The 57671-nt window shown below is 72.4% G+C and carries 49 protein-coding genes and 2 riboswitches; of the genes, 28 read left to right on the forward strand and 21 right to left on the reverse strand.

All coding sequences use genetic code 11. The features are described 5' to 3' along the window. Nucleotides 1-130: 130 nt before the first annotated feature. The 4 genes from gmd (at nucleotide 131) to OG982_RS21335 (ending at nucleotide 5299) form a co-directional block, all read left to right on the forward strand. Nucleotides 131-1144 carry a GDP-mannose 4,6-dehydratase gene (gmd, locus tag OG982_RS21320; RefSeq protein ID WP_266784370.1) on the forward strand — a complete coding sequence of 338 codons (1014 nt, stop codon included), beginning with the start codon at nucleotides 131-133 and terminating at the stop codon, nucleotides 1142-1144. A gap of 245 nt (nucleotides 1145-1389) precedes the next feature. Continuing rightward, nucleotides 1390-4167: a LamG-like jellyroll fold domain-containing protein gene (locus OG982_RS21325; protein ID WP_266949108.1), complete on the forward strand. Its 2778-nt coding sequence runs from the start codon at nucleotides 1390-1392 to the stop codon at nucleotides 4165-4167. Between the two features lie 100 nt (nucleotides 4168-4267). Beyond that, nucleotides 4268-4948 carry a hypothetical protein gene (locus OG982_RS21330; protein ID WP_266784366.1) on the forward strand — a complete coding sequence of 227 codons (681 nt, stop codon included), beginning with the start codon at nucleotides 4268-4270 and terminating at the stop codon, nucleotides 4946-4948. Nucleotides 4949-5080: 132 nt separating this feature from the next. Then, on the forward strand, nucleotides 5081-5299 hold the full coding sequence (locus OG982_RS21335) for a DUF6458 family protein (protein ID WP_266784364.1): 219 nt from the start codon (nucleotides 5081-5083) through the stop codon (nucleotides 5297-5299). Between the two features lie 24 nt (nucleotides 5300-5323). Here the strand turns inward: OG982_RS21335 and OG982_RS21340 are convergent, their stop codons facing one another. Further along, nucleotides 5324-6445: a glycosyltransferase gene (locus tag OG982_RS21340; protein WP_266784362.1), complete on the reverse strand. Its 1122-nt coding sequence runs from the start codon at nucleotides 6443-6445 to the stop codon at nucleotides 5324-5326. After that, the gene (locus OG982_RS21345) at nucleotides 6442-6996 is read right to left on the reverse strand and encodes a WcaF family extracellular polysaccharide biosynthesis acetyltransferase (RefSeq protein WP_266784360.1); all 555 of its coding nucleotides are present in this window, start codon (nucleotides 6994-6996) and stop codon (nucleotides 6442-6444) included. The genes OG982_RS21340 and OG982_RS21345 overlap by 4 nt, the downstream gene beginning before the upstream one ends. A 166-nt stretch (nucleotides 6997-7162) precedes the next feature. On the opposite strand from OG982_RS21345, the gene OG982_RS21350 reads away from it, so the two are divergent. Then, on the forward strand, nucleotides 7163-8599 hold the full coding sequence (locus tag OG982_RS21350) for a hypothetical protein (RefSeq protein WP_266791810.1): 1437 nt from the start codon (nucleotides 7163-7165) through the stop codon (nucleotides 8597-8599). A gap of 31 nt (nucleotides 8600-8630) precedes the next feature. Here the strand turns inward: OG982_RS21350 and OG982_RS21355 are convergent, their stop codons facing one another. From OG982_RS21355 to OG982_RS21365, 3 genes are read right to left on the reverse strand one after another with little or no spacing between them, the layout of a single operon-like run. Then, entirely contained in the window at nucleotides 8631-9869 is a 1239-nt protein-coding gene (locus OG982_RS21355; RefSeq protein WP_266784358.1) for a hypothetical protein, read from the reverse strand. Next, entirely contained in the window at nucleotides 9866-11599 is a 1734-nt protein-coding gene (locus OG982_RS21360) for a lipopolysaccharide biosynthesis protein (protein WP_266784356.1), read from the reverse strand. Before OG982_RS21360 ends, OG982_RS21355 begins: the two co-directional genes overlap by 4 nt. Beyond that, nucleotides 11596-12801 carry a glycosyltransferase family 4 protein gene (locus tag OG982_RS21365; protein ID WP_266791808.1) on the reverse strand — a complete coding sequence of 402 codons (1206 nt, stop codon included), beginning with the start codon at nucleotides 12799-12801 and terminating at the stop codon, nucleotides 11596-11598. Before OG982_RS21365 ends, OG982_RS21360 begins: the two co-directional genes overlap by 4 nt. A gap of 171 nt (nucleotides 12802-12972) precedes the next feature. Here OG982_RS21365 and OG982_RS21370 point away from each other — a divergent pair, with 171 nt between their 5' ends. After that, entirely contained in the window at nucleotides 12973-13443 is a 471-nt protein-coding gene (locus OG982_RS21370) for an adenylyltransferase/cytidyltransferase family protein (protein ID WP_266784354.1), read from the forward strand. On the opposite strand, the gene OG982_RS21375 is transcribed toward OG982_RS21370, so the two are convergent. Continuing rightward, nucleotides 13424-14146, reverse strand: a complete 723-nt coding sequence (locus OG982_RS21375; protein ID WP_266949109.1) for a CDP-alcohol phosphatidyltransferase family protein — start codon at nucleotides 14144-14146, stop codon at nucleotides 13424-13426. The genes OG982_RS21370 and OG982_RS21375 overlap by 20 nt on opposite strands. A 58-nt stretch (nucleotides 14147-14204) precedes the next feature. After that, nucleotides 14205-15407, reverse strand: coding sequence for an MFS transporter (locus OG982_RS21380; protein WP_266949111.1), 1203 nt, complete (start codon nucleotides 15405-15407; stop codon nucleotides 14205-14207). A gap of 72 nt (nucleotides 15408-15479) precedes the next feature. On the opposite strand from OG982_RS21380, the gene OG982_RS21385 reads away from it, so the two are divergent. Further along, nucleotides 15480-15992, forward strand: coding sequence for a MarR family winged helix-turn-helix transcriptional regulator (locus OG982_RS21385; protein ID WP_266784348.1), 513 nt, complete (start codon nucleotides 15480-15482; stop codon nucleotides 15990-15992). 43 nt (nucleotides 15993-16035) lie between these two features. On the opposite strand, the gene glgX is transcribed toward OG982_RS21385, so the two are convergent. Beyond that, entirely contained in the window at nucleotides 16036-18192 is a 2157-nt protein-coding gene (gene glgX / locus OG982_RS21390) for a glycogen debranching protein GlgX (RefSeq protein WP_266791806.1), read from the reverse strand. Between the two features lie 467 nt (nucleotides 18193-18659). Here glgX and OG982_RS21395 point away from each other — a divergent pair, with 467 nt between their 5' ends. From OG982_RS21395 to OG982_RS21430, 8 genes are all read left to right on the forward strand, one after another. Continuing rightward, the gene (locus OG982_RS21395; RefSeq protein ID WP_266784346.1) at nucleotides 18660-19889 is read left to right on the forward strand and encodes an Ig-like domain-containing protein; all 1230 of its coding nucleotides are present in this window, start codon (nucleotides 18660-18662) and stop codon (nucleotides 19887-19889) included. Between the two features lie 129 nt (nucleotides 19890-20018). Continuing rightward, the gene (locus OG982_RS21400) at nucleotides 20019-22652 is read left to right on the forward strand and encodes a choice-of-anchor A family protein (RefSeq protein WP_266949112.1); all 2634 of its coding nucleotides are present in this window, start codon (nucleotides 20019-20021) and stop codon (nucleotides 22650-22652) included. 233 nt (nucleotides 22653-22885) lie between these two features. Beyond that, the gene (locus OG982_RS21405) at nucleotides 22886-24103 is read left to right on the forward strand and encodes an Ig-like domain-containing protein (protein ID WP_266791804.1); all 1218 of its coding nucleotides are present in this window, start codon (nucleotides 22886-22888) and stop codon (nucleotides 24101-24103) included. An 87-nt stretch (nucleotides 24104-24190) separates the two neighbouring features. Beyond that, nucleotides 24191-24958 carry an enoyl-CoA hydratase/isomerase family protein gene (locus OG982_RS21410; RefSeq protein WP_266784342.1) on the forward strand — a complete coding sequence of 256 codons (768 nt, stop codon included), beginning with the start codon at nucleotides 24191-24193 and terminating at the stop codon, nucleotides 24956-24958. Nucleotides 24959-25230: 272 nt separating this feature from the next. Then, nucleotides 25231-25734: an anti-sigma regulatory factor gene (locus OG982_RS21415; RefSeq protein WP_266784340.1), complete on the forward strand. Its 504-nt coding sequence runs from the start codon at nucleotides 25231-25233 to the stop codon at nucleotides 25732-25734. Between the two features lie 396 nt (nucleotides 25735-26130). Beyond that, nucleotides 26131-26928, forward strand: a complete 798-nt coding sequence (locus OG982_RS21420; protein WP_266784338.1) for a polysaccharide deacetylase family protein — start codon at nucleotides 26131-26133, stop codon at nucleotides 26926-26928. Beyond that, nucleotides 26925-28112, forward strand: coding sequence for a YncE family protein (locus OG982_RS21425; RefSeq protein ID WP_266784336.1), 1188 nt, complete (start codon nucleotides 26925-26927; stop codon nucleotides 28110-28112). The genes OG982_RS21420 and OG982_RS21425 overlap by 4 nt, the downstream gene beginning before the upstream one ends. Before the next feature lie 74 nt (nucleotides 28113-28186). Further along, a complete protein-coding gene (locus OG982_RS21430; protein ID WP_266784334.1) occupies nucleotides 28187-28399 on the forward strand; it encodes an EF-hand domain-containing protein in 213 nt (70 codons plus the stop codon). 117 nt (nucleotides 28400-28516) lie between these two features. On the opposite strand, the gene OG982_RS21435 is transcribed toward OG982_RS21430, so the two are convergent. The 6 genes from OG982_RS21435 to OG982_RS21460 all read right to left on the reverse strand — a co-directional run bounded on the left by OG982_RS21435 (nucleotide 28517) and on the right by OG982_RS21460 (nucleotide 32967). Continuing rightward, nucleotides 28517-29083, reverse strand: a complete 567-nt coding sequence (locus OG982_RS21435; RefSeq protein ID WP_266784332.1) for a PadR family transcriptional regulator — start codon at nucleotides 29081-29083, stop codon at nucleotides 28517-28519. 9 nt (nucleotides 29084-29092) lie between these two features. Then, complete coding sequence (locus tag OG982_RS21440; protein ID WP_266784330.1) at nucleotides 29093-30061, reverse strand: hypothetical protein; 969 nt, start codon at nucleotides 30059-30061, stop codon at nucleotides 29093-29095. A gap of 232 nt (nucleotides 30062-30293) precedes the next feature. Continuing rightward, a complete protein-coding gene (locus OG982_RS21445) occupies nucleotides 30294-31115 on the reverse strand; it encodes an ATP-binding cassette domain-containing protein (RefSeq protein ID WP_266784328.1) in 822 nt (273 codons plus the stop codon). Continuing rightward, a complete protein-coding gene (cbiQ, locus tag OG982_RS21450; RefSeq protein ID WP_266784326.1) occupies nucleotides 31112-31861 on the reverse strand; it encodes a cobalt ECF transporter T component CbiQ in 750 nt (249 codons plus the stop codon). Before cbiQ ends, OG982_RS21445 begins: the two co-directional genes overlap by 4 nt. 3 nt (nucleotides 31862-31864) lie before the next feature. Next, the gene (locus tag OG982_RS21455) at nucleotides 31865-32254 is read right to left on the reverse strand and encodes an energy-coupling factor ABC transporter substrate-binding protein (RefSeq protein ID WP_266784324.1); all 390 of its coding nucleotides are present in this window, start codon (nucleotides 32252-32254) and stop codon (nucleotides 31865-31867) included. Continuing rightward, nucleotides 32254-32967 carry an energy-coupling factor ABC transporter permease gene (locus tag OG982_RS21460; protein ID WP_266784322.1) on the reverse strand — a complete coding sequence of 238 codons (714 nt, stop codon included), beginning with the start codon at nucleotides 32965-32967 and terminating at the stop codon, nucleotides 32254-32256. The genes OG982_RS21455 and OG982_RS21460 overlap by 1 nt, the downstream gene beginning before the upstream one ends. Nucleotides 32968-32995: 28 nt before the next feature. Next, a riboswitch (cobalamin riboswitch) is annotated at nucleotides 32996-33215 on the reverse strand. Between the two features lie 69 nt (nucleotides 33216-33284). On the opposite strand from OG982_RS21460, the gene OG982_RS21465 reads away from it, so the two are divergent. Continuing rightward, the gene (locus OG982_RS21465; RefSeq protein ID WP_266784320.1) at nucleotides 33285-34016 is read left to right on the forward strand and encodes a flavodoxin family protein; all 732 of its coding nucleotides are present in this window, start codon (nucleotides 33285-33287) and stop codon (nucleotides 34014-34016) included. A gap of 9 nt (nucleotides 34017-34025) precedes the next feature. Here the strand turns inward: OG982_RS21465 and OG982_RS21470 are convergent, their stop codons facing one another. Next, entirely contained in the window at nucleotides 34026-36989 is a 2964-nt protein-coding gene (locus tag OG982_RS21470; RefSeq protein ID WP_266784318.1) for a BTAD domain-containing putative transcriptional regulator, read from the reverse strand. A gap of 196 nt (nucleotides 36990-37185) precedes the next feature. Between OG982_RS21470 and OG982_RS21475 the strand changes: the two genes are divergently transcribed. Continuing rightward, entirely contained in the window at nucleotides 37186-38355 is a 1170-nt protein-coding gene (locus OG982_RS21475) for a GDSL-type esterase/lipase family protein (RefSeq protein WP_266784316.1), read from the forward strand. A gap of 84 nt (nucleotides 38356-38439) precedes the next feature. Here OG982_RS21475 and OG982_RS21480 read toward each other — a convergent pair whose 3' ends face one another. The 5 genes from OG982_RS21480 to gcvT all read right to left on the reverse strand — a co-directional run bounded on the left by OG982_RS21480 (nucleotide 38440) and on the right by gcvT (nucleotide 43620). Further along, nucleotides 38440-38955, reverse strand: coding sequence for a hypothetical protein (locus OG982_RS21480; RefSeq protein ID WP_266949113.1), 516 nt, complete (start codon nucleotides 38953-38955; stop codon nucleotides 38440-38442). 142 nt (nucleotides 38956-39097) lie between these two features. After that, complete coding sequence (locus tag OG982_RS21485) at nucleotides 39098-40480, reverse strand: L-serine ammonia-lyase (RefSeq protein ID WP_266784312.1); 1383 nt, start codon at nucleotides 40478-40480, stop codon at nucleotides 39098-39100. Between the two features lie 301 nt (nucleotides 40481-40781). Further along, a complete protein-coding gene (glyA, locus tag OG982_RS21490) occupies nucleotides 40782-42038 on the reverse strand; it encodes a serine hydroxymethyltransferase (RefSeq protein WP_266784310.1) in 1257 nt (418 codons plus the stop codon). Nucleotides 42039-42053: 15 nt separating this feature from the next. After that, nucleotides 42054-42434 (reverse strand): glycine cleavage system protein GcvH, encoded by a 381-nt coding sequence (gene gcvH / locus OG982_RS21495; protein WP_266784308.1) that lies wholly within the window; start codon nucleotides 42432-42434, stop codon nucleotides 42054-42056. Nucleotides 42435-42504: 70 nt separating this feature from the next. Continuing rightward, the gene (gene gcvT, locus OG982_RS21500) at nucleotides 42505-43620 is read right to left on the reverse strand and encodes a glycine cleavage system aminomethyltransferase GcvT (RefSeq protein ID WP_266784306.1); all 1116 of its coding nucleotides are present in this window, start codon (nucleotides 43618-43620) and stop codon (nucleotides 42505-42507) included. 184 nt (nucleotides 43621-43804) lie between these two features. Continuing rightward, nucleotides 43805-43908: riboswitch (glycine riboswitch) on the reverse strand. A gap of 283 nt (nucleotides 43909-44191) precedes the next feature. Here gcvT and OG982_RS21505 point away from each other — a divergent pair. The 11 genes from OG982_RS21505 (at nucleotide 44192) to OG982_RS21555 (ending at nucleotide 56947) form a co-directional block, all read left to right on the forward strand. After that, a complete protein-coding gene (locus OG982_RS21505; protein WP_266949957.1) occupies nucleotides 44192-44812 on the forward strand; it encodes an AAA family ATPase in 621 nt (206 codons plus the stop codon). Nucleotides 44813-45358: 546 nt separating this feature from the next. Next, the gene (locus tag OG982_RS21510; protein ID WP_266949114.1) at nucleotides 45359-46093 is read left to right on the forward strand and encodes an enhanced serine sensitivity protein SseB; all 735 of its coding nucleotides are present in this window, start codon (nucleotides 45359-45361) and stop codon (nucleotides 46091-46093) included. Nucleotides 46094-46147: 54 nt separating this feature from the next. Next, nucleotides 46148-46888, forward strand: a complete 741-nt coding sequence (locus OG982_RS21515) for an enhanced serine sensitivity protein SseB C-terminal domain-containing protein (RefSeq protein ID WP_266784302.1) — start codon at nucleotides 46148-46150, stop codon at nucleotides 46886-46888. A gap of 504 nt (nucleotides 46889-47392) precedes the next feature. Continuing rightward, nucleotides 47393-48388, forward strand: coding sequence for an ABC transporter permease (locus tag OG982_RS21520; protein WP_266784300.1), 996 nt, complete (start codon nucleotides 47393-47395; stop codon nucleotides 48386-48388). Nucleotides 48389-48502: 114 nt separating this feature from the next. Further along, nucleotides 48503-50281, forward strand: coding sequence for an ABC transporter substrate-binding protein (locus tag OG982_RS21525; protein WP_266784298.1), 1779 nt, complete (start codon nucleotides 48503-48505; stop codon nucleotides 50279-50281). Between the two features lie 143 nt (nucleotides 50282-50424). Further along, nucleotides 50425-51423, forward strand: a complete 999-nt coding sequence (locus tag OG982_RS21530) for an ABC transporter permease (protein ID WP_266784296.1) — start codon at nucleotides 50425-50427, stop codon at nucleotides 51421-51423. Next, nucleotides 51420-52532 carry an ABC transporter ATP-binding protein gene (locus tag OG982_RS21535; RefSeq protein ID WP_266784294.1) on the forward strand — a complete coding sequence of 371 codons (1113 nt, stop codon included), beginning with the start codon at nucleotides 51420-51422 and terminating at the stop codon, nucleotides 52530-52532. The genes OG982_RS21530 and OG982_RS21535 overlap by 4 nt, the downstream gene beginning before the upstream one ends. A 77-nt stretch (nucleotides 52533-52609) precedes the next feature. Next, the gene (locus OG982_RS21540; RefSeq protein ID WP_266791801.1) at nucleotides 52610-53665 is read left to right on the forward strand and encodes an ABC transporter ATP-binding protein; all 1056 of its coding nucleotides are present in this window, start codon (nucleotides 52610-52612) and stop codon (nucleotides 53663-53665) included. Between the two features lie 189 nt (nucleotides 53666-53854). After that, nucleotides 53855-54511, forward strand: coding sequence for a trimeric intracellular cation channel family protein (locus OG982_RS21545; protein WP_266784292.1), 657 nt, complete (start codon nucleotides 53855-53857; stop codon nucleotides 54509-54511). 46 nt (nucleotides 54512-54557) lie between these two features. Then, on the forward strand, nucleotides 54558-55436 hold the full coding sequence (locus tag OG982_RS21550) for a thioesterase family protein (RefSeq protein WP_266784290.1): 879 nt from the start codon (nucleotides 54558-54560) through the stop codon (nucleotides 55434-55436). A 347-nt stretch (nucleotides 55437-55783) separates the two neighbouring features. Beyond that, nucleotides 55784-56947: a cysteine desulfurase family protein gene (locus tag OG982_RS21555; protein ID WP_266949115.1), complete on the forward strand. Its 1164-nt coding sequence runs from the start codon at nucleotides 55784-55786 to the stop codon at nucleotides 56945-56947. On the opposite strand, the gene OG982_RS21560 is transcribed toward OG982_RS21555, so the two are convergent. Next, the gene (locus tag OG982_RS21560; protein WP_266784286.1) at nucleotides 56940-57626 is read right to left on the reverse strand and encodes an N-acetylmuramoyl-L-alanine amidase; all 687 of its coding nucleotides are present in this window, start codon (nucleotides 57624-57626) and stop codon (nucleotides 56940-56942) included. The two genes, OG982_RS21555 and OG982_RS21560, sit on opposite strands and share 8 nt — an antisense overlap. Between the last annotated feature and the right edge of the window lie 45 nt (nucleotides 57627-57671).

Consider the following 57671-nt stretch of genomic DNA (forward strand, 5'->3'; position numbering starts at 1 on the left):
GCCCCGGGCCGGGGGCGGCGGCATGACTCCCCGCCAGACGGACGGCCGCCGGCAGCAGGTCGAGGCCGGGCCGGAACACAGACCGAGGCGCAGCCTCATCGCACGACAACCAACCCCAGGGGGACCCCAGATGGGCAAGACCGCACTGATCACCGGCGTCACCGGACAGGACGGCTCGTACCTCGCTGAGCTGCTGCTCTCCAAGGGCTATACGGTGCACGGGCTCGTGCGGCGGTCCTCCAGCTTCAACACGGAGCGGATCGACCACATCTACCAGGACCCGCAGACCGCGAACCGGTCCTTCGTGCTGCACCACTGCGACCTGTCCGACGGCGTCGCCCTCGTGAACCTGCTCCGCGAGATACGGCCGGACGAGGTCTACAACCTGGGCGCCCAGTCCCACGTGCGCGTGTCGTTCGACGCCCCCCTCTACACCGGCGACGTCACCGGCCTCGGCGCGCTCCGGCTGCTGGAGGCCATCCGGGCCAGCGGCGTGGACACCCGGATCTACCAGGCCTCGTCCTCCGAGATGTACGGCGCCACCCCGCCCCCGCAGAACGAGGGCACCCCGTTCCACCCGCGCAGCCCCTACGGCGCCGCCAAGGTCTTCGCGTACTGGACCACCGTGAACTTCCGCGAGGCGTACGACATGTTCGCCGTCAACGGGATCCTCTTCAACCACGAGTCCCCGCGCCGCGGCGAGACCTTCGTGACCCGCAAGATCACCCGCGCGGTCGCCCGCATCAAGGCCGGACTCCAGGACCGCCTCTACCTCGGCAACCTCGACGCGGTCCGCGACTGGGGCTACGCCCCCGAGTACGTCGACGCCATGTGGCGCATGCTCCAGCAGGACGAGCCCACCGACTACGTCGTGGCCACCGGAGTCGCCGCCACCGTCCGCGAGTTCGTCGAGGCCTCCTTCGGGCACGCCGGTCTCGACTGGAACGAGCACGTGCGCTACGACCCCAAGTACGAGCGCCCCAGCGAGGTCGACGCCCTGATCGGCGACGCGAGCAAGGCCCACGACATCCTTGGCTGGAAGCCGACGGTCCTCGTGTCCGAACTAGCGCAGATCATGGTGGACGCCGACATCCGCCAAGTCCAGGACCAGTTGGCCGGTGTGACGGTCCGTATCGACCGCTGAGGGCATATATTTCGCCTACGATTTGCCGTGTCCTGGTCATTCCCACAGCTCTGCGCGGTGTGGCCGGGGCAAACCTGCCGTATGTCCGTGGTGCGCCCTCCAGGCTGGACCCTGTTGCCTGCAAGTTGGTATGCAGTGGGTCAAGTGAGGTGACCGGGCCGAGGCCTGAGCCCTAGTCTGCGCCAGTACATATGGCTGTTCGGATAGTTCCAGCCATCAAACCGGGCAATTGCCCTGGGGGGCTCATGCGTAGATCCAGAGGGCTGACTGCCGCCCTCGCCCTGTCACTCGCCGGAGCGGGAACCGGCGTAGGCCTGGTGCTGATGCCGCAGGCGTCCGCCATCACCGCGCCCGTGGCCTTCACCGCCGACGAACTGCCGACCTGGCAGCCGAACGGCGTCGTCTGGGCGATGGCCCAGACGGGCGGCACCGTCTTCGCCGGCGGCACCTTCTCCGCCGTCCGCCCGCCCGAGGGCGCCGGCAGCGGCACCGAGCAGGAGGCCGTGAACTTCGTGGCCCTCGACGCCGCGACGGGCAACCCGACCTCCTGCACCCTCGCCTTCACCATCGGCGACGGCACCGCGACGGTGCGCGCGCTGGAGGTGTCCAAGGACGGCAAGACCCTCTACGCGGGCGGCTACTTCGGCGCCGTCAACGGCACGCCGGTCTCCAACGTCGCCGCGATCGACATCGAGAGCTGCACCCCCAAGGCGTCCTTCCACCCGGGCTTCCCCGCCACCGTGCGCGCGCTGGCCGTCACCGACGACACGCTGTACGCGGCCGGCGACTTCTCCGCCGTCGAGGGCCAGACCCGCGAGCGCTTCGCCGCGGTCGACGCCACCTCCGGTGCGATCAAGCCCTTCGTCGCCAACGCCGACGAGCCCGGCCGCGCCGTCGAGATCAGCAACGACGGCAAGAACGTCCTGCTCGGCGGTGACTTCTTCTCGGTCAACGGAGCCAACACGCACGCGCTGGCCGTCGTGAACGCCACCACCGGCGCCGTCACCAAGACGTACACCAGCATCCCGTCGAACTCCGTGGTCAAGGACATCTCGGCCGACGCGACGGGCTACTACGCCGGCGCCGAGGGCTCCGGCGGCGGCGTGTTCGACGGCCGCATGGGCCTCGCCACCGACTTCAACGAGAAGTGGCGCGACCGCTGCCTCGGCGCGACCCAGTTCGTGCTGCCGTACGAGGGCGTGCTCTACAGCTCCTCGCACGCGCACGACTGCTCCACCGAGCTGGAGTTCCCCGACGGCAAGCGGAACTTCCTGCTGGCCCAGCGCACCGACCACGAAGGCGCCGCCCCCGCGCCCGTGGACGGCTTCGTGCGCGGCCCGGCCAAGCTCGGCTGGCACCCCACCGCGAACGACGGCATCGGCGAGGGCATCGGCCCGCGCGTCATGGACGTGGCGGCCAAGGGCGACACCAAGTACCTCTGGGTCGGCGGTGAGTTCACCCTCATCAACGGCAAGGAGCAGCAGGCCCTGACCCGCTTCGCCTCCACCGGCGACGTCGGCGCCCCGACCACCCCGGTCGCCAGCGCCTCCAGCGTCAAGCCCGGCGAGGCCCAGGTGCGCTGGCGCACCAGCTACGACGCGGACGACAGCAAGCTGACGTACCGCGTCTACCGCAACGGCTCGGCCTCGCCGATCGCCACGGTGAGCGCGAACTCCCTGGAGTGGGAGCGCCCGCAGGCCTCCTGGAACGACACCACCGTCAAGGCCGGGCAGTCCTACAGCTACCGGGTGACCGCGACCGACGCGGCGGGCAACACCAGCGCCCTGTCGGCCTCCGTCTCCGTCACGGTCCCGACCTCGGTGCAGTCGTACCCCAACCAGGTCCGTGCCGACGGCGCCAACCTGTACTGGCGCTACGACGACACCGTCAGCCCGTACGTCGCCGACTCCTCGGAGGGCGGCAACACCAGCGGCGTCCAGCTGAACGCCCCGGCGCTGCGCCAGACCCCGGCGGCCGTCACCGGCACCAGCACGGCCATGGGCTTCAACGGCACCAGCCAGCAGGTGTACAGCGACCACCGCCAGACGGTCGGCTCCACCTTCACCGTCGAGACCTGGTTCAAGACCAACACGACGCGCGGCGGCAAGCTGGTCGGCTTCGGCAACAACAACGCGCGCAGCAGCGGCACGTACGACAAGCAGATCTACATGACCAACACCGGTCGTCTGATCTTCGGCGTGTACAACGGCTCCACCCGGACCGTCGCCACCGGCCTGTTCGAGACGTACAACGACAACAAGTGGCACCACGTCGTCGGTACGCAGGGCCCCGGCGGCATCACGCTGTACGTGGACGGCCAGAAGAAGGACTCGCTGAACGCGACGGGCAACATGACGTACGCGGGCTTCTGGCACGTCGGCGGCGACAACCTCGCCAGCTGGCCGACCAAGCCGACCAGCAACTTCTTCGCCGGTCAGATCGACGAGACGGCCGTCTACCCGACGGCGCTGACGCAGACCCAGGTCAAGAACCACTTCGACCTGGCGAAGGCCCCGACCGACTCGGTCTCCGAGGTCACCGCGACCGAGGACACCTACATCAACCAGGGTGCCCCGAGCACCGCCTACGGCGCCTCCAGCTCGCTCGCGGTGCGCGGCACCTCGGCGTACGAGACGTACCTGCGCTTCAACCTGCCGGCGGCGCCGGCCGGGCAGGTCCTGAAGGCCGCGTCGCTCCAGTTCAAGACCACGACGCAGGCCGGTGCCGGTACGGCCGACACCGTGTCCGTGGTCCCGGTCACCGGTACCTGGACGGGCGCGGGCACGACCTTCAACACCAAGCCCACCCTGGGCACCACCCCGCTCGGCACCATCGCGGGCGTGCCGGACGGCTCGGCCGTCCACAGCGTGGAGCTGGACACCGCGGCGGTCTCCGCGGTGCTGGGCACCACGTACAGCATGGGCCTGACGAGCACGGGCACCGACCCGCTGTGGCTCTGGTCCTCGGAGGCGACGGCGGCGGAGGGCGCACCGCAGCTGGTGCTCACCTTCGGCGTGAAGTAGCCCCCGACCGACCGACGCCGCGGGGCCCGGCTCTCCGGACCGGGCCCCGCGGTCCTCTCCACCCGAGAACCCGAGTACCAGTAAGTACAGGAGCCACCTGATGTACCGACGCTCCGCAGCGGCTGCTGTCCTGCTGGCCGCCGCCCTGACGCTGACCGGCTGCGGCTCGGACGGTGACAAGGCCGACCCCGCCGCGGCGGCGAAGCCGAAGCCGCCCGCCGCCTCGTCGGTCCCCGACCCGGCGGACTCGCCGGCCGCGTCGGCCGCCGCGCCCGACGCGAAGCCGACCGGGCCGGTGCTGCCGGACGCGAAGCTGACCCCGAAGACGGGCAGCTTCAAGCCCAACGAGAAGCAGTACCTGAGCGGCCGGGTGCCGGAGAAGACGGACCCGGCGGCGGTGCTGCAGAACGGGCAGGAGTCCTGCCAGCGGGTGGAGCGCACCGCGAAGCGCGACAAGGACGCGGCGACCGGCGCCGTCATCGCCGGGGAGATCCCGGCGGCGAAGGACGCGATCACGCACCTGTGCCCGGAGCAGAAGCCGATCCTGGCGGCGGCGGAGAAGGGCTTCCCCGACGGCACGCGCAAGTCGCCGGCGGCGGGCAAGTACCGGGCGCTGACCCAGAGCGCCACCTGCACCTGGGAGGCCAGGTCGAAGGACGGCGCGGTGGTCTCCTCGGGCCCGGAGGCGCCCCTCAAGGCGGGTGACAAGATCGTCGCCACGATCCCGTCGGGCACGGCCGAGTTCACCTCGACGGGCTGCTACGCCTGGATCCCCGCGTAACCGTCGCTCCACGCCAAGACGCCCCCGAAGGCCGCGAGTTCGGCCGCCGGGGGCGTTTCCGTGTCCGGACCCGGGGTAGCCGCGCCTTCACACGAGCGCGACCACACGAACGCGACTACGGAGGCGGGATCCATGGGAGGAATCGGCGGCTGCATCGCCCTGATCGTGGTGGGGGCTGTCCTCACCTTCGCGAGCGACTGGAAGATGGACGGCGTCAACCTCGACGTGGTCGGCCTGATCATGATGGCGGCCGGAGCCCTCGGCCTCGCGGTGTACGCGAGCGTCTTCAAGCGCCGCCGCGCCACGGCCGCCCTCCCCGTGGTGGACGAAACGCGGCGCGACGAGTTCTGACAGCCGGGCGGTCCCGCGCCGGTCCTACACCGGACGCCGCGCCCCCTCGTAGACCGGCAGCAGGGTGTCCAGGACGGCGTCCATCGAGAACGATCCGGCGGCCAGTCCGCGGGCCGCGCGGGAGGCCTTGTCGTTCGCGGCGGGGTCCAGCAGGTCGAGCACCGCCCGCGCGACGCCCGCCGGGCCCGGGTCCACCGCGTGGCCCGCGCCGGCCGCCGCGATGTCGCGGGCCAGCCCGTTGGAGTGCGTGACGACCGGCGGCACGCCGACCGCCAGGGCCTCCAGTACCGACATCGGGAACGGCTCTTCCACCGAGGGCAGTACGTACACGTGGGCCCGCCGCAGCTCGGCCAGGACCTCCTCGGCCGACAGCGCCCCCGGCACCGTGAAGCGCGCCGACAGCCCGAGCGCCCCGATCCGCGCCCGCACCGCCGCCAGCTCGCCCTCGTCGGGGCCGGCGACCACGAACTCGGCGTCCGGGTGCGCCGCGAGGACCGCCGGTGCCGCGTCCACGAAGTCGACCGGGCGCTTGCGGGCCTGGAGCCGCGCCGAGTACAGGATGCGCGGGGGACCGGCCGGGGCGGGCCGCTCGTCCTGCGCCGGGGTGCCGTTCACCAGCCGCACCGCCCGCGCGAGCGGGCCCCCGGCCACCGCCTCCAGGCCCTCGCGCTCGTGCGGGGTCAGGTACAGCAGGGCGTCCGCACCGCGCAGCAGCCGGCGTACCGCCACCGCGTCCAGCACCTTGGCCAGCGCCTTCCCGCTCGGGTCCACCATGCCGTGGGTCTGGAGCACCAGCGGCTTGCGCGCCCGCAGCGCCGCCAGGGCCACCGGCAGCGTCACCAGGTCCCGCGCCAGGTGTACGTGGACCACGTCCGCGTCCCGTACGAGACGGCCCGCCGAGGCCAGCAGGGCCGGGGAGGTCATCCCGCTGAAGCCCAGCGGCAGGATCCGCCGGGCCGGGAAGAGCTTCGCCGGGACGCCCTCGACCGCCGTCGGCCACGGCTCGGGGAACCCCTCGCCCAGCGCCAGCAGCCGCGCCTCGTGGCCCCGCGCCCGCAGTCCCTTGGCCAGGTTCAGCGCGACCCGGACCGGGCCGCCGAAGGCGTGCGAGGGGGAGTGCAGCGTAACGGCGTGCAGGACTCTCACTTGGGCTCCTCGACCGGGCGGCGCTGCCCGTCCATCGTCTGCAGGGTCAGCGCGGGAAGGTTTCTGTGGACGACCGCCCCGGCGCCCGCGACCGCGCACCGGCCGATCGTGACCCCGGCCAGCACGGTCGCCCGTACGGCCACCCAGGCACCGTCCTCGACCACGATCGGGGCGTTGCGGTAGCGGAAGTCGGCGGCCCGGTGGTCGTGCGAGCCGGTGCACAGCATGGCCTCCTGCGAGACGCACACGTGCGAACCGATGGTCACCGGCTCCAGGTTGAGCAGCCAGGCGCCCTCGCCGATCCAGGTGTGGTCCCCGACCGTCAGCTTCCACGGCCACAGCACCCGCACCCTGTGCCGGATCAGCACGCCCTCGCCGATCCGCGCCCCGAAGGCCCGCAGCAGCGCCACGCGCAGCCGCGCCGGGCAGAACCACGCCATGAACAGCGTGTTCATCACGGCGAACCAGAGCGCCTGCGTCAGCAGCCCGCGCCCCTTGTCGTATCCGGCCAGCGTGAACGCAGGAAGATCCCGCAACGGTCGCCCCTCCATCTGCCCCCCGGCGCCTCCCCGGGCGTCGCCCGCTCAGATTAGACTGCGCGCGGACCAGGCACATGGGGTGGGGGCGGCAGTGGCAACGGACGTACGCGAACCCGCCGTTGCGCCGCGACGGCCGCGGCCGGCACCCGACGCCGAGGACGAGAAGCGCTGGGGCCGGATCACCACCCCGCGCACGCTGCTCTCGCGGGCGCTGTCCGTACCGCTCATCCTCGGCTTCACCGTCTTCCTGCCGCTGTTCGTCGCCGTCCAGTCGGGCGACGGGCAGCGCGACGCGGCCTACTGGCTCCAGCTCCTGCTCACCATGTACGCGGGCGCCCGGCTCTCCGCGATGGTGCTGACCAGCCGGCGCAAGCTGCTCCAGGGCTCGTTCTGGCTCTTCGTCTACATGGCGATGGGCGTGGCCCCGCTCGCCCAGGCCGTCCTCGGCCGGGTCCCGACCCCCGTGGTCGGACCGCGCTCCGACCTCACGCTCGCCATCGGGCTGGTGCTGCTCGGCTGTACGGCGTTCGACGTGGGCGTCCTGCTCGCCCGCCACCGCCCTGCGGGCCGCGCGGGCGGCTCCCAGAAGGAGCCGCGGCCGGTCATGGCGCACCGGCGCCGCCTCCAGCTCCTCACGGGGATCGCGTTCCTGTGCAGCGCGGCGTTCATCATGAAGCTCGGCGGCCCGGCGGTGTTCTTCTCCAGCCGCCAGGAGATCATCGCGGGCATCGAGGAGGCGGGCGTCTCCAACGGCGACGGCCAGGCCGGCCAGGCGCTCCTGCGCGGCTTCGGCACGGTACCGGCGCTGCTGTCCCTGCTCCTCTACACCCGCTGGCTGATCACCTCGACGTACGCCCGCCGCAAGGTCTCGGTCATCGCCACCTGGGCGGCGCTCGCCGTCCTCAACCTGGTGGTCAACAACCCGGTCTCGAACCCGCGGTACTGGTTCCTCACGGTGCTGTTCGCGCTGCTGTTCACCGTCTTCCCGGTGAGCGCGGCGATGTACCGGGTGGCGCTGTCGATGGCGGTGGTCGTCGCCCTGCTGGTCTTCCCGTTCGCGGACCGCTTCCGGTACGACGAGAAGAACTACAAGCCGGTCGAGACCACTTCCTTCCTGGAGCCGATGGCCCTCAAGGACTACGACCAGATCGGCATGTTCGCCAACACCATCACCTTCTCCGATTCCGGCCCCGGACACTTCTACGGGCGCCAGCTCGCCGGCTCGGTCTTCTTCGCGGTGCCGCGCTCGGTGTGGCCGGGCAAGCCGCGCGACACGGGCGTGATGGTCGGGCAGTGGATGGGCACGGTCAACACCAACCTCTCCTCCCCGATCTGGGCGGAGCTGTGGATCGACTTCGGTCCACTGGGCATGGGCGCGGGCCTCCTCGCCCTGGGTTACGCCGCCGCGCGCGTGGACCGCCGCTACGCCAGACGCGCCACCCGCCGCTCGCCCCCGGGCAGCCTGATCTCGGTGGTGGTCCCCCTCGTCGCGGGCTACTCCTTCATCCTCCTGCGGGGCCCCCTCCTCCAGGCCTCGGGCCGCGTCGCCATCGCCGCCCTCTGCCTGGCCCTGGTGGCCACCTACCGCCAGGACAGGTCCACCACCCTCCACTGACGCGGCCCGGTGCCCTCCGCGCCGCCGTTGTCTACCGCGCCGCGTCGGCGACGGAGGCGGGGGCCTGGGCGGGGCCGGCGGCCGGGGCGGGGAGGCGGGTGACGCGGAGCCAGGCGGCGGTGGCCTTGAGGGCCGAGCCGGCCGCCAGGCCCCAGGCGGCGCCCGTCACGCCGAACGCCGCGTAGCCGCCGAGAAGCAGGGCCACCGACAGCAGGGAGAAGACGACCTGGAGGGACAGGGTGGCCTTCGGGTTCAGGACGCGCAGGGTGAGCAGGGCGCAGGTGCCCAGGCCCATCACCGCGTACTGCGCCCCCGTCGCCGGGAGGAGCGCGGAGGTCGCCGCCCAGGTGCCGCCCAGGAGGTGGCGGCCCGGGCCGGCGGGGAGGGAGTGGAGCACGGCCGCCCATCCGGCGGCCAGCAGGGCCAGCGCGCCGCCCATCAGGGCCGTGAGCCGGACCACGCCGCGCTTTCCCGAAGCGCGCCCCACCACCGGCGGCCCGAACGCGTTCGCCGAGTTGAACAGGACGTTCAGCGGGCCGAAGAGGGTCGTGGCGCCGCGTAGCGCGCCCACCGCCAGAGGGGTGGCGAACAGACCCAGGCCCAGCACCGCCAGCTGGCTGGAGCCGTTGCCCACCGCGAACTCGATCACGAAGCGCCGGCCGAGGTGCCCGCGGCGCAGGTACGGGCGGACGTCGGCGCCGATCCCGCGCACGTACGGCCGGAGCAGCCACAGGCCCAGCCCCAGCGCCGGCAGCGCCGAGACGCCCCACACCAGCACCAGCCGCCCGGCCGAGGCCCCCGAGGGCTGGATCGCCAGCGCCGCGACCACGCACGCCAGCCGCAACGCGTCGGCGGCCAGTGCCCGCTGCGGCGCCCGCAGCGCCGAGAAGCAGTACCGCAGCCCGTCCTGCACCAGCACCAGCGGCAGTACGAGGCCCAGCGCGAGGAACGCCCACCCCGACGGCCCCGGCAGCAACAGCCCCACACCCGCGAGCACCGCGCCGACCACCATCGACGCCGCGCCCGTGAACGCCACCGCGGACCGGCACACCGCCCCGAGCCCGTCGCCCTTCTCCAGCACCACCGTCTGGCCGACGTACGCCATGTTCAGCCCGAGCAGCACGCTGAAGGCGACGTACACCATCGAGAAGTCGGCGAAGCCGGCCGCCGACGACAGCCGCGCGGCCAGTACCAGCACCAGGATGTTCGTGGCGCTGGACGCCGCCTGGTCCAGGATCGAGGAGACCGCCGCGAGGCCTCGCCGGCTCACCTGCGGCCCGTACGGACCGTGCGCAGGGCGACGGTGTCGGTGCCGTCCCCGGGAATCGGCGGCTGATCCGGATCGTCCTCGTCCACCGCGGGCACCGGCCCGGCGGCCGGCGTCGAAGGAGCGGGCGCCGTGCCCTTGCGGCCCCGGCCGCGCTTGTCGCCCGGAAGCGGCGCGTGCAGCACCGCGCCCAGCACCGTGCCCCCGGCCCCGCTGATCAGCTCCCGGATCCGGGACAGGTCGCTGCGGTGCACGGCGCGCGGGTCGCAGACGACGAGGACGCCGTCCACGCGGTCGACCAGGGCCAGCGCGTCCGCGTACGAGAGCACCGGCGGCGCGAGCACCACGACCGTCGAGTTGGGCGAGTCGGCCTCGGAGATCAGCCGGGTGGTTTGCGGCGAGGTCAGCGCGCGGGCCACGTTGCGGGCCCGCTCGCCCGGGATCAGGTCGAACGCGCCCGACTCCCCGGCGTCCACGACGAGCTGCCGCCCGCCGGGCCAGTCGGTGTCCCCGTGCCCGGGGTGTCCGCCGGAGCCCGCGCCGTCCGGCAGCCGGCTCCAACGGGGCCGCCCGCCCGCGTCGGTCGGCAGCTGGCTGGCCAGCACCGGCGTACGCAGGTCGGCCTCGATGAGCAGCACGTCCTTGCCGGTCTCCGCGAAGGACGCGGCCAGGTTCACGGCCACGGCGGCGGCCATCTCGCTGCTGCCGCGCGGGGCCACCACCAGCAGTCGGCGCCGGTCGGCGAACCGGGCGTCGTAGGCGAGCCGGAACGCCACCGAGCGGAACTCCTCGGCGAGCCGGGGATCCTCCTCGCCCGCCGCGAGCAGCGGCCCGCCGTCGGTCTTGCCCCGCGGCAGGGAGCCCAGCACGGGCGCGCGCAGGGACCGGGCGACGTCGCCCTCGGAGCGCGGCGCCGGGTCGAAGACGAGCCGTACCCACGCGGCGAGCAGGCCGAGGGCGAGGCCCACGGCTGCCCCGAGCGTGAGCGACATGGGCAGGCCCGGGCCGTCGGGCGCGGTGGGCGCGGTCGCCGGGCTGGTGACCCGGCCCGGGGTCATGTCCAGGGCTTCCAGCTTGGTGATGCTGCTGTTGTAGCGGCCGACCTCGCTCTGCAGGTCCGTCTTGCTGGAGTTGGCGGCGTCGCGCGCGGATCCGGCCGGCATCCGGGCGATGTCCTTGGCGAGCTCGTCCAGTTGCTTGGCCACCGGGTCGCGCTGGTCCTGGTAGCCCTTGACCATCTTGTCGCGCGTGACGTCGAGGGCCTCCTGCCGCTTCAGCAGGTACGCCTCGGTCAGCGCGTTCGCGCGCCGGGCGGCCTCCTTGGGGGAGGAGGAGGTGTAGGTGAAGCGGAGCACCATCGTCTGCGGCGGGTTCGTCACCTGGAGCCCGCTGCGCAGGGCGGCGAGGCCGGTCGCGGAGACGCCGAGCTTCTTCGCCGCCTCGGTGGCTATGGAGCTGGAGAGCGCGACCTGCCGCTCGGAGCCGATGTTGATCGCCTTGTCGGGCGCGAGGCTCGGGTTGAACGGGTCGTCGGTCGGCGCGCGCAGCACGATGTCCGCGACGGAGACGTACGTGTCGGCGGTGGAGATGCCGAGGTAGACGCCGCCCAGCAAGCCGATCCCGATGCCGGCCCCGATGAGGCGGCGGTAGCGAAGGAGCTGGCGGAACTGGTCGCGCAGCAGGTCGGGTTCGTCCTCGGCCGGGGGTCCCGCCGGGCGGTTCGTCTCGATCACGGCCGGGTACCCCCAAGTGCTTCGTCGATCAGTGCGTCGATGCGGGCCAGGCCCGCCTCGCGGCTCAGGTGCGCCGCCACGTGGCGCGGTCCGGCCGCTCCCAGCCGGTCCGCGCCCTCGGGGTCCTGGGCCAGCGCCCGTACGGCCTTCAGCAGGGCCCCCGGATCCTCCGGCGCCACGAGCACCCCCGCGCCCGAACGCTCCACTTCCTGGGCGGTGCCGCCCCGCGCCGCGACGGAGGCGACGACGGGCCGGCCGGCCTGGAAGTAGGAGGTGAGTTTGGACGGCACGCTCATGTCCATCACGGCGGCGTGCTGCGTGACCGCGAGGACGTCCGCCGCGGCGAGGACATCCGGGAACTCGCCGTCCGCGGCAGGGGGGATGATGTCCAGATTCGGTACGTCGGCCGCGAGGTCGGCGAGGGCCGCGCGCTGGCTGCCGTCGCCCATGAGGACGAAGCGGACGTCCGGATCCAGCCGTGCCGCGCCGACCAGGACTTCGAGACCCTGCTTGAGGCCCATGTTCCCGGAGTGCAGGACGACCGTCTGGCCGGGGGCCCAGCCGAGGTGCCGCCGGGTCTCCCCGCGCGGCTTCGTCGGCAGCGGCACGTGCGACCAGTTGGGCACGAGCCGGATCTTCGCCGGGTCCACGCCCATCCCGACGACGCGATCCACGAAGGTCTCGTGGATCACGCCGACCAGGGTGGCCCGCCTGAGCGTGTACGCCTCGGCGCGCCCGGCGATCACGGCGGCCTTGTCGCCACCGCTGATCCCGCTCTGCGCGGCGGCGGCGCCCATCAGGTCCTGGACCACCGGGACGAACGGGACCTTCCAGCGCGCCGCGAGCCGGGCGGCCGTCACCCCGCCCGCCAGGCTGGGCATTTGGGCCAGGATCGCGTCCGGCCTCGGCATCCGGGGCGGGGCCACGGCGCCGTGCAGCAGAATCGATCCTTCGAACAGGGCCCGCTTCACGGCGGTCTGACGGGCCGGCACCGTGTGCGCGCGCCGGTGCACCGTGACCCCCGCGCGCCGTTCCGTGCGCCGGAGCGCCCCCTTGTACTCCGGCTCCAGGGACCACGCCGGGTAGTGCGGCATACCCGCGAGGACGTGGGTCTCGTGGCCGAGATCTGCCCAGTGCTCCGCGATCTGCGTGGCGTACGGGCCAATGCCCGCGTGCTCGGGAGCGTAATTGGTGGAAACCAGCAGCAAGCGCCGGTGACCGGATCTGGACACTGAACGTCCCCTTCTCCCCTGGATGATGCGCACGTCACCCTATTCGTTCACCGTCCTGGTGCGGAACGTGCACGCTATTGTCTGCTAATCCGCCACACCGGGGGGTGTGGCTGCTGGGGGGTAACAATGACGGAGCGCGACATGTCCGACCTTGGCGCCGGCGCGCGCAGACCATACCGAGTCGGCTACGCGCCGGGCGCCTACGACCTGTTCCACATCGGGCACCTCAACATCCTGCGCCACGCCCGGAGTCAGTGCGACTACCTGGTGGCCGGAGTCGTCTCCGACGAGATGGCCGAACGGGCCAAGGGGCGCCGCCCGATGATCCCTCTCGTCGAGCGGCTGGAAATCGTCCGCAGCGTCAAGTACGTGGACGCCGCCTTCGTCGAGACGGTCCCGGACAAGGTGGAGACCTGGAAGCAGGTCCGCTTCGACGTCATCTTCAAGGGCGACGACTGGCGGGGCACGCCCAAGGGCGACAAGCTGGAACGGGACTTCGCCCCGGTCGGCGTCGACGTCGTCTACTTCCCCTACACCGTGCACACGTCCAGCACCCAGCTGCGCCGGGCGCTGGACGCGCTGTCGCAGCCCCTCAGCGCGGAACGGCGCTGAGCTCCCGGAACCACTTCGCGAGGAACGCCAGCAGGAACAGCCCGGCGACCGCGCCCAGTCCCACGTACGCCCAGCGGAACAGCTCCCCGCCGCCGAGCAGCAGGAACACCAGGCAGAACACCCCGTAGTCCACGGGCAGCAACGCCACCGCGCGCACCGTCGACGGCGCGGCGGCGGGGCTCCCGGGCGCGGGCTTCGGCTTCAGCTTCTCGGTCAGCAGCCCCCCGAAGAAGGTGACGACCGAGGCGAACTGGAACCCCAGCGGCACCAGCAGCCAGCCGTCGCCCCCGGTCCCGTACGCGTCCGGGAAGCGGTAGAAGGCGATCAGCACGCAGGTGTGCAGCGCGGTCAGCTTGGCGCAGTCCACGACGTGGTCGAGCCACTCGCCGGCCGCGCTCCCACCCCCGCGCAGCCGGGCCAGCTGCCCGTCCGCGGAGTCGAAGGCGAACCCGACCGCGAGCGCGGCCCATACGGCGACCCCCAGCCCCCACGAGGGCGCGGCGAGCGCGACGGCGGCGACGGCGGCGAAGCTGAACAGGGCGCTGACCAGCGTCACCTGATTTGGGGTCAGCCCGAGCGCGTACGACCCGGCGGCCAGGTACCGCCCGGCGGGCCGGTTGGCGAACCGCGAGTAGAGCGACACGCCCTTCGCCGACTTCTGCGCCCCGCGCAGCTCCCGCAGAGCGGTCCCGAAGCTCGCCATCTACGCATGCCCCCTTGAACGTGTGTGCGTGTGAACGTGTGTGCGCAAGAAGGCCACATCATCGCAGCACGAACGAAGGCTTCCGCTCCGGATCCACCACCCTGACGTCCGCAAGCAGCAGTACGGACAGATTCGCGGCGGCGGTGAGCACGGCCGCCACCAGCAGCGGGGCCGCCGTCCCGGTGACGGCGGCGAGCGGCGCGGCCACCGCCAGCCCCAGCGGGCGGGCCGCGAACGAGATCAGGGTGTCGAAGGAGCCCACCCGCCCCAGGGTCTCCAGCGGGATCCGGCGCTGGATCTCCGTCTCCCACAGGGGACTCAGCACCCCCACGCCGAACATGGCGGCGCAGAAGGCGACCGCCGTCACGGCCAGCGGCAGCCGCAGCGCGAACGCGGTGAGCGGCAGGGCCTGGAGGGAGGAGGCCACGGCCACCCCGACCAGCGGCCGCCGCACGGGCAGCCGCCCCGCCGCCCAGACCCCCACGACCAGCCCGGTGGTGCCCACTTGGGCGACGACCACCCAGGCGCCCGCCCCGCCCAGGCTCTCCACCGCGATCAGCGGGCCGAGGGTGAGCAGCAGCCCGGCCGCGAGATGCCAGACGCCGTGGGCGAGCACGTTGGCCAGGAACCACGGGTGCCGCCGGGTCTCCACCCAGCCTGCCCGCAGCTCGGAGCCGAACCCGGCGCGCGCGGCGGTGCGCGGGGGCGGCGGCGTGCGCACCCCGCCGAGGGTGAGCGCGGAGCAGACGAACAGCGCGCCGGTCAGCAGCGAGGACCAGCCGGCCCCGACGGCCAGCACCACCCCGCCCGCGGCGGCGGGCCCGGCCAGCTGGGCGATCCCGCCCGCCACTCCGAGCCGGGCGTTGACCCGCAGCCGGACCGCGTCGGGGACCGCGGCGGCGACCAGCGTCCGGGCCGAGGGATTGCCGAAGGCCACGGCGGCCCCGGTCAGGGCGGCGAGCGCCGCGAGCGCGGGGATCCGTACGGGCCCGGCCAGCAGCACCGCGCCGGTGCCCAGTTGCGCGGCGGCCCGGACGAGGTCGGAGGCGAGCACCACCCGGCGGGCCGGGTAGCGGTCGGCGGCCACGCCCGCGAGGGGCAGCAGGAGCACCATCGGGAGCATCTCGGCGGCGAGTACCAGCCCCAGGTCCGCGGCCGAACCGGTGCGGACCACCGCGAGGGTGAGGGTGGTGGGGACCAGGGCCGAGGCGAAGGAGGCGAAGGTGCGGCCGGTGAGCAGCCGCCAGATCGTCGGGGTCATGCCAGGGACGATATTTCGCCAGCGAATCATTCGTCAACGAAATGCTTCAGCCCGGGTGCGATACTTCCGCCCATGGAGAAGGAGCGAACCGAGGATTCCGTCGACCGGCACATCGCCCGCTGGACCGGCAAGGTTCCCTTCGACGCGCCCACGGAGGCGGTCATCACCCGCATCCAGCTGCTCGCCAAGCACGTGAAGGCCGGCAAGGAACGGGCCCTGGCCGAGACCGGCCTCCAGGAGTTCGAGTTCGAGACCCTGCACCGGGTCGCCTCCCGGGGCGCACCCTGGCGGGCCCCCTCGGCGGAACTCGCCGCCGAACTGCTGCTCTCCCCGGCCGGGATGACGGGCCGGCTCGACACCCTGGAGAAGTCCGGGCTGATCCGGCGGCTGCGCGCGGCCGGCGACCGCCGCCGGGTCGAGGTCGAGCTCACCGACGAGGGCCACCGGCGCTGGACCGAGGCCATGCGCTGGCGCGGCATCGCCGAGGCGGAACTGATCGCACCCCTCGACGACACCGACCGCGCCGACCTCGCCGCCCTCCTCAAGCGCATGCTGCTCCAGGCCGAGACCCCGCCGGGCCGCTGAGCCCGGCGTCACCGTCGGCCCGGCGCCGCCGTCGGCCCAGGACCTAGACCACCACCCTCAGCAGCAGCACCGACCGCGCCGGCACCGTCAGGGTCTCGCCGCCCCGGTGGCGGGTGGACGGTGGGGTCGCCTGGTCCTCGCGGGAGGTGTCCAGGACCAGTTCGTACGCCGACGCCCACGGCTCGGCCGGCAGGGTCCACGCCACCGGCCGGTCCCCGGCGTGCAGCAGTGCCAGGAAGCTGTCGTCCGTCACCTTGCGGCCCCGCTCGTCGCGCCCCGGGATGTCCCGGCCCGACAGGTACAGGCCCAGCGCGGCCGCCGGCGCGTACCAGTCCCGCTCCGTCATCTCCGCCCCCGCCGGGGTGAACCAGGCCAGGTCCCGCAGCCCGTCCGCGCCCTGCGGACGCCCCGAGAAGAACGCCCGCCGCCGCAGCACCGGGTGCTCGTGGCGCAGCGCGATCAGCCTGCGGGCCAGGCCGAACAGGTCCTGCCAGGACGGGTCCGACAGCAGCGACCAGTCCACCCACCCCGTCTCGTTGTCCTGGCAGTACGCGTTGTTGTTGCCGCCCTGCGTCCGCCCGAACTCGTCGCCCGCCACCAGCATCGGCACCCCGGTCGACAGCAGCAGGGTGGTCAGCAGGTTCCGCAGCTGCCGCCGCCGCAGGATCCCGATCCGGACGTCCTGCGTCTCCCCTTCCGCCCCGCAGTTCCACGACCGGTTGTCGTTCGTCCCGTCCCGGCCCGCCTCCCCGTTCGCGTCGTTGTGCTTGCGCTCGTAGGACACCAGGTCGCGCAGCGTGAACCCGTCGTGCGCGGTGATGAAGTTGACCGAGGCGTACGGCCGCCGCCCGCCCCACGCGTACAGGTCGCTCGACCCCGACAGCCGGTACCCCAGATCCCGTACGTCGGGCAGCGCACCCCGCCAGAAATCGCGTACGGCGTCCCGGTACCGGTCGTTCCACTCCGTCCACAGCGGCGGGAAGGCGCCCACCTGGTAGCCGCCCGAGCCCACGTCCCACGGCTCCGCGATCAGCTTGACCCGGCGCAGCACCGGGTCCTGGGCGATCACCGCCAGGAACGGCGACAGCATGTCCACGTCGTGCATGGAGCGGGCCAGCGCCGCCGCCAGGTCGAAGCGGAAGCCGTCCACCCCCATCTCCGTCACCCAGTACCGCAGCGAGTCCGTGATGAGGCGCAGCACGTGCGGCCGCCCCGCGTGCAGGGTGTTCCCGCAGCCCGTGTAGTCGGCGTACCGGCGCTGGTCGGACTGGAGCCGGTAGTAGCCCCGGTTGTCGATCCCGCGCAGCGACAGCGTCGGGCCCAGCTCGCCCGCCTCCGCCGTGTGGTTGTAGACCACGTCCAGGATGACCTCGATCCCGGCCGCGTGCAGGGCCCGCACCATCCGCTTGAACTCGCCGACCTGCTGGCCGGCCGTACCGCTCGACGAGTAGCCCGCGTGCGGCGCGAAGTAGCCGATCGAGTTGTAGCCCCAGTAGTTGCGCAAGCCGCGCCGCAGCAGGTGGTCCTCGTGCGCGAACTGGTGCACCGGCAGCAGCTCCACCGCCGTCACGCCGAGGTTCGTCAGGTGCTCGACGGCCGCCGGGTGGGCGAGCCCCGCGTACGTGCCGCGCAGCTCCTCGGGAACACCCGGATGGCGCATCGTGAACCCGCGCACGTGCAGCTCGTAGATCACCGAGTCGGCCCACGGCGTCTTCGGCCGGACGTCGTCCGCCCAGTCGTCGTCATCGTGGACCACGACCCCCTTGGGGACGTGCGGGGCCGAGTCCCGGTCGTCGCGCACGGTGTCCGCGATGTACTGCTGCGGCCAGTCGCGCACGTGCCCGTACACCTCCGGCGGCAGCGTGAAGTCGCCGTCCACCGCCCGGGCGTACGGGTCCAGCAGCAGCTTGGCCGGATTGTGCCGGGAGCCCGTCCAGGGGTCCCAGCGCCCGTGCACCCGGAACCCGTACCGCTGCCCGGGGCGCACGCCGGGCACGAAGCCGTGCCAGATCTCGTGCGTGAGCTCGGTCAGCGCGCACCGGGTCTCACCGCCGTCGGAGTCGAACAGGCACAGCTCCACCGCCTCCGCGCCCTGTGCCCACAGCGCGAAGTTGGTGCCCGCCGTGCCGTCCGGGCCCTGGTGGAAGCGGGCCCCGAGCGGATGCGAGGACCCCGGCCACACCGCCGGCCCCGGGCGCACGGAGGCCCGTAACGGCTGCCCCTTGCCCGGCGCCTTGGGCCGGCCGTTCACCTGCCCGTTCACCTGCCCGGTGGTCTGCCCGTTCACCTGTCCGATCGCCTGGTCGCTCACCTGTCCGTTCGCCTGGCCCTTCAGCCGGCCGCCGGACCGGACGTACGGCGGACCGCCGGCCCGCCCGTCCGGCGGCGGCCCGCTCACCTGGGGTACGGGCGCGGGCTCGCCGCCCCGCACCCCGTTCCCCGCGTTCGACGCGTCTGCGGCGGCATCCACCGCCTCATGTTCGGCTGCGCTCGACACTGCCCGCCTCCACGGCTCCTGGGTACCGGCGGGGGTGGGGAATGCGGCCCTGGCGTCCCGGCCAGGGCCCGCCCCCGTCTGGTCCTTCCCACTGTTCTGCCCGGACAGTTCTGCCCGGAACGTGTGGCGCGCTCACGTTTCCCCCGGAGGGCCCCGGTCGTTGGAGGGACGTGACTCTTGTGACGAGGCGGGGATGGGCGGGCCTGGCCGCCGTGGCGGCGTGGGCGGGCCTCCTGGGCGGCCTGGCCGGATGCACCGAGGGCGGCGGCTCCCCGGTGGAGATCCAGCTGCCGGGCAAACCCCGCTCGCCGGACGAGGCCATCCGGATCACCCCGGACGACAACGCCAAGGGGGTGCCGGCCGAGGGCCCGCTGAGCGTCTCGGTGCCCGAGGGCCGGCTGGAGCGGGTCGTGGTGACCAAGGTGGAGGACGCCCAGCAGGAACAGGTTTCCGGCTCCATCGCCGAGGACGGCCTCAGCTGGAGCCCCGACCAGGCCGCCGGGCGGCTCGCGCTGGCCGCCAAGTACACCGTGGACGCCGTCGCCCTCGACGGGCACAACCGCCGCCAGGCCCGGCACACCACCTTCACCACCTTCGTCCCCGAGGACCGGTTCATCGGCTACTTCAAGCCCGAGAACCGCTCGACCGTCGGCACCGGCATGATCGTCTCCTTCAACTTCAACCAGTCCATCAAGCAGCGGGCCGACGTGGAGAAGGCCATCACCGTCACCGCCGACCCCAAGACGGAGGTCGTCGGCCACTGGTTCGGCGACCAGCGCCTCGATTTCCGGCCCCAGCGGTACTGGCAGCCCGGCACCAAGGTCACGGTGCGGGTGAACCTCCGCGATGTCGAGGGCGCACCCGGGTCGTACGGAATCCAGGACAAGACGATCACCTTCACCGTCGGCCGCTCCCAGGTCTCCACCGTGGACGCCGCCGAGCACACCATGGAGGTCCGCCGCGAGGGCGAGCTGATCTCCACCGTGCCGATCAGCGCCGGGGCGCCCAAGAACACCACGTACAACGGGAAAATGGTGGTGATGGAGCTGTTCGACGTCACCCGCATGAACGGCCAGACCGTCGGCTTCGGCGGCGAGTACGACATCCCCGACGTCCCGCACGCCATGCGGCTCACCAGCTCCGGGACCTTCCTGCACGGCAACTACTGGGCCAGCCCCGACACCTTCGGCTCCACCAACACCAGCCACGGCTGCATCGGCCTGCGCGACGACAAGGGCGGCGGCTCGGACACCCCGGCCGGCTGGTTCTTCGACCGGACCCTGGTCGGGGACGTCGTGGAGGTCGTGAACTCGCAGGACAAGACGGTCGCCCCGAACAACGGACTGGGCGGCTGGAACATGTCCTGGGCCGACTGGGTCGCCGGCTCGGCGCGCACGTGAGGGTGATCGCTGTGATCGGAATGCCGTAGTACGGGGTGCGCCTCCCGCACTCTCGTACGACACTCCCGCCAGCCTGTCAGGGCACCACTCGCAGGCGACGGACGGAGTGTCATGACAGCAAGGACGGCCGTGAGGACCAGGCGCGCACGCCTGGGCCTCGGCCTCGCGGTGACGGCGGCGGTACTGGCGACCGCCGCCCCCGCGCACCCGGCGTACCCCGCGACAGCGGGAGCCGGGGCGGTACGGGCCACGCTGCCCGGGGGGCTCGGCCCCTGCGTGGGCCCCGAGTGCCCCGACGACTACCTCGACCCGCACACCGGGCCGGCCCGCGGCCGGGACGCCGGTGTCAACATCTTCGTGGGCGGGGACTTCCAGGTCCGCGAGCGGGCCGCCGAGGCCGAGGGCCGGGTCGTCGTCCTCGGCTCCTTCGGCCAGGACAAGGCCGCCGGCGGCAGCCAGGTCTACAACGTCGGCATCGTCGGCGCCGGCTCCCAGGTGCAGCCGCCCCTGCGGTCCGACTTCCTGACCACCGGCGGCGGCATCTCCGTCGCCACGGGCGAGAGCCTCCTCGCCGACGGCGGAGTCGTCCGGCACGCCGGCCCCCGCTCCGGTACCGGCGCCATCAGCGCCGCCCGCGTCGTCGAGGACCCGGCCGCGGCCACCCCGTACGCGCACTTGCGCGGCCGGCTCGCCGACGCCAGCCAGTGCTACGCCCGCCCCGACGGGGCCACGCGGCCCGCGACGGGCACGGTCGCCACCAACCGACTCGAAACCCTTTTCACGGGCGACGGCCGCTCCACCCTCCAGGTCTTCAACGTGGACGCCGACATCGCGGCCCCCGGCCGCGCCCAGCAGGGCATCCGGTTCGCGGGCATCCCGGCGAACGCCACGATCCTGGTCAACGTCCTGGGCGCGGACCGGGCCGTCGTCACGTACAGCGGCGAGCAGACCTACCGGCACCGGCTGCTGTGGAACTTCCCCGACGCCACCGACGTGGGCCTGCTCGGCACCGGCCAGTTCCAGGGCGCCGTCCTGGTCGGCAACCCGGCCTCGCGGACCACGGTCACCCTGCCGGGCTTCAACGGCCGGTTCTTCACCACCGGCTCGCTGACCCACACCAGCTCCGCCACCGGGGGCGGCGGCCAGGAGTTCCACGCTTACCCCTTCACCGGCGACCTGCCCGCCTGCGGCCCCGCCCCGGTGACCGGCGAGCTCTCCGTCGCCAAGGTGAACGCGGCCGGCGAGGCGCTGTCCGGCGCCGGGTTCGAGCTGTGGAAGGAGACCAACGGCACCGCCGGCCTCCAGACCGACGCCGCGGGTGGCGACACGAAGGACCCCCGGAACTGCACCACCCCGGCGGACGGCATCTGCCGCCTCACCGCCACGCCCGACACGTACTACTGGCGGGAGGTCACCCCGCCGCCCGGCTACGTCCTGCCGGCGCCCGCGGTGTTCGGGCCGCTGGTGCTGACCCCGCAGAACGCCGACCAGGGCGTGCGGGTGCGGGCCGTCAACCGTCCCGCCGCGCCCGTGCGGGGCGAGGTGAGCGTCCTCAAGGCCGACAGCGGCACGGACGCCCCGCTCGCGGGCGCGGTCTTCCAGCTGTGGGAGGAGACCAACGGCATCCCCGGCCTCCAGACGAGCGGCCCCGATCCCGACACCAGCGTGGGCGCGCCCTGCACCACCCCGGCGTCGGGGGAGTGCGCGCAGACGGTGGAGGTGGGCGCCTACTACTGGCAGGAGACCGCGGCCCCGCCCGGCTACGAGCTCCCGTTGAACCCGGTGTTCGGTCCGCTGGTCCTGACCCCCGGGAACGCGGACCAGGGCGTCGCGGTCGATGCCGACAACGACCCCGTGACGAACCCGGTGTCCGGCGTGGTCTCGGTGCGCAAGACCACCCCCGAGGGCGCCCCGCTCGCGGGTGCGGTCTTCCAGCTGTGGCGTGAGACCAACGGCGTGACGGGCCTCCAGACCGGCGGGGACGGACCCGACACCAAGGTCGGCGACGACTGCGTCACCTCCCTCCCGTCGGCCACCTGCGCGCGCACGGTGCGGCCGGGCACGTACTACTGGCGCGAGATCACCGCTCCGCCCGGCCACAACCTCCCGGCGGACCCGGTGTTCGGGCCGCTGGTGCTGACCGCCGAGAACGCGGGCCAGGGCGTCTCGGTGGATGCCGTCAACACCCCGTTCAGCGGCAAGATCATCGTGATCAAGAAGGACCCGAAGACCAAGACCGCGCTGCGCGGCGCGGTGTTCGAGCTGTGGAAGGAGACCAACGGCGTCCGCGGCCTGCAGACCGAGGGCGACGACATCGACACGCAGATCGGACCCGCCTGCGAGACCAACCGGGCGGGCGTCTGTGAGTTCTGGAACCTGAGCGAGGGCTGGTACTACCTGCGCGAGGTCGAGGCGCCCGAAGGGTACCTGCTGCGCGACGACCCGGTGACCGAGCCGCTCCAGCTGGACGTCCGCACCCCGGACCACGAGCGGGTGGTGGAGCTCTTCAACAGGCCGGCCGAGGACGGCCACGGCGGCAAGGACCACGGCAAGGATCACGGCTTGTTCCCGGGCAAGTTCCCCGGCAAGGACCACGCCAAGTTCCCCGGCAAGGACCACGGCAAGAAGGCCGCCAAGGCTCCGGCCAAGAAGGCTCCGGCCAAGAAGGTCGCGGCCAAGAAGGCGCCCGTCAAGAAGGCCCCGGCCAAGGGCGGTCACGCCAAGAAGCCCGGCAAGGCTCCCGGCAAGCACCGCAAGCCCTGAGCTCCGCCGGTCCGACCGGACCTGACTGACCCGACCTGACCCGACCTGACGGACCCCGATCCACCCCGGTGCGCCGGTGCGGTGAGCCACTCACCGTACCGGCGCACTGTCGTACGGTCAGTTGGGACGGAATGGTGACAAGACCGTGGCTCTTCGTGATCTGCCCGTGTGATTACCTTTTTCAAGCGCGCGACTGTCCGCGCGCGGGGGACATGGGGAGAACAAGAGTGAACCTGCAGCCGATACGCGGCCGCGCCCGCACCGGCCTGCCGGCCCTTCTGCTGGGGGCGGCGCTGCTGTTCACCAGCGCGTGCAGCGGCGGCGGCAACAGCGGGGGCAGCGGCGGCGACAACGGTGGGGGCGGCGGCGGCAAGACCGGCACCGAGGCGTCCAAGGCCGTTGTCAACGTCAAGCCGGACGACGGGGCCAAGGAGGTCGCGACCAGCGGCGTCCTGAAGATATCCACCACCGGCGGAAAGCTTTCCGCTGTGAAGGTCGCCGACACCAAGGGCAACGAGGTGGAGGGCAAGCTCGCCGACGACGGCGCGAGCTGGGAGCCCGCCCGCCACCTGGCCTCCGCCACCGAGTACAAGGTGCACGCGGTCGCCAAGGACGAGGCGGGCCGCGAGTCCGCCAAGGACACCGCCTTCACGACCCTGACCCCGAAGAACACCTTCGTCGGCCACTACACGCCGGAGGAGGGCCAGACCGTCGGCGTGGGCATGCCGGTCTCCATCAACTTCACCCGGGGCATCACCAACCCCGAGGCCGTCGAGAAGGCCATCACCGTCACGGCCGAGCCGTCCGTGCCGATCGAGGGCCACTGGTTCGGCAACGACCGCCTCGACTTCCGCCCCGAGAACTACTGGGCCGCGGGCACCAAGGTCACCGTGAAGCTCGCCCTCGACGGGGTCGAAGGCCGCCCCGGCGTCTACGGCAAGCAGACCCGTACGGTCACCTTCACCATCGGCCGCTCCCAGGTCTCCACGGTCGACGCGACCAGCAAGCAGATGCAGGTCGTCCGCGACGGCCAGGTGCTGAAGAACCTCCCGATCACCGCGGGCGCCCCGGCCACCACCACGTACAACGGGCAGATGGTCATCAGCGAGAAGTACAAGGTGACCCGGATGAACGGCGCGACCGTCGGCTTCGGCGGCGAGTACGACATCTCCGACGTCCCGCACGCGATGCGCCTGTCGAACTCGGGCACCTTCGTCCACGGCAACTACTGGGCCTCGGCCAGTACCTTCGGCTCGGAGAACGTCAGCCACGGCTGCGTCGGCCTGAAGGACGTCCGCGGCGCCGGTGACGGCAACCAGCCCGCCGCGTGGTTCTTCAACGAGTCCCTGATCGGCGACGTCGTCATCGTGAAGAACTCCAAGGACAAGCAGATCGCCCCGGACAACGGCCTCAACGGCTGGAACATGTCCTGGGCGGAGTGGACCAAGTAGTCCCCTCCCGCACACCGCGAAGGCGGCCCGGCGCTGTGACCGACAGCACCGGGCCGCCTTGCGTTAACCGGCGCTAACCTTCCCCGTATGACCATCTCTCTCGAAGTCTCCGAAGGCGTCGGCACCATCCGCCTGGACCGGCCGCCCATGAACGCCCTGGACATCGCCACCCAGGACCGGCTGCGTGAGCTCGCGGTGGAGGCCACCGACCGGGCCGACGTCCGCGCGGTGATCATCTACGGCGGCGAGAAGGTGTTCGCGGCCGGCGCGGACATCAAGGAGATGCAGGTGATGGACCACGCGGCCATGGTCGCCCGGTCCCGCGCGCTCCAGGACGCCTTCACCGCCGTGGCGCGGATCCCCAAGCCCGTCGTCGCGGCCGTCACCGGCTACGCCCTGGGCGGCGGCTGCGAGCTCGCGCTCTGCGCCGACTACCGGATCGCCGCCGACAACGCGAAGCTCGGCCAGCCCGAGATCCTGCTCGGCCTGATCCCGGGTGCCGGCGGCACCCAGCGGCTGTCCCGGCTGATCGGCCCGTCCCGGGCCAAGGACCTGATCTTCACCGGCCGGATGGTCAAGGCCGACGAGGCGCTCACCCTCGGGCTGGTGGACCGGGTCGTGCCGGCCGCCGAGGTGTACGAGCAGGCGCACGCCTGGGCCGCGAAGCTGGCGCAGGGTCCGTCGATCGCGCTGCGCGCGGCCAAGGAGTGCGTGGACGCGGGCCTGGAGGCCGACATCGACACCGGGCTGACCATCGAACGCAACTGGTTCGCGGGCCTGTTCGCCACCGAGGACCGCGAGCGCGGGATGCGAAGCTTCGTCGAAGAGGGCCCGGGCAAGGCCAAGTTCCTCTGAGCGGTGGCCCGTCCGGGGCCTGGCGGTGGCGCGTTCGCGCCCCGTCCTCCCTGTGGGTGGATTAGCCAGGCCTTAAAGGAGCCTTAAGGAGAAGCGGTGATCCACTCGCGGTGATCGGATTCTGGCGGTGCGTAAGGACAGGTCAGAGCATCCTTCCCACCCTCTGATTGCCGTACGCATATGCCGCGACGACCCCCCGGAACGCTTGATTCCGGGGGGTGTTTTCCTGCGGAACGGCCCGGACGGGCGCCTTGGCCCTCCATGATGGGTGCATGGCGGGCCTGGAGGGTGTGGAACAGCCGCGGCAGCGCAGCAGCGCTTCGTCCGTGCGGCTCACGGCGGCTCTTGAGGACGAACAGGGCCTCAAGGCGCTGGAGTTGTACGGGAATCCTGCCGAGGCGGAAGTGACGTTGCCGTCCATGCCCGAGTCCGCGAGCACCGCGCGGCGGCTGACGCAGTGCGTGGTGATCCGGCTCTGGGGTCTCTCGCCGCAGATCGCGGAGCATGCGGTGCTGCTGGTCTCCGAACTCGTCGGCAACGCCGTGCGGCACACCGGGGCCCGGTCCTTCGGCTTACGGATGCTGCGCCGGCGCGGCTGGATCCGCGTCGAGGTGCGCGACCCCTCGCGCGGGCTGCCCTGCCTGATGCCGGTGCACGAGCTGGACACGACCGGCCGGGGGCTGTTCCTCGTCGACAAGCTGTCCGACCGCTGGGGTGCGGACCTGCTGCCGCGCGGCAAGATCACCTGGTTCGAGATGCGCGTCGCGGACCGCTGAGCCCCGACGCCACCCACCCTCCGAAAACGCCAGAAACCCCCTGTCGCCGTGGTGGGCGCTGCGGGGGTTTCATGGGTGCGCCGAGGATCTGAGGGGGTGTGATCCTCGGCGTGAAGACTTCGCTCGGGTCAACGGGAAGCCGTGATTTCGACTATGGCAGACGAGGGCCCAAACGCCAAAAGTCCCGACTCGGACATAAGTGTGCAAATCCTAAGAGTTTCCACCTAAATCCTAGGTGAGGTGGGCCACTCGCCTCGTAATCAATGAATAAGTATCGATGCCTCGGTGTAATTCGTTGATCACGCGCCTGACATCCCAGCATGTGGACCGCCCCGCCAAAGGTCCCAAATTGGGTCAATCATTACCATCTGCTCCCACACGCCCTTAAATGGGCAGGTGCTCAGCTACCCGGACCGTCGATCCGCTCTCCGCGCCGGGACGGCGGTCGCCGTCGGCGCCCTCGCCGCGGCCTGCGGCACGAGCGGCCGTACCGCCTCCGCCCCCGCGCCCGCCACCGGCCACGGCACCGCCACCGCCCCCGCGCCCGCCAAGGCACCGGCCGTGGCCCCCGCCCCGCACCGGTTCGCCGGGCAGCCCGTCGAGATCGGGCACGGCCCCCGCGACCGCCCCCGGGTCGCCCTCACCTTCCACGGCAACGGGGACCCCGCGACCGCCAGGGCGATCCTCGCCGAGGCCGAGAAGGGCGGCGCCCGCGTCACCGTGCTGGCCATCGGCACCTGGCTCGACGACCACCCGGAGATGGCCCGCCGGATCCTCGACGGCGGCCACGAACTCGGCAACCACACCCAGCGCCACCTCGCCGTCAACACCATGCCCGAGGCGGAGGCGTACGCCGAGATCACCGAGTGCGCCCAGCGGCTCAAGCGGCTCACCGGCTCGATCGGCACCTGGTTCCGGCCCTCCCAGACCCGGTACGCGACCCCGCTCGTGCGGACCCTCGCCCAGCGCGCCGGCTACCCGCACGTCCTCTCGTACGACGTGGACTCCCTCGACTTCACCTCGCCCGGCGCCGCGGCCGTCCTCCGCACGGTCACCGGGACGATCCGCAGCGGATCGGTGGTGAGCCTGCACTTCGGCTACGCGGACACGGTCGCCGCGATGCCACCCCTCCTCGAAGAACTCGCGCGCCGCAAGCTGCGCGCGGTGACCACCACGGAGCTGCTGACCCCATGACGACCATCCGCCTTCCCCGGAAGGCCACCGCGCTGTTCGCCGGACTGGTCCTCGCCGCCCTGGCCGGCTGCGGAGCCGGCGACAAGGGCCCGACCGAGGCGCTCGGCTCCAAGGGACCGGCCCGCCCGGTCAAGGCGGTCCCGGCCGTTCCGCCCGGCCTGGCGGGGATGCCGCCGCTCCTCGACCCCAACGACGTCTACGCCGCCGACCGGCCGAACAGGCTCTCCCCGGTGGTCAAGGACTTCCCGTCCCGCGTCTACGTGCCGAACACCGGCTCCAACACGGTGTCCGTCATCGACCCGGCGACGTACACGGTCATCGACACCATCCCGGTCGGCGTCCAGCCCCAGCACGTGGTCCCGTCCTGGGACATGAAGACCCTGTGGGTCAACAACAACCGCGGCCACACGCTCACCCCGATCAACCCGGCCACCGGCGAGGCCGGCGCGCCCGTCGAGGTGCACGACCCGTACAACCTGTACTTCACGCCGAACGGCAAGTACGCGGTCGTGATGGCCTCGATGGACCGGGAGCTGGTCTTCCGCGACCCCCACACGATGAACCGGGTGAAGACGGTCCCGGTGACCTGCTTGGGCGTCAACCACGCCGACTTCTCCGCCGACGGCCGCTACTTCATCGTGAGCTGCGAGTTCTCCGGCGAACTCCTCAAGGTGGACACGGAGAAGATGGAGGTCGTCGGCCAGCAGAAGCTGCCGTTCGAGGGCGCGATGCCGCAGGACGTCAAGATCTCCCCGGACGGGAAGACCTTCTACGTCGCCGACATGATGGCGCACGGCATGTGGGTGCTCAGCGGCGACACGTTCGACGTCCCGAAGCTGCTGCCCACCGGCAAGGGCTGCCACGGCCTGTACGTCAGCCGCGACTCCAAGGAGATGTACGTCTCCAACCGCGGCGAGGGCAGCATCTCCGTCTTCGACTTCACCCAGAACAAGCTCACCAAGAAGTGGCAGCTGCCCGACGGCGGCAGCCCCGACATGGGCGGCGTCTCCGCCGACGGCAAGGTGCTGTGGCTCTCGGGCCGCTACAACTCCGAGGTCTACGCGATCGACACGGGGACCGGGCGGCAGCTCGCCAAGATCAAGGTCGGCGGCGGCCCGCACGGGCTGGCCGTCTACCCGCAACCCGGCCGCTACTCGCTGGGGCACACCGGCATCTTCCGGTGACCCCGCAGGAGGGGGCGGGCTGAGGCTGGCGCTACCCTGGGCCGGTCAACAAGCACCAAGAAGGGGTGGACCCAGTGGCGGACATCGAGAGCGCGCGGACGACGTTCGGCAAGTTCGACGTGAACGGTGACGGCTTCGTCACGGCCGACGAGTTCCGGGCGGCCATGGCGGCGATGGGTGACCCGTTCGTCACCGGTCCGGTCGCCGACGCCGTCATCGCGGCCAAGGACGTGAACGGCGACGGCCTGCTGAGCTTCGACGAGTTCTGGGGCTCCCTGAACAAGTAGGCTCCGCGCCTTCCACGGCCCCCGTCGGCCCCCTGCCGGGGCGGGCGGGGGCTTGCGGCTGCTCGGGCCTGGGGCCTCGGGTCTCGGGTCTCGGGTCTCGGGTCTCGGGTCCAGGCTTCAGGCCGTGCCCTCGACCGGCGGAGCTTGGGGCCCGATGTCCTCGACCTCGGCCAGGGCCTCCTCCAGCCAGCTGAGCCAGAAGGTCTCCAGGGCGATGCCGCCGCGCAGCACCAGCCGGTGCAGGCGGTCCTCGTCGGAGCGCCGGCCCGGCGGGAAGTCCTTCTCCTCGATGGCCTCGTAGGTCTCCAGCTGCCGCCGGTGCAGCCCCAGGTGCCGCCGCAGTTCCCCGGCCAGGCCCTGCGGCCCCACCACGGCCGCCGCCCGGATCCGCAGCAGCAGGGGATCCCGCACGGCCTTCGGGTCCTGCCGCTCGCCGACCCACCGGGCCAGCTCCGCGCTGCCCGCCGGCAGCACCTCGTACTCCTTCTTCTGCCCCCGTACGGGCACCTCGCTGGGCAGCGCCCGGATCAGCCCGGCCTCCTCCAGCCGGCCGAGCTCGCGGTAGATCTGCTGGTGCGTCGCGGACCAGAAGTACCCGATCGACTTGTCGAACCGCCGGGTCAGCTCCAGCCCCGACGAGGGCTTCTCGAGCAGGGCGGTGAGGATGGCGTGCGGGAGCGACATGCGGCCATCCTAGGGACGCGGGAGGTCCAGGACCGCTATGCCGTCCTCGATCGCGAGGGCCAGGCGGGTGCCGTCGGGGTGGAGCGCCGCCACCGGTTCGGGGCCCCGGCCGTACGGCGACTCGTCGCGCGGCGCCGCGACGTCCCGCCATGCGGCGAGCACCGCCCCGGTGGTCGCGTCGACCAGGCGGGGATGTCCGTACAGCGCGAGCACCCGGTCGCCGCCGCAGGCGACGAGCGTCCCCCAGGGCGACTCGGCCGGGCCGCGGTGCAGCCAGCGCTCCTCGGCGAAGGACCAGACCCCGAGTGCGCGCGGCCCCAGTGCGTCCGGGCCGGGGGGAGAGCGCCGCGCGGCGGTCGTCGCGACGGCGAACCGGTCCCCGTCGAGCCAGCAGACCGAGCCCACCTCCCCGTACACGGCCGCCAAGGGGAGGATCCCCTCGTAGTCGAGGGTGCAGGAGTTCGCGAGGGCGGCCGCCACGTCGTACACCGGCGCGATACCGTCCTCGATCCAGCCGAACCCGGCCGCCGCCAGCCGGCGGCCGTCCGGGGCGATCGAGATCCGGGAGCCGTGATTGCCCAGGATGCGCTTGTAGTAGGAGGCCAGGGACATCCCCGACACGAGCTCCTCGATCTCCAGCACCGACCCGGGGGCGTAGACGAGGACCTCGCGGCCGTCCGGCAGCTCGGCCACGGCCATCGCGCGGTCGATGCTGCTCCGGTCGGCGGCCCGGGGGACCTGGCGCACGACGTCCTGGCCGTCGAGCAGCAGGGCCTCGCCGCCGCGCTGCTCGTACACCACCGTCCAACGGCCCGAGGGCGAGTGGGCGGCCCGGTCGAAGGGGTGCGGCGGGTTCCACGTGCCGGGCCGCGCGGTGCCGTCCGCCGTCCAGCGGCGGAACCCGCCCACGGCGTCCACCAGTTCATCGCCGTCCCACCGGAGGGACTTGGGGGCGCTCGTCGCCTTGAATATCCGCATGATCATGAAGCCTAGGTCCTGTCGTCACAGTGGCGCCGGTCGGGCCCGCGGCGTCCGGCGCCGTGCATCGCAAGGCGGAGGGGCGCCCGCGTACTGGGCGTACTCGGGTGCCCCGACAACGCGGCGAGGCGCGGTGCCGGGCGTCGCGGGCCAGGCGCCACTTTGACGACAGGACCTAGCGCGGGCGGGTGCTCGGCCGCGCGGTGGTGGCCGGCCGCCGCGCCGTGCGGCCCTACGTCCAGGCGGACAGCGCCTCCGGGGTCTTGGGGCCCGGGGCGGTTTCGGCGAGCAGGTTCCGGGTGCGCAGGAAGGCGGTCACCGCGGGGGACCAGGCCTGGCGCAGGCCCGCCGACGCCAGCAGGTCCGGGTCCGAGAGCAGGGTCTGCGCCGGGCCGACGCGGATGCCCGACGGGGTCAGGACCGCCGCGTCGTCGGCCCAGCGGACCGCGAGGTCGACGTCGTGCGTGGCCATGACCACCGTGGTGCCCGCCGCGCGCAGGCCCGCCAGGACGTCCAGCAGCCGTTCCTGCCCGTCCGGGTCCAGGCCCGCCGTCGGTTCGTCCAGGATCAGCACGCGCGGCGCCATCGCCACCGCGCCCGCGATCGCCGCCCGCTTGCGCTGGCCGTACGACAGCAGGTGCGTCGGGCGGCCGCGCAGCGCCGTGATGTCCAGCGCGGCGAGTGCGGAGTCCACCCGGGACCGGACCTCGTCCACCGGCAGCCCCATGTTCATCGGGCCGAAGGAGACGTCCTGTTCCACCGACGCCGCGAACAGCTGGTCGTCCGGGTCCTGCACCACCAGCTGGACCGAGGTCCGCAACCGGGTCAGCCCGGCCCGGTCGTACGCCACCACCGCGCCGTCGAGCCGGAGCTCGCCCGGACCCGGCTTCAGGCCGCCGCTCAGCAGCCGCATCAGCGTGGTCTTGCCGCTGCCGTTGCGGCCCAGCAGGACCAGCGCCCGGCCCTCGAGGATCCCGAAGTCCACGCCGGACAGCACCGCCGGACCGTCCTCGTACGCGTAGCCCGCGCCGACCAGCTCCACCAACCGCGTCACAGATACAGCTCCTTGAGTACGAGAGTGGCGGCGATCAGGGTGCCCAGCAGGGCCCCGGTCGCCGCGAGGAACCGCCACGACAGCGACGCCTGCGGTACGAGCACGCGCAGCGCGCCGTCGTAGCCCCGCCCGGCCAGGCCCTCCTGGAGCCGCCCGGCACGGTCGAAGGCCCGTACGAACGAGGTCGCCGCGAGCCCGGCCAGCGAACGCCACATCGCGGCCCGGCCCCTCTGCCCGAGGCGGGCCGCCTGGGCGCGCCGGACCTGGGCGAGCGAGTCCAGCAGCAGGAACCCGATCCGGTACATCACCAGCGCGACGTCCACCACCGGCGCCGGGACCCCCGCCCGGACCAGCCGGGGCAGCACGTCCGAGACGGGGGTGGTGAAGGCGAACAGCAGCACGCCGAGGGAGGCCGCCGAGGTCCGCAGGAGCAGTTCGGCGGCGTGCCGGGGCCCGTCGGGGGCGAGCGAGACCAGGCCCGCCGGGCCGCCGACCGCGAACAGCAGCGGCAGCGCCCCGGTGAAGCAGAACCCGAGCGGGATCCGGAACGCCCGCCACAGCTGGCGGCCGGCCACCCCGGCGGGGCCGAGGAGCACCGCGAGGGTGGCGGCGGCCACCAGCGGCCCGCCGGGCCAGGGCGGCAGGGAGACCGCCGTGACGGTGAGGCCGAGTCCGAGCAGTGCCTTTTCGAGCGGGTGGCGGCGGCGCCAGCGGCTGCCGTGCGCCGCCACGTCGATCGGCAGCACCGGCTAGGCCTCGGGGGCGGCGGCCGGAGCCTGGTCCGCCGGGGCCTGCTGCCCGGCCGGGGCCTGCTGTCCGGCTCGGGCCTGCTGTCCCGCCTGCGCCAGGCCCTGGCGGCGGCCCTTGCGCACGCCGAAGTAGTACGCGAGCACGCCCGCGCCGAGCGCCGCCTGCAGCGCGAACAGCGCGGACTCCACCTCCCCGGACGGCGGCTCGTACAGCGGGGAGAACCACGGCTCGTAGTCCGGCTTGAGCTCGGTGATGGCCGCCTCCGCCTGCGCGTCGGCGCCCGCGAACGGCTCCTCCTTGCCCTCGCCCAGCCCCAGCGCGAGCGGGAGCACGGCCAGCGCCGCCACCAGGAGCAGCAGCAGGGTGTTGATCTTCGCGTTCCGGCTCATCAGACCGCCGCCTCCTGCTGGTTCCCGGTGCGGCCGGCGTCCGCGCCGCCCGTGAGCTTCGCGACGCCGAGCCGGACCAGGTCCGACTTGCTCGACTGCATCAGCAGCCGCATCACGAGGACCGTCAGCAGGCCCTCGCTGACGGCCAGCGGGATCTGCGTGACCGCGAAGATGCCGCCGAACTTGGCGAGCGCGCCGAGGAACCCGGTCCCCGGGTCCGGGAAGGCCAGCGCGAGCTGCACCGAGGTCACGCAGTAGGTGACCAGGTCGGCGAAGAAGGCGCCGAAGAACACGGTCACCATCAGCGGCGCGCCGAACTTCCGCAGCAGCCGGTAGACGGCGTAGCCCGCCCACGGCCCGGCGATCGCCATGGAGAACACGTTCGCGCCGAGCGTGGTCAGCCCGCCGTGCGCCAACAGCAGCGCCTGGAACAGCAGGGTGATCGTGCCGAGCACCGCCATGATCGGCGGCCGGAACAGGATCGCGCCGAGCCCCGTTCCGGTCGGGTGCGAACAGCTGCCCGTCACGGACGGGATCTTGAGCGCGGACAGCACGAACGTGAACGCCCCGGACGCGCCGAGCAGCAGCGTGCTCTCCGGGTTGGCCTTCACCTCGCGGGTGAGGGCGCGGACGCCGTGTACGACGAACGGAGCGGACGCGGCGCCCCAGGCGACCGCGTGCAGCGGGGGCAGGAAGCCCTCGGCTATATGCATGAGTGGGGAGACCTCTCCAGCACCTCGTGGATGGACAACGCGCCCCGGCCGGTCTCCTGGCTCACGGGTGCTGATGTCCCGGCTCCGCCTTCCCGGGTTCGTACGGTCTCCCGCGCGAGCCCAGTGGCTTCCCGTAGGAGTGGAGCCGGACTTCCCGATCACAGTGGCGAGGGCCGCACCGGTTTCCCACCGGTTTCCCGAACACCAAGGCCCGCTGACCCTAGTCGGCCGGACGGACCGGTAACAACCCGCCCCAATCCCGCCCGGATGGGCGCGGTCCGCTGGCGGGTGCGCGCGGCCCCGCGCAGGGTGGGGGAGTGGCCGACCCCGCGCAGGACTTCGACTCTTCGGAGTACGCCGATCTGACCGCCGTCTACGTGAACTGCACGCTCAAGCGCTCGCCCGAGACCAGCAACACCGAGGGCCTGATCGACAAGAGCCGCGCCGTCATGGAGTCGGCGGGCGCCCGGACCTCCCTCATCCGGGCCGTCGACCACGACATCGCCACGGGTGTCTGGCCCGACATGACCGAGCACGGCTGGGAGAGCGACCAGTGGCCGGTGCTGTACAGCCAGATCATGGACGCCGACATCCTGGTCCTCTGCGGCCCCATCTGGCTCGGCGACAACAGCTCCGTCATGAAGCAGGTCATCGAGCGGCTCTACGCCTGCTCCTCGATCCTCAACGAACAGGGCCAGTACGCCTTCTACGGGCGGGTCGGCGGCGCGCTGGTCACCGGCAACGAGGACGGCGTCAAACACTGCGCCATGAACATCCTCTACAGCCTCCAGCACCTCGGCTACGCGATCCCGCCGCAGGCCGACGCGGGCTGGATCGGCGAGGCCGGGCCCGGCCCCTCGTACCTCGACCCGGGCTCCGGCGGCCCCGAGAACGACTTCACCAACCGGAACACGACCTTCATGTCGTGGAACCTCATGCACCTGGCCGCGCTCCTCAAGCGCTCGGGCGGCATTCCGGCACACGGCAACCAGCGCTCCCTGTGGGACGCGGGCTGCCGGTTCGACTTCCCGAACCCCGAACACCGGTAGGGGCCGCGGCTACTGCCGCTCGCGCACGTCGGCCAGCGCGGACTCCAGCCGGGCCAGCAGCGGCGCCGCGTTCATGCGGCGGCAGTCGGCCAGCGCCTCCTCCAGCAGTTCCCCGGCCGTCGCCGCGTCGCCCGAAGCCAACAGCGCCCGGGCCAGCGGCGGCGCCGCGATGGCCCGCACCAGGATCTGCCCCGAGCGCCGGCCCAGCTCGTCCGCCGCCCGCAGCTCGCGCAGCGCCCCGGCGGTGTCCCCGCGGTCCAGGGCGATCCGGCCCAGCCCGATCCGGGCCGCGCTCTGCCCGGCCAGGTCGCCGGAGCGCTCGGTGTGGGCGAGGACCTCGCGGAAGCCCGCCGTCGCCTCGTCCGACCGCCCCAGCATCCGCTGCGCGTCCGCGACCCAGCGCAGCATGCACATCCGGGGCCAGTCCGCGCCGCCCAGCTCCGCCACGGCCAGGGCCTGCCGCAACAGCTCCAGCGCCCGCCCCGTCTCGCCGCGCGCCAGCAGCACCTGGCCGAGGCCGCGCAGCGCATGGGCCTGCCCGTAGCGGTCCCCGGCCGCCTCGAAGACGGCCGCGCCACGACGGCAGCGCCGGGCCGCCTCGTCCAGCCGGCCCTGGACCCGGTCGAGGTACGAGAGCACCCAGCCCGCGTACGCCGCTCCGTGCGCGTCCCCGAGCCCCTCGAACAGCGCCTCGCCGGCCTCCACCATGGCCCGAGCCGGGCCCCACTCCTCCCGGCAGGCGCGCAGCCGCCCCAGCCCGACCAGCATCAGCGCCTCGCCCGCGCGGTCGCCCCCCGCCCTGGCCGCCGCGAGCCCCGCCTCCTGGAGCGCCTGCCAGCCCGGCAGATCGCTGCGCAGGTCGAACAGGTACTCCCCGGCCGCCGCGAGCTCCACGCAGGCGTACGGATCCACCCGCGCGGCCTGCCGTACGGTGGCGACGAGCGCCTCCCGCTCGGCCCCCAGCCAGCGCACCGGCTCGGCCCGGGGCCCGGCCAGCACCGCCGGGTCGGGCACCGCGGCGGCCGCCCGCCCACCCGACCCGGGATAGTCCACGCCCTGGTGCGCGCGCCGCCCCTCCCGTACGAGCGCCACCCAGCAGGCCAGCACCCGTCGCGGCACCGCCTCCTGCGCCCCGGGGAGTTCCCGCCCGAAGGCGCGGACCAGGTCGTGCATGCGGTAGCGCGCGGACCCCGTCGCCTCCAGGAGGTGCGCGGCCACCAAGGCGTCCAGGGCGCTCTCGGCGGTCGCGAGGGGGCTGTTCAGCACCGCGGCCGCCGTCCAGGACGCGTAGTCGGGGGCGTCGAGCAGCGCCAGCCCGCGCAGCAGGGCCCGCGCCTCGGCCGGGAGGGCGCGACAGCTCAGCCGCAGCCCGGCCCGGACCCCGTCGAGCACGTCCAGGCGGGCCCGCTCGTCCGCCAAACGGGCCGCCAGACGGGCGAGTTCCCGGTGCGGGAGCGTCGCCAGCTCCGCCCCCACGATGCGCAGCGCCAACGGCAGGCCCCCGCACAGCCGCACCAGCTCCCGGGCGGAGTCGGCCTCGGCCGCGATCCGCCCGGCCCCCGCCACCCGGGCCAGCAGCCCGAGCGCGGCCGGCTCGTCGAGGAGCGGGAGCGTGAGGGCCGTCCGCCGGTCCAGCGCGGCGAGCCGGTGCCGGCTGGTGACGAGAGCCGGCCCGGATCCCGGCAGCAGTGGCCGGACCTGGGCTTCCGACGCCGCGTTGTCGAGCACCACCAGCACCCGCCGGCCGGCCAACAGGCTCCGGTAGAGGGCCCCCCGCTCGCCCGGCTCGGCGGGCACGGCCGGGCCGTCGACCCCGAGCCCGCGCAGGAACCCGGCCAGCACCTCCGCGGGATCGGCCCCGGCGGTGGGGTCGGCGCCGCGCAGGTCCACGTACAACTGCCCGTCGGGGAAGTCCTCCCGGAGCGCGCGGCCCACCGTGAGCGCGAGCGCGGTCTTCCCGATCCCGGCTGTTCCGGTGACGACGCACACTGCGCCGCCGCCTTCGCGCAACCCTCGCCTGAGCGCGGCCACTTCGTCGTCCCGGCCGACCAGCTCCGCGACCGGGGCGGGCAGTTGGGCGGGGGCGGCTGGCGCCGTGCCGGTCAGGCCGGTCGCCGGAGTGTCCCGGCCGCCTCCGCCGGGTTCCGCGGTCCCGCCGCGGCCTTGTGGTCCCCCGCGCCGGGCGGTGCACCCCGGCCCGGCCAGATCGGCGGGGCTTCCCCCGGCGGGGCTCCCTCCGGCGGGGCCCCCGGGGTCGGTGTCCGAGAGCAGCGCCGCGTGCAGGGCGCGGAGCGCGGGGCCGGGGTCCAGGCCGGCCTCGGCGGCCAGCCTCCGCCGGGCGAGCGTGAACGCGGCCAGGGCCTCGCCGCGGCGCCCCGAGCGGTACAGCGCCAGCATGTGGAGCTCCACCAGCCGTTCCCGCAGCGGGTACCGGGCCACCAGCCCGGCCAGTTCCGCGCACGCCCGGGCATGGCGGCCCAGCTGGAGGTCCGCCGCCAGGGCCCGCTCCACGCAGTCCAGCCGGTCCTGCTCCAGCCTGGCCGACGCGGACGTGAGGATCCGCCCTTCCAACCCGGCCAGCGCCACCGGCCCCCGCCACAACTCCAGGGCCTGCCCGAGGAGTTGCCGGGCACCGCCCGGGTCGTCCGAGGCCTCGGCCGCCGAACGCAGCCGGGCGAACTCTCGTACGTCTATCAGCGTCCCCGGCCCCGGCTCCAGGACGAACCCCGCGTCCGTGCGCGCCACCGGCATCCCGGCCCGGCGCAGTGCGGCCGCCACGTTCTGGAGCTGCTCCCGCGCCGTCGCGGGCGGGTCGTCCCACACCGCCTCGGTCAGCCCCGCCACCGGAACCACCCGCCCGGCTTCCAGCAGCAGCGTCGCCAGCACCCGCCGGCTGCGGGGGCCGGCGATCGTCAACGGGCGTTCGTCCAGGCTGACTTGTAACGGGCCGAGCAGGGAGAAGACCAAGGTCACGGCGGACTCCGCGGCGCTCCGTGGCGGACGGGTGGACGGCGTCGGATGGCCGGCGGGTGGGCCGCCGGTGGCCGCCGATCGTAACGTCTGCCCACCCGGCCGGAGCAGGAGTGGCCCACATTCCGCTCCTCCGCGGCTGCCCCGCCTCCCCTCCCCTCCCCTCCCCTCCCCTCACCTCACCGAGAGGACCCTCCCCATGCGTATCCGCACGCGCACCGCCTCCCGTGGCGCCGCGCTGCTGACCGTCGCCCTGCTCGCACTGGCCGGCCTGACCGCCCCCGATGCCTCGGCGTCGTCCGGTCCCCCCACCGGTCCCGCCGTCGCCGTGGCGATGGGCGACAGCTTCATCTCCGGCGAGGCCGGCCGCTGGCTCGGCAACACCGACCGCTACGCCGGCAGCCGCAACGGCACCGACCGCGCCTGGACGGGCGGCTCCTCCTACGATCCCGCCCGGATCTACGGCGCGACGGCCGAGGTCGGCGGCTGCCACCGCTCCGACGTCTCGGAGATCGCCACCGCCCCGCTCCCCGGCATCGACGAGCGCGTCAACCTGGCCTGCTCCGGCGCCGAGACCGTCAACGTCCTCAGCACGGCCGCGGGCGGCGAGGCGTACCACGGCGAAGCCCCGCAGACGGACCGGCTCGGGGCCCTCGCCCGCACCAAGCGGGTCAGGCTGATCGCCCTCTCCGTCGGCGGCAACGACCTCGGCTTCGGCGCGATCATCGGGGACTGTGCCTACGACTGGTACTTCAAGCGGCTGTGCTGGAAGAAGCAGGCGCCGGTGGTGGAGCAGAAGCTGCCGGGAGTGCGGGCCAGGGTCACGGCGGTCGTGGACGACATCCGCTCCACCCTGCGGGCCGCCGGCTACGCGGACGGCGACTACCGGCTGGTCCTGCAGTCCTACCCCTCGCCGATCCCGGGCGGGGAGTCCTTCCGGCTGTCGCAGAACGACTCGGACCGGATGTTCAAGGACGGCTGCCCCTTCAACGACCGCGACGCGACCTGGGCGGCGTACACGCTCGTCCCGCAGATCGGCGACATGGTCAAGTCGGTCGCGACCGCGCGCGGCACCGACTACATGGACCTGCGCGACGCGCTCGCCGGGCACGAGGTCTGCTCGCTGGGCACGGAGCAGGTGGGCCAGAGCGGCCCGGACCCGCGCGAGCACGAATGGTTCCGCTTCCTGGACTACGCGAACACCCAGGGCACCCTGGAGGAGTCCATGCACCCCAACGCCCACGGCCAGCGGGCGATGGCGGCCTGCCTCGGCCTGGTGGGCGCGGCGGCGCCGGGGCGGTACGCGTGCACGCAGGACTGGTTCGCGGACGGCGACCCCGGCCGGATGCGGATCCGCCCGGCGAACTGACGAAGGGCGGGGGAACGGGGGAACGGGGGAACCGGAGGAAACGGGGGCCCGGCGCGTGCGACGACGCCGGGCCCCCGCACCGGCTCAGCACACGTTGGGGTGCGCGATGTCCAGCACGAACCGCTCGGGGCCGTGCAGGGTGGAGGTCTTGTAGCCGGGCTTGGTGTCGAAGGCGGCGCCGAAGGTCACGTACCCCTCGTAGTCACCGGTCATGGCGAGGCCCTTGAGCTTGGGCAGGTAGATCTTGACGAGCTTGGGGCCCTTGTACACGTTCTGCCCGGCGTCGTCGTGTCCGGCCGCGGGGTGCAGGCGGACTTCCAGGAAGTACTTCCCGGCGAGCGGTACGGGCTTTCCGGACCCGTCGTAGACGAGCTTGGAGACGGGCGTGACGGTGACCTGGGGGACGTATCCCTGCAGGTCGATGACGAGCCGGTCGTACGTGCAGTGCCCGCCCCAGCGGGCATTGACGACGAGCGGCGTCTGCGTGCGGGCGGAGCCCTTCACGGCGGCGGCCGAGGCCGGCGCGGCGAACGAGATCCCGGCGGCGAGCAGCATGCCCGTGGCCAGGGCCGTGATCTGTCGGCGGCGGAGGTGCTTCATGACGTCCCCCTGTTTCTCCAGAGACGGGGACCGATGTCACCCCCTAAGACACCTCCGCACCCCGGGCGGTTCCACCGCGACGCGGGAAAGCCCCACCGGGTGGGTTCCGGTGGGGCTCCTCGGGCCGGGGCAGGTCAGTCGGTCAGCATTCGATGACGTTGACCGCGAGGCCGCCGCGGGCGGTCTCCTTGTACTTGACCTTCATGTCGGCGCCGGTCTCCTTCATGGTCTTGATGACCTTGTCCAGGGAGACCTTGTGGCTGCCGTCGCCGCGCATCGCCATCTTGGCCGCGGTGACGGCCTTGACCGCCGCCATGCCGTTGCGCTCGATGCACGGGATCTGGACCAGGCCGCCGACCGGGTCGCAGGTCAGGCCGAGGTTGTGCTCCATGCCGATCTCGGCCGCGTTCTCGACCTGCTCCGGGGTGCCGCCCAGCACCTCGGCGAGGGCGCCGGCCGCCATCGAGCAGGCCGAGCCGACCTCGCCCTGGCAGCCGACCTCGGCGCCGGAGATCGAGGCGTTCTCCTTGAACAGCATGCCGATCGCGCCCGCCGCGAGGAGGAAGCGGACCACACCGTCCTCGTCCGCGCCCGGGACGAAGTTCGTGTAGTAGTGCAGGACCGCCGGGAGGACGCCCGCCGCGCCGTTCGTGGGCGCGGTGACGACGCGGCCGCCCGCCGCGTTCTCCTCGTTGACCGCCATCGCGTAGATCGTCGTCCACTCGCTGCGGTGCATCATCGGGTCGCCCTCGGTGCGCAGCTGGCGCGCCGTGGAGGCGGCCCGGCGCTTGACCCGCAGGCCGCCCGGGAGGATGCCCTCGCGGGACATGCCGCGCGCGACGCAGGACTGCATGACGCGCCAGATCTCCAGGAGCCCCTCGCGGATCTCCTCCTCCGTGCGCCAGGCCTTCTCGTTCTCCAGCATCAGGGAGGAGATCGACAGGCCGGTCTCGTTGGCGAGGCGGAGCATCTCGTCGCCCGACCGGAAGGGGTACTTCAGGACGGTGTCGTCGAGCTTGATCCGGTCCTCGCCGACCGCGTCCTCGTCCACCACGAAGCCGCCGCCGACCGAGTAGTACGTCTTCTCCAGCAGCGGGGTCCCGGAGGCGTCGTAGGCGAAGAGCGTCATGCCGTTCGCGTGGTACGGGAGGGACCGGCGGCGGTGCAGGATCAGCTGGTTCGGCTCGTCGAAGTCGATCTCGTGCGCGCTTCCTATCTCCGTGCCGAGCAGGCGGAGGCGGCCGCTCTTGCGGATGCGCTCCACCTCGTCGTCCGCCGTTTCCACGTTCACCGTGCGCGGGGAGTGGCCCTCCAGGCCCAGGAGCACCGCCTTCGGGGTGCCGTGGCCGTGGCCGGTGGCACCCAGCGAGCCGAAGAGCTCCGCGCGGACGGACGCGGTCTCGGCGAGGACCCCGTCCTTCTTCAGGCGGGTCACGAACATGCGTGCGGCCCGCATCGGGCCGACCGTGTGGGAGGACGACGGGCCGATGCCGATGGAGAAGAGATCGAAGACGGAGATGGCCACTGGCGGACTCCCTTGTCTGCTCGTGGGGTGGGAGGGGGCAGGAGAGGCGGTTCGTGCGGGGGAGGTGGATTGTTCGGTTTTTGTCCGACAGGCGAGCTTATCGCGGCGAGGTGAACAGCTCGTCCGCCGGACGGGAGGGGGAGGGGGCGGGTGGAAGGCCGCCAAGGGTGGCCGGCGGGCGGTGCCGGGTGCCCGCCGGGGTGCGGGCCCGGGGCGGGCGGCGCGCCGTGTGAGAGGGGTCACGGGAAGGGCCCGGTCCCTGTGGATACAGGAACCGGGCCCGACCCGTGACCTGCCGACGTCAGAGCGTCGGGTACAGGGGGAACTTCGCCGCGAGCGCCGAGACGCGCGCCTTGAGGCCCTCGGAGTCGTACGTCGGCTTCAGCGCCTGCGCGATGATCTCCGCGACCTCGGTGAAGGCCTCGGCGTCGAAACCGCGGGTGGCGAGCGCCGGCGTGCCGATCCGCAGGCCCGAGGTGACCATCGGCGGCCGCGGGTCGTTCGGGATGGCGTTCCGGTTGACCGTGATGCCGACCTCGTGGAGGCGGTCCTCGGCCTGCTGGCCGTCCAGCTCGGAGTTGCGCAGGTCGACCAGGACCAGGTGCACGTCGGTGCCGCCGGTGAGGACGTCCACGCCCACGGCCTTGACGTCGTCCTGGACCAGACGGGCGGCGAGGATCTTCGCGCCCTCCAGGGTGCGCTCCTGGCGCTCCTTGAACTCGGGCGAGGCCGCGACCTTGAAGGAGACGGCCTTGGCCGCGATCACGTGCTCCAGCGGACCGCCCTGCTGGCCCGGGAAGACCGCGGAGTTGATCTTCTTGGCCAGTTCCTGCGTCGACAGGATGACACCGCCGCGCGGACCGCCGAGGGTCTTGTGCGTGGTGGTGGTGACGACGTGGGCGTGCGGCACCGGGTTCGGGTGCAGGCCCGCGGCGACCAGGCCGGCGAAGTGCGCCATGTCGACCATCAGGTACGCGCCGACCTCGTCCGCGATGCGGCGGAAGGCGGCGAAGTCCAGCTGGCGCGGGTACGCGGACCAGCCGGCGACGATCAGCTGCGGCTTGGACTCCTTGGCGAGGCGCTCGACCTCGGCCATGTCCACCTCGCCCGACTCGTCGACGTGGTACGGGACCACGTTGTAGAGCTTGCCGGAGAAGTTGATCTTCATGCCGTGGGTCAGGTGACCGCCGTGGGCCAGGTTCAGGCCCATGATCGTGTCGCCCGGCTTCAGCAGCGCGAACATCGCGGCCGCGTTGGCCTGCGCGCCCGAGTGGGGCTGCACGTTCGCGGCCTCGGCGCCGAACAGCGCCTTGATGCGGTCGATCGCGATCTGCTCGACGACGTCGACGTGCTCGCAGCCGCCGTAGTAGCGGCGGCCGGGGTAGCCCTCGGCGTACTTGTTGGTCAGGACCGAGCCCTGGGCCTCCATGACGGCGACCGGAGCGAAGTTCTCCGACGCGATCATTTCCAGGGTGGACTGCTGGCGGACGAGCTCGGCGTCGACGGCGGCGGCGACGTCGGGGTCGAGTTCGTGGAGAGGGGTGTTCAGTACGGACATCAGGATCCCCTGGGGTCAGTTACCGGCGGTGAGCTTGGCGTAGTCGTCGGCGGAGAGCAGGTCGGCCGGCTCCTCCGCGACGCGCACCTTGAACAGCCAGCCGCCCTCGAAGGGGGCGCTGTTGACGAGCGCCGGGTCGTCCACGACGTCCTGGTTGGCCTCGACGACCTCGCCGGAGACGGGGGAGTACAGGTCGCTGACCGACTTGGTCGACTCCAGCTCGCCGCAGGTCTCGCCCGCGGTCACCGTTTCGCCGACCTGGGGGAGCTGGGCGTAGACGACGTCACCGAGCGCGGTGGCCGCGAACTCCGTGATGCCGACCGTCGCGACGCCGTCCTCGGCGGTCGACAGCCACTCGTGCTCCTTGCTGTAACGCAGCTGCTGGGGGTTGCTCATGGCCTGATTCTCCTGGATGCGGGGGAGTGCGAACGAACAGTGGGTCTCGAGTGCTGAGACGGGTCGGGGACTACTTCTGCCGCTTGTAGAACGGCAGGGCCACGACCTCGTACGGCTCATGCGTACCGCGAATGTCGACGCCGACGCCGGAGGCGCCGGGCGCGGCGTGCGCCGCGTCCACGTAGGCCATCGCGATCGGCTTGCCCAGGGTCGGGGACGGGGCGCCGGAGGTGACCTCGCCGATGACCTGGCCGTCGGCGACGACCGGGAACCCGGCGCGCGGGACGCGGCGGCCCTCGGCGATCAGGCCGACCAGCTTGCGCGGCGGGTTCGTGGCGGCGCGCTCGGCGGCCGCCTCCAGGGCGGCGCGGCCCACGAACTCGCCTTCCTTCTCGAACTTGACGACCCGGCCCAGACCCGCGTCGAACGGGGTCAGGGAGGTGGTCAGCTCGTGCCCGTACAGCGGCATGCCCGCCTCCAGGCGCAGGGTGTCGCGGCAGGAAAGGCCCGCCGGGACCAGGCCGACGCCCTCGCCGGCCTGGGTCAGCGCCTGCCACAGCTCCACGGCGTGCTCGGGCGAGACGAACAGCTCGAAGCCGTCCTCGCCGGTGTAGCCCGTACGGGCGATCAGCGCGGGAACCCCGGCCACCGTGCCCGGCAGGCCCGCGTAGTACTTCAGCCCGTCCAGGTCGGCGTCGGTGAGGGACTTCAGGATGCCGGGGGACTCCGGGCCCTGCACCGCGATCAGCGCGTACGCGTCGCGGTCGTCGCGGACCTCGGTGTCGAAGCCGGCCGCCCGCTCGGTCAGGGCGTCCAGGACGACCTGGGCGTTCGAGGCGTTCGCGACGACCATGAACTCGGTCTCGCCGAGGCGGTAGACGATCAGGTCGTCGATGATCCCGCCGTCCGCCTGGCAGATGTGCGTGTAGCGCGCACGGCCGACGCCGACGGTGGAGATGTTGCCGACCAGCGCGTAGTCCAGGGCCTTGACGGCCTCCGGGCCGGTCAGGGTGATCTCGCCCATGTGGGAGAGGTCGAACAGGCCGGCCTTGGTGCGTACGGCGTTGTGCTCGTCGCGCTCACTCGCGTACCGCAGCGGCATGTCCCAGCCCGCGAAGTCGGTCATGGTGGCACCGAGCGAGCGGTGCAGCGCGTCGAGCGCGGTCAGGCGGGGGGCAGTGCTCATGGGTGTGGCTCCCGGGTCCCAGGGCATGACATGACGAGGACGATCCTCCCCATCTGTCATCGGAACCTGAGAGGTTCGCCGAGAGTTCCCGGTCGGACCCGGGGAACGTCGACTTGCACCTTGGGTGGAGCGCACGCGGATGCCGTCGTGAGGGACGGCGGCGCGGCTCGCTTTTCAGATCTGCCTCATCCACGCGGTACGGGGCCTGAGAGATTCAAGGGAGGTACTTGCTCCTTCGGCGCCCGGGCACCGCCTCGCGGCGTGCCGGGACTCTCCCGCGCGGATTCAAGCGGCCGGTATGCAGTTGGTGTCCAGATGGCGCACATCATTGCACGCGACCGGCGGGTATGGGTGTACGGGGCCCGAAAGAGTGTGCCGATCGGTCGAGACCGCGGACGGGGTCGGAACCGGGGTTGGAGCCGGGGCCGGAACCGGGGGTCCAGGATTACCGTCTCTTTACACTTAGTGGGCATGGGGCCCTGGAGGCCCGATTCGGGGGGAGGCGATCACCGTGCGGAGATTCGGAGTACTGGCGACGACGGGGACCGTGGACGTGGTTCCGGCGCAGCGGATGCCCTCCGCCGCCGGTGCCGGTGCCGGTGCCGGCGGTGCGTCCGTACGTGACCTGCGCGGGCCCGGGGTGAGCGGGCCGCGGTGGCTCGGCTTCGCCGAGGGGGACATCGTGGTCGTCTCCGGCCTGCCGGGCGGCGGCAAGAGCACCCTGATCAAGCGGGCCGCGGCGGGCGGGGGCATCGACTCCCAGGACGTCCGCGAGCGCTGGGAGCGGCGGATGCCGGGGGCGCTGCCGTATGCCGTGTACCGGCCGCTGGTGCGGGTCGCCCACTACTGGGGGCTGTGGCGGACGCTGCGCTCAGGGGCCTCGGCGGTGGTCCACGACTGCGGGACCCAGACGTGGGTACGGGGCCTGCTCGCGGCGGCCGCGCGGCGGCGGGGGCGGGCGCTGCACCTGGTCCTCCTGGACACGACGCCGGAGGAGGCGCTGTCGGGTCAGGCGGCGCGGGGCCGGGGCGTCTCGGCCTACGCCTTCGCCCGCCACCGGGGGGCGGTCACCCGCCTCCTGCGCGCCGCGGAGTCGGGCCGCCTCCCCGCCGGCTGCACCTCCGCCACCCTCCTGGACCGCACCTCGGCCGCCCACATAACCCGCATCGACTTCACACCCCACCCGTCCTGACCCCGGCGCACACTGCCCCTGCCCTGCCCCCGGCGCACACTGCCCCCGTCCTGGCCTCGGGGCGTGCCGCGCCTGTCCTGACCCTGGGGCGTGCTGCGCCTTTCCCGGCCTCGGGGCGTGCTGCGCCTGCCCTGGCCTCGGGGCGCGCTGCGCCTGCCCTGGCCTCGGCGTGCGCTGTGCCTGGCCTGGCCCCGGGGCGCTGCCCCCGTCCTGACTTCGGGCGCTGTCCCTGGCCTGACCCTGGGGGCTGCCCTTGGCCTGGCCTTGGGGCCGACCCTGGACCGGCCTGCGGGGCTGACCTGACCTGGGCCATTCCAGTCCCGGCCGGGGTAAATCCAGCCTCGCCGGCGTTTGAGGCGCGGGTCCGGGCGGAGCCCGGTGCCCGGCGCAGCCGGGTTCCTGGGGCTCCGCCCCAGACCCCGCGCCTCGAACGCCGGCGAGGCCGGGATGGCGGGCCGGGATCGGGTGGGGGCTCGGGGGTCGGGTCGGAGACCCATTAATCTCGGCGGGACGGCAACGGCGAGAGCAAGTACAGGCGGAGGCGGAATGCACGGCGGCGGCTGGCCGGAGAACGAGCTGGAGCAGGTGCTCGGGGCGGCGCTCGGGCAGGCGGACGCCGGTGCGCGGATCCTGGAGGTGCTCGGGCGGAGCCCCGTCTGGGTTCCGCTGCCCGACGGCGGCGGGCCGGACCACGACAGCCTCAGCCTCCCGACCATGGACATCCGCGGCGCGGCGTACGTCCCGGTCTACAGCTCCGAGAGCCAGTTCCACGCCTGCGTCGGCCCCGGCATGGACTTCGCCGTCGCCCCCGCCGCCGAGTTCGCCCGCGGCCTGCCCCCGCAGCTCGGCATCGCCGTGAACCCCGAGGGCGCGGTCGGGGTGCCGCTGCCGCCCCCCGCCGTCGCCGAGCTCTGCCGTACCGGACGGACCCCGCTCGACGGCCCCGCGACCGGCGGCCGCGTCCGGCTCTTCGAGCCCGACTGGCAGGACGACCCCGTCGACTTCCTGGCCGCCGCCGCCGAGGAGTTCCGCGCCACCGGCGTGGTCAGCGCCGCGTACCGCTGCCTCGCCAGCGTCGAAGGCGGGGACCCCCAGCTGTTCGTCGGAGTCCGGCTGACGGCCTGGGAGCCCGAGGCGCGAAACGCCCCGATGGACGCCCTCGGCCGGGCCCTGGCCCGGGTACCCGCGCCCTGGCCCGTGCAGTTGATCCTGCTCGACGCCGCCCAGGATCCGGTAACGGACTGGATTCGTGAGCGCGTGCGCCCCTTCTACCTTCCCTAGGGCCGCATAAGCTGGGGGGACGTGTGGACGACGGGCGGAGAAGAGGGGTACCGGGTGAGTGCGTCAGGCACGGCCGCGGCCGGGCAGGTCGAGCACATGCTGCGCCAGGTGACTCCCGGGCGCTACGAGAGTTACGAGTCGCTCCTGCGCGCCCTCGCGGAGGGCCGCCTGTGGATGTTGCTCTGGCAGGGGCAACCGGGTTCCCCGGACGCCCAGTACGGCGGCATGGAGGTCGACGGCCTCGGCTACGCGCCCTGCGTGACCTCCCCGCAGGAGCTCGCCGCCAGTGGCTGGAACCGCGGCTACGAGGTCGTCACCGGCCGCGACATCGCCCGCGCCCTCTACCCGGACCGCTGGGGGCTGTGGCTCAACCCGCACGCCCAGGGCGGCGGCGTCGGCATCCCGTGGGCCGACCTGCGCCGGATCGCCACCGGCCTGGACCGGATGCCGGCCGGGCCGCTGCGGCTGTCCGAGCCCGCCCTGGAGCTCCCGCAGTTCTACGGCCTGCTGACCCAGCACGCGCACCGGACCCCCGCCGTCCGCTCGCTCCGGCGCGCCTGGGTGCAGCCCGCGCTCGGGTCCCCGTACCTGGCCGTCGGGCTCGACCTCTACGACGCCTCCGCGCCCGCGCTGGAATCCGTACGGGAGATGATGCGGCAGTCGGTCGGCGCCGTCCCCGAGGGCGTCCCGGTGTGCACCGTGGCGCTGGCGGACGAGCACGACCCAGTCGCGATGTGGCTGCGCGCGCAGACCCGGCCGTTCTACGACCGCGAGGGCCAGTCCCCGGCGTACTGACAGCGGCCGCGGCGACAGCCGGCAAATGACAACGGTGCCATGGCCGTGATCCGGCCATTTTCGGCAGCGAGACCCTCATCCACATACCGAGACATCCGTCTCGAAGGCCGCACCGGCCCGCCCGGTGCGGCCTTTGCCGTATCCCCGGCCATATCCACCCAAGAGCATCAATCTTCAAGCCTCAAATGGCAGTTGGGTCGGATGTCCGTTCCGCACCGAACGCGACGCAGTTGCACCGCTCAACCGACCACATGGTCCGGATAACGGAAGGTGCCGAAGCAGATCACGGTTGCGCATCACATGCCCGGCAGGTCTGGCGGGCGATCGCGCGAGCGTTGAAGACTCCCCCCACCGAAGGCCGGTCAATCCCACAACCACCAGCTCTTCACGTGCACTTCAGGCGCAATTCGCGCCATTCGCACCATCAGCGACGCCGAAAGAACCAAGCCGCCACAGCGGCGGGCATGGGCCGGCCACAGTCGGCCGAGAGGGGTCCCCACCACGATGACGGCACCACTGCACGACACCAGCGCGGCCGAGCCCGCAGCCGTGGCAGCCCCCGAGAGTCCCCAGAAGGCGATCGAGGGGCGCTCGCCCTGGAAGATCGCCTGGTCCCGGCTCAAGCGCGACAAGGTCGCCCTGGCCGGCGGTGTCATCGTGCTCCTGCTGATCCTCGTCGCGCTCTTCGCGCCGTTGATCGTCAAGGCCTTCGGCCACCCGCCGGAGGAGCTGCACGAGGACCTGCTGGACCCGCTCCTCGGCCTGCCGGCCGGTGACTGGGGCGGCATGAACGGGGACTTCCTGCTGGGCATCGAGCCGGTCAACGGCCGCGACGTCTTCAGCCGGATCGTCTACGGCGCCCGCATCTCGCTGCTGGTGGCCTTCCTGTCCGCCTTCGTGGCGGTTTCGCTCGGCACCGTCTTCGGCATCATCGCCGGCTACTTCGGCGGCTGGGTCGACGCCGCGATCAGCCGCGTCATGGACCTCCTGCTGGCCTTCCCGCAGCTGCTGTTCATCATCGCGCTGATCTCCGTCATCCCGGGCAAGCTGTGGGGCTTCGAGGGCTCGGGCCTGCGCATCGCCGTACTGGTCCTGGTCATCGGCTTCTTCGGATGGCCGTACATCGGACGCATCGTCCGCGGCCAGACCCTGTCGCTGCGCGAACGGGAGTACGTCGAGGCCGCCCGCAGCCTGGGCGCGGGCCGGACGTACATCCTCTTCCGCGAGCTGCTCCCGAACCTGGTGGCGCCGATCACCGTCTACACGACGCTGATGATCCCCACCAACGTGCTGACCGAGGCCGCGCTGAGCTTCCTCGGGGTGGGCGTCAAGCCGCCCACCCCGTCCTGGGGCGAGACGCTCTCGACGGCCGTGCGGACCTACGAGGACGATCCGCTCTTCATGATCTTCCCCGGCGTGGCGATCTTCATCACCGTGCTGGCCTTCAACCTCTTCGGCGACGGCGTCCGTGACGCCCTCGACCCGAAGGGATCCCGCTAGCCACAGGCGCCTGCCGCACGGCACGGCGAATCCTCAGGGAAAACCGCAGGGAACACCGCAGGTAACCGGAACTCGGCATCGAAGCCGGAACTACAACGGAGGGTTGCGAGCATCGTGACTACCCATCGCACGTCGAAGCGCAGACTGGCCGCCGGCACGGCCGTCGTGCTCGCGGCCATGCTGACCGCGACCGCCTGTGGCGGCGACGACACCAAGAAGGACGAGGGCAAGGCCGGCGCCAGCGGCTTCAACGCGGGTATCGGCAAGGTCGCCAACGCGTCGGACAAGAAGGGCGGCGAGCTCAAGTTCGTCGGTACCCAGGAAGCCGACTCGTGGGACCCGCAGCGCGGTTACTACGGCTTCATGTGGGACTTCGCCCGCTACTACACCCGCCAGCTGGTCAGCTTCAAGCCGGCCCCCGGTGGTGAGAGCACCGAGCTCGTTCCCGACCTCGCCGCAGGCAAGGCCGAGATCAGCGACGGCGGCAAGACCTACAAGTACACCCTGAAGGACAACGTGACCTGGGAGGACGGCTCGCCCGTCACCGCCCAGGACATCAAGTACGGCATCGAGCGCACCTGGGCCCAGGACGTCATCTCCGGCGGCCCGGTCTACCTGATGCAGGTCCTCGACCCGAAGACCGAGTACAAGGGTCCGTACAAGGACGAGACCCCGGACAAGCTCGGCCTCAAGGCGATCGAGACCCCGGACGCGAAGACCATCGTCTTCAAGCTCCCGCAGCCCAACGGCGACTTCGAGCAGATGCTCGCCATGCCGGCCGCGAGCCCGGTCAAGAAGGAGAAGGACACCGCGGCCAAGTACGGCCTGAAGCCCTTCTCCAACGGCCCGTACAAGATCGACTCGTACGAGCCCAACAAGGTCATGAAGCTCTCGCGCAACGAGAACTGGAAGCCCGAGTCGGACACCATCCGCAAGGCGCTCCCGGACTCCATCTCGGTCACGTTCATGGCGAACGCGGACGACATGGACAAGCGCCTGATGAACGGCGAGTTCGACCTCGACATCAACGCGACCGGCATCGGCCAGGCGGCCCGCGCCACCGCGCTGAAGGACCACAAGGCGAACCTGGACAACGGCCAGACCGGCTTCATCCGCTACGCGGTCTTCCCGCAGACGGTCGCCCCGTTCGACAACATCGACTGCCGCAAGGCCGTCATCTACGCGGCCGACCACAAGTCGCTGCAGACCGCCCGCGGCGGCCCGCAGGCCGGTGGCGACATCGCCCCCAACATGCTGCCGCTGGGTGTCAAGGGCTCCGACGCCTCCTACGACCCGTACGAGGTCCTGAAGAACGACGGCAAGCCGAACGTCGAGAAGGCCAAGGAGCACCTCAAGGCCTGCGGCAAGCCCGAGGGCTTCAAGACCACCATCGCGGTCCGCAACAACAAGCCGGTCGAGGTCGCCACGGCCGTCTCGCTGCAGAACGCCCTGAAGCAGGTCGGCATCGAGGCCGAGGTCGACCAGTTCGACGGCGCCCAGACCTCCGGGATCATCGGTTCGCCGAAGGTCGTCAAGGAGAAGGGCTACGGCATCATCATCATGGGCTGGGGCGCCGACTTCCCGACCGGTCAGGGCTTCTCCCAGCCGCTGGTCGACGGCCGCTTCATCCTGCAGAGCGGTAACAACAACTTCTCCGAGCTGAACGACCCGGCGGTCAACGGCCTGTTCGACCAGGCCATCGCGGAGACGGACCCGGCCAAGGCCGGCGACATCTACAAGCAGATGAACCAGAAGGTCTCCGAGGCCGCGGTCTACCTGCCCTTCGTCTACGACAAGACGATCACTTGGCGCAGCACCCGGCTGACGAACGCCTACACCTCCGACGCCTACAACGGCCGGTACGACTACGCCTCCCTCGGCGTCGTCAAGTAGTCCCCTCGTCAGACCAGTCAGTTCGCCAATATCAGTTCCAGTGCCACACCCGCTAGGCACGAAGGGCAGGTGATGGCCGCGGTTCCGGCTTGGGGGCGTCCTCCAGAAGAGGGCGCCCCCGGGCCGCAGCCAGGCCGAGCGCAGTGCTTGCATATCTCATCCGGCGGTTCTTCGCCGTCATCGTCATGCTGTTGGTCATCACGCTGGTGACCTTCGGAATCTTCTTCCTCTTCCCGAAGATGATCGGGACGGATCCGGCGCTCTACTTCGTCGGAAAGCAGTCCGACCCCGCCGCCATCGAGGGCATCCGGCAGAAGATGGGTCTCGACGACCCGATCCTCGTCCAGTTCGGCAAGTTCGTCGTCGGTCTGGTGGCGGGTCGCACGTACGCCAACGGCTCCGACGTCACGCAATGCGCCGCGCCCTGCTTCGGTTACTCCTTCAAGACCGAGCAGGAGGTGTGGCCGCTGCTGACCGACTGGCTGCCCGTCACCCTCTCGCTCGCCGCCGGCGCCGTCGTCCTGTGGGTCATCGGCGGTGTCGCCACCGGCGTCATCTCCGCCCTCAAGCGCGGTACCGTGCTGGACCGTTCGGCGATGGGCATCGCCCTGGCCGGCGTCTCCCTCCCCATCTACTTCACGGGCATGCTCGCCATCGCCCTCTTCTCCGACCAGCTCGGCTGGTTCGGGCGGCCCGAGGCGACCTTCGCCGCGGACCCGGGCAAGTGGTTCGGCGGCATGATCCTGCCGTGGGTCTCGCTCGCCTTCCTGTACGCCGCGATGTACGCGCGGCTCACCCGCGCGACGATGCTCGAAGTGCTCAACGAGGACTACATCCGCACCGCGCGCGCCAAGGGCCTGACGGAACCCGTCGTCATCGGCAAGCACGCGATGCGCTCGACCATGACGCCGATCCTCACCGTCCTGGGCCTGGACCTCGGCGCCCTGATGGGCGGCGCCGTCCTGACCGAGTACACGTTCTCGCTGCACGGGCTCGGCTACAGCGCGGTCCGCGCGATCAGCGACCACGACCTGCCGGTCATCCTGGGCATCACCTTGATCTCCGCCTTCTTCGTGGTCGCGGCGAACCTCGTCGTGGACCTCCTGTACGCGGTGATCGACCCCCGAGTGAGGCTGTCATGACCGATATGACCAAAGGCGCCGCGACGGGCGCCCTGAACGAGCCCGTCCCGGGCGGCGCCCCGGCCCCGGCCGGCGCCTTCCTGGAGGTCCGCGACCTCAAGGTGCACTTCCCGACCGAGGACGGCCTGGTCAAGTCCGTCGACGGGCTCACCTTCAGCCTGGAGAAGGGCAAGACCCTCGGCATCGTGGGCGAGTCCGGCTCCGGGAAGTCGGTCACCTCGCTGGGCATCATGGGCCTGCACCGCGTCGGCCAGTACGGCCGCCAGCGGGCCCGGATCTCCGGTGAGATCTGGCTCAACGGCAAGGAACTGCTCTCCGCGGACGAGGACGAGGTGCGCAAGCTGCGCGGCCGGGAGATCGCGATGATCTTCCAGGACCCGCTGTCCGCGATGCACCCGTACTTCACCGTCGGCAAGCAGATCGCCGAGGCGTACCGGGTCCACAACAACGTCGACAAGAAGGCCGCCCGCAAGCGGGCCGTCGACCTCCTCGACCGCGTCGGCATCCCCGAGCCGCACAAGCGGGTCGACAGCTACCCGCACGAGTTCTCCGGCGGCATGCGCCAGCGCGCGATGATCGCGATGGCGCTGGTCAACAACCCCGAGCTGCTCATCGCGGACGAGCCGACCACCGCGCTGGACGTCACCGTCCAGGCGCAGATCCTCGACCTGATCCGCGACCTCCAGCAGGAGTTCGGCTCCGCGGTCATCATGATCACGCACGACCTCGGCGTGGTCGCCGAGATGGCCGACGAACTCCTCGTGATGTACGGCGGCCGGTGCGTCGAGCGCGGCTCCGCCGAGAAGGTGTTCTACGAGCCCCGGCACCCTTACACCTGGGGCCTGCTCGGCTCGATGCCGCGCATCGACCGCGACCAGACCGAGCGCCTGATCCCGGTCAAGGGTTCGCCGCCGAGCCTCATCAACATCCCGAGCGGCTGCGCGTTCAACCCGCGCTGCCCGTACGCCGACGTGCCCAAGGGCAACGTCACGCGGACGGTCCGGCCGGAGCTGACGGACGCGGACGACACCCGCCACTGGTCCGCCTGCCACATGTCGCCACAGGAGCGGACCCGGATCTGGACCGAAGAGATTGCGCCGAAGCTGTGACCGAGACGCCTGAGAAGTCCGAGAAGCCCGAGACGGGCAAGACGGCCGCGGCCACGGCCACCGTTCCCGCACAGGCCGTGGACTCGCCCGAGCCGTTGCTCAAGGTGACCGGGCTGGTCAAGCACTTCCCGATCCACAAGGGGCTGCTGCGCAGGCAGGCCGGCGCGGTCAAGGCCGTGGACGGCATCGACTTCGACGTCCGGCGCGGTGAGACGCTCGGCATCGTCGGCGAGTCCGGCTGCGGCAAGTCGACCATGGGCCGGCTGATCACCCGGCTGCTGGAGCCGACCGGCGGCACCATCGAGTTCGAGGGCAAGGACATCACGCACCTCGGGGTGGCGGGCATGCGCCCGCTGCGCCGCGACGTGCAGATGATCTTCCAGGACCCGTACGGCTCGCTGAACCCGCGCCACACGGTGGGCACCATCGTCAGCGCCCCCTTCAAGCTCCAGGGGGTCACCCCCGAGGGCGGCCTGAAGGCGGAGGTCCAGCGGCTGCTCTCGCTGGTGGGCCTGAACCCGGAGCACTACAACCGCTACCCGCACGAATTCTCGGGCGGCCAGCGGCAGCGCATCGGCATCGCGCGGGCGCTGGCGCTGAAGCCGAAGCTGGTGGTGGCGGACGAGCCCGTCTCCGCGCTGGACGTGTCCATCCAGGCCCAGGTGGTCAACCTGCTGGACGACCTCCAGCAGGAGCTCGGCCTCACGTACGTGATCATCGCGCACGACCTGTCGGTCATCCGGCACGTGTCCGACCGGATCGCGGTGATGTACCTCGGCAAGATCGTCGAGTTGGCGGACCGCCAGTCGCTGTACGGGGCGCCGATGCACCCGTACACGAACGCGCTGATGTCGGCGGTGCCGGTGCCGGACCCGCGGCGGCGCGGCGCGAAGAGCGGCCGCATCCTGCTCAAGGGCGACGTGCCGTCGCCGATCTCGCCGCCGAGCGGGTGCCGCTTCCACACCCGGTGCTGGAAGGCGACGGAGATCTGCAAGACGCAGGACCCGCCGCTGCTGGCGCTGAAGACGGGCCACCAGGTGGCGTGCCACCACCCGGAGAACGCGCCGGACCAGGCCCCGAGCGACAAGGCCCTCCCGGGCGCTTCCGACGCGCTGGACACGCCGACGCCGTAGCGGGGCGGGTGCGGGTCCGGGCGCCGTTCGCGGGCGCACGGGTTGCAGGGCGTACGGCCCCGGGGATTCGAATCCCCGGGGCCGTACGCATGCGTGGCGGGGGTGCGCGGCGCATGCGTGACGGGGTACACGCGTGTGACTCCCGTACGCGCGTGTGGCACAGGGCCGGGCGTACCGGACAATGGGCCCGTGCCTCACGATCTCTTCCCGCCGGGTATCCAGCACGCCCTGGACCTCGCGGGCATTTTTGTCTTCGCCACAGCCGGTGCGCTCCTCGCCGTCCGCAAGAACTTCGACGTCTTCGGCATCTGCGTGCTCGCCCTGGTCACCGCCCTGGGCGGTGGGCTCTTCCGCGACCTCGTCATCGGCGCGGTGCCGCCGGCCGCCTTCGGGGAGCTCAGCTTCTTCGTGACGCCGCTGATAGCGGCGGCGATCGTCTTCTTCCTGCACCCCGAGGTCCAGCGGATCAACCGGGCGATCAACGTGTTCGACGCGGCCGGCCTCGCGCTGTTCTGCGTCACGGGCACGACCAAGGCGTACCAGTTCGGCCTCGGCCTCACCGCGTCCGCCGCGCTCGGGCTCGCGACGGCCGTGGGCGGCGGTGTGCTGCGCGACATGCTGGTCAACGAGGTGCCGTCGCTGCTGCGCGACCGGGAGATGTACGCCGTGCCGGCGATCGTGGGCGCGTCGATGGTCGCCGTGTTCATCGGCATGGGGATGCTGAACCCCCTCACCACCGGGCTCGCGATCATCACGACCTTCGTGCTGCGCATCCTCGCGATCCGCTACCACTGGCGGGCGCCGCTGGCCTGGAACCGGCGGTCGGCGGTGGCCGAGGAACCGTAGTTTTAGAAAGCTACCGCTTAGTAGCTTCGCGGTGTACGTTCTTTTCATGTCACACGCAGCAGCCGCATCGGCATCGGCCACCACGAACACGCCCGCGACCATCGGCGACAGTGAGTTCGACCGCGACACCGCCATCTCCGCGCGTGCGGACGAGCCCGGGGTGTACGACGCGGAGCTCTCCGCCGGCTGGACGATCATCACCGCCGTCAACGGCGGATACCTGCTGGCCCTGGTCGGCCGGGCCCTGTCGCAGGCCCTGCCGCACGCCGACCCCTTCACGGTCTCGGCGCACTACCTGAGCGCCTCGGTCCCCGGCCCGGCCGTGATCCGTACGCAGGTCGTCCGCGCCGGGCGCACGCTGTCCACCGGGCAGGCGTCGCTGTTCCAGTTCGACGAGAACGGCGCCGAGATCGAGCGCATCCGCGTCCTCGCCTCGTACGGCGACCTCGACGCCCTGCCGGACGACGTGCGCACGACGGCCGTGCCGCCGGCCTTCCCGGCGTACGAGGACTGCCTCGGCGCCGAGGCCGGGCCGGCCCCGATCCCCGGGAGCTCCGCGATCGTGGACCGGCTCCGGCTGCGGCTGGACCCGGCGACGGCGGGCTGGGCGGTCGGCGCGCCGTCGGGGAAGGGCGAGATGCGGTCCTGGTTCGAGCTGGCGGACGGCCGCGACGCGGATCCGCTGTCGCTGCTGCTGGTGGTGGACGCGCTGCCGCCGACCGCGTTCGACCTGGGCCTGGTCGGCTGGGCCCCGACGGTCGAACTCACGACCCACGTCCGCCACCGCCCCGCGCCGGGCCCCCTCCGCGTCGCCATCACCACCCGCAACCTCGCGGGCGGCTTCCTGGAGGAAGACGCGGAGGTCTGGGACTCGGAAAACCGCCTGGTGGCCCAATCCCGCCAACTGGCCCGCGCCCCTCGCTGACCCCCGGCCGTGTCCAGGGCCCGCCACAGCCGCAGGGGTCCCGGACTTGCCCAGCCGCAGGTGCGGGGTGAGACGCAGGCTCGCCACAGCCGCAGGGTCCGGGGCTTGCCCCGGGAAACGGTGAAAGGGCGGGGCGGGGAGACGTCCCCCGGGGCGCAGCCCCGGGGCGGCTTCGACCCCGGCAGGGCGCGGCCCGCCTCGGGCAGTGCGGTCCGGTGTACCCGGCCGGGTGGCGGCGGAGGCCGACCCGCCGGGGGCGATTCCGGGCCGTCTTGACGAGGGCGGCACCGTTGGGGGCCGAGGCGGGGGTTCGGGTGGAGCGGGGTGGCTCGTAGAATCGGGGGATCATGGCCTACCTCGACCACGCCGCAACCACTCCGATGCTGCCGGAGGCCGCCGCGGCGATGACCGCGCAGTTCGCCGCCACGGGTAACGCGTCCTCCCTCCACGCCGCCGGCCGCCGCGCCCGCCGCACCGTCGAGGAGGCCCGCGAGGCCCTCGCCGAAGCCCTCGGCGCGCGCCCGAGCGAGGTGGTGTTCACCGCCGGCGGCACTGAGGCCGACAACCTCGCCGTCAAGGGGCTGTACTGGGCCCGCCGCGACGCCGACCCCGCCCGGACCCGGGTGCTCGCCAGCCCGGTCGAGCACCACGCCGTCCTCGACGCCGTCCACTGGCTCGCGGAGCACGAAGGCGCCCAGGTCGAATACCTCCCCGTCGACCGCTACGGCCGCGTGCACCCCGAAGCCTTCCGCGACGCGGTCGCCCGAAACCCCGACGACATCGCGCTCGCCACCGTCATGTGGGCCAACAACGAGATCGGCACCGTCATGCCGGTCCGGGAACTGGCCGCCGTCGCCGCCGAGTTCGGCATCCCCCTGCACTCCGACGCCGTCCAGGCCTTCGGCCAGCTCGACGTCCGCTTCGCGGACAGCGGCCTCGCCGCGATGACCGTCAGCGGCCACAAGGTCGGCGGCCCCTACGGCATCGGCGCCCTGCTGCTCGGCCGCGACCAGACCCCCGTCCCCGTCCTGCACGGCGGCGGCCAGGAGCGCCACGTCCGCTCCGGCACCCTCGACGTCCCCGCCATCGCCGCCTTCGCGGTGGCCGCCGTCCTCGCCGCCGAGCGGCGCGAGCGGTTCGCCGCCGAGATCGGCGCCCTGCGCGACGAGCTCGTCGCCGCCGTGCTGCGGGCGGTGCCCGACGCCGTCCTCGGCGGAGACCCCGCGGGCCGGCTCCCGGCCAACGCCCACTTCAGCTTCCCCGGCTGCGAGGGCGACTCCCTGCTGCTGCTCCTGGACGCCCAGGGCATCGAGTGCTCCACCGGCTCCGCCTGCACCGCGGGCGTGGCCCAGCCCAGCCACGTCCTGCTGGCCACCGGCACCGACCCCCAGCTCGCCCGCGGCACCCTGCGGTTCTCGCTCGGGCACACCTCGACCAAGGAGGACGTCGCCGCCGTGGCCGCCGCCATCGGCCCCGCCGTCGAGCGCGCCCGTACGGCAGGCCTCAGCTAGTGCTGTGACCGGCGGCCCGGGCCACGGCCAGCGCCTCGCCGACCATGCGGATGTAGCGGTCCCAGTCCCAGTGACGCCCCGGGTCCGTGTGGTCGGCGCCCGGCACCTCGGAGTGGCCGAGTATGTGTCTGCGGTCCGCCGGTATGTCGTACCTCCGGCAGACGTCGGCCGCCAGCCGCGCCGACGCCTCGTACATCGCGTCCGTGAAGTCCCTCGGCCGGTCGACGAACCCCACGTGCTCGATGCCGACGCTGCGCTCGTTCATGGAGCGGTTGCCCGAGTGGAACGCGACGTCCAGCTCGCGCACCATCTGCTCGATGTGCCCGTCCTGGCGGACTATGTAGTGCGCCGACGCCTTGTGCCACGGGTTCTTGAACGCGTCCACCGACGACTCGAAGCTGCCCTGTGTGACATGCACGACGATCCGGTCGACCCGGTAGTCGTCCGGCCGGTCCGCCAGCCGCCAGTTCGCCGGCGACGCCGACGTCCAGCTCGCGCCCGCGTGGTCCAGCTCGCCCTCCTTGCGGGGCTTGGACACCCCCGGCATCAGCCACCACGCCCGCCTGATCTCGTCCCGGCCCGCGATCGCCGCCACCGTGAAGATCCCGAGACCTCCGAACAGCACCGCCCTGCGGGTCCGGTTCGGCGACTTCTTCGCCTTGTTCCCCTGCTCGACCATGTGATCCACCCCCCAGAGCCGATAACGCGCTGTGACGCCGCGCGG

The organism is Streptomyces sp. NBC_01551, assembly GCF_026339935.1.
Classification (GTDB): domain Bacteria; phylum Actinomycetota; class Actinomycetes; order Streptomycetales; family Streptomycetaceae; genus Streptomyces.

Bases quoted from the DNA above. Each gene is read 5' to 3' on its own strand.
- gmd (WP_266784370.1), top strand. From the start codon at position 131: ATGGGCAAGACCGCACTGATCACCGGCGTCACCGGACAGGACGGCTCG.
- OG982_RS21325 (WP_266949108.1), top strand. From the start codon at position 1,390: ATGCGTAGATCCAGAGGGCTGACTGCCGCCCTCGCCCTGTCACTCGCC.
- OG982_RS21330 (WP_266784366.1), top strand. From the start codon at position 4,268: ATGTACCGACGCTCCGCAGCGGCTGCTGTCCTGCTGGCCGCCGCCCTG.
- OG982_RS21335 (WP_266784364.1), top strand. From the start codon at position 5,081: ATGGGAGGAATCGGCGGCTGCATCGCCCTGATCGTGGTGGGGGCTGTC.
- OG982_RS21345 (WP_266784360.1), bottom strand. From the start codon at position 6,996: ATGGAGGGGCGACCGTTGCGGGATCTTCCTGCGTTCACGCTGGCCGGA.
- OG982_RS21370 (WP_266784354.1), top strand. From the start codon at position 12,973: ATGTCCGACCTTGGCGCCGGCGCGCGCAGACCATACCGAGTCGGCTAC.
- OG982_RS21375 (WP_266949109.1), bottom strand. From the start codon at position 14,146: ATGGCGAGCTTCGGGACCGCTCTGCGGGAGCTGCGCGGGGCGCAGAAG.
- OG982_RS21380 (WP_266949111.1), bottom strand. From the start codon at position 15,407: ATGACCCCGACGATCTGGCGGCTGCTCACCGGCCGCACCTTCGCCTCC.
- OG982_RS21385 (WP_266784348.1), top strand. From the start codon at position 15,480: ATGGAGAAGGAGCGAACCGAGGATTCCGTCGACCGGCACATCGCCCGC.
- OG982_RS21410 (WP_266784342.1), top strand. From the start codon at position 24,191: ATGACCATCTCTCTCGAAGTCTCCGAAGGCGTCGGCACCATCCGCCTG.
- OG982_RS21415 (WP_266784340.1), top strand. From the start codon at position 25,231: ATGGCGGGCCTGGAGGGTGTGGAACAGCCGCGGCAGCGCAGCAGCGCT.
- OG982_RS21425 (WP_266784336.1), top strand. From the start codon at position 26,925: ATGACGACCATCCGCCTTCCCCGGAAGGCCACCGCGCTGTTCGCCGGA.
- OG982_RS21435 (WP_266784332.1), bottom strand. From the start codon at position 29,083: ATGTCGCTCCCGCACGCCATCCTCACCGCCCTGCTCGAGAAGCCCTCG.
- OG982_RS21440 (WP_266784330.1), bottom strand. From the start codon at position 30,061: ATGCGGATATTCAAGGCGACGAGCGCCCCCAAGTCCCTCCGGTGGGAC.
- OG982_RS21455 (WP_266784324.1), bottom strand. From the start codon at position 32,254: ATGAGCCGGAACGCGAAGATCAACACCCTGCTGCTGCTCCTGGTGGCG.
- OG982_RS21460 (WP_266784322.1), bottom strand. From the start codon at position 32,967: ATGCATATAGCCGAGGGCTTCCTGCCCCCGCTGCACGCGGTCGCCTGG.
- OG982_RS21475 (WP_266784316.1), top strand. From the start codon at position 37,186: ATGCGTATCCGCACGCGCACCGCCTCCCGTGGCGCCGCGCTGCTGACC.
- OG982_RS21480 (WP_266949113.1), bottom strand. From the start codon at position 38,955: ATGAAGCACCTCCGCCGCCGACAGATCACGGCCCTGGCCACGGGCATG.
- glyA (WP_266784310.1), bottom strand. From the start codon at position 42,038: ATGTCCGTACTGAACACCCCTCTCCACGAACTCGACCCCGACGTCGCC.
- gcvH (WP_266784308.1), bottom strand. From the start codon at position 42,434: ATGAGCAACCCCCAGCAGCTGCGTTACAGCAAGGAGCACGAGTGGCTG.
- gcvT (WP_266784306.1), bottom strand. From the start codon at position 43,620: ATGAGCACTGCCCCCCGCCTGACCGCGCTCGACGCGCTGCACCGCTCG.
- OG982_RS21505 (WP_266949957.1), top strand. From the start codon at position 44,192: ATGCCCTCCGCCGCCGGTGCCGGTGCCGGTGCCGGCGGTGCGTCCGTA.
- OG982_RS21510 (WP_266949114.1), top strand. From the start codon at position 45,359: ATGCACGGCGGCGGCTGGCCGGAGAACGAGCTGGAGCAGGTGCTCGGG.
- OG982_RS21520 (WP_266784300.1), top strand. From the start codon at position 47,393: ATGACGGCACCACTGCACGACACCAGCGCGGCCGAGCCCGCAGCCGTG.
- OG982_RS21535 (WP_266784294.1), top strand. From the start codon at position 51,420: ATGACCGATATGACCAAAGGCGCCGCGACGGGCGCCCTGAACGAGCCC.
- OG982_RS21550 (WP_266784290.1), top strand. From the start codon at position 54,558: ATGTCACACGCAGCAGCCGCATCGGCATCGGCCACCACGAACACGCCC.
- OG982_RS21555 (WP_266949115.1), top strand. From the start codon at position 55,784: ATGGCCTACCTCGACCACGCCGCAACCACTCCGATGCTGCCGGAGGCC.
- OG982_RS21560 (WP_266784286.1), bottom strand. From the start codon at position 57,626: ATGGTCGAGCAGGGGAACAAGGCGAAGAAGTCGCCGAACCGGACCCGC.